This is a genomic window from Sphingomonas sp. CFBP 13603 (genome assembly GCF_014892665.1).
In the GTDB taxonomy this organism is placed as follows: domain Bacteria; phylum Pseudomonadota; class Alphaproteobacteria; order Sphingomonadales; family Sphingomonadaceae; genus Sphingomonas.
This window is the reverse complement of record NZ_JADBIA010000007.1, coordinates 57,672-112,066: the sequence shown is the minus strand read 5'-3', so window position 1 is coordinate 112,066 and position 54,395 is coordinate 57,672. Positions and strand designations below refer to the sequence as shown.

Here is a 54,395-nt window from a genome sequence, read left to right as displayed (position 1 = left end):
CGCGATCGCCGAGGCGAAGGACCCGCTGATGATGGCCGCCGCGATGAAGGCCGCGGTCGAATCGGGGCGGCTCGCATACCGCGCCGGGCGGATGGGTCAGCGTCGCTATGCCGATCCGTCTAGCCCGCTGGCGGGACTGATCTGAAACATAGGTCATGACGCAAACGTCACGGAACCCACGGTAAAGACGGCCGTTATACCTCTGCAAGTTCAAGCGGCCCGGTTGGCGGGTCCGCAAAAGCAAGTGGAGGCTCTGATGGGCGAGTTCACCGACAAGGTCGCAGCAGCAGGCAACAAGGTTGCAGGTAACGTCAAAGAAGCCGTCGGCAAGGCGACTGACAACGAGAAGCTGGTAGCCGAAGGCGAAGCGCAGCAGGCTAAGGGCACTGCGCAGAACGTCAAGGGCAGCGTCAAGGGCGCACTCGGCGACGACATCTAAGCTTCGGCTTGGTATAGGAATACAGGCCGCTTCGGGAAACCGGAGCGGCCTTTTCTTTGTGGGGCAGGTTTTGCTGCCGCCACTATCAGAACTGCCACCACCCCGGCGAAGGCCGGGGCCCAATTGGGGGACGATTCTGATTAAGTGCGGCGCGCCGTTACCTCGGACATGCCAATTGGGCCCCGGCCTTTGCCGGGGTGGTGCAGAGAGCTGAACCGAACCGCCTTGCCCAACCCACAAACCTCCCCCACGAGCACCCGCATGACTCTCCCGACTCGCACCTACGCCGCCTTCCTGTTCGACATGGACGGCACGATCCTCACCTCGATCGCCTCCGCCGAGCGCACATGGACCAAATGGGCGATCGCGCATGGCCTCGACGCCGCGACGTTCGTGCCGACGATTCACGGCGTGCAGTCGGTCGAGACGATCCGCCGGCTTGGCCTTCCCGGTGTCGATCCGGTCGCGGAGGCCGCCGCGATCACGGCAGCAGAGATGGAGGACGTCGACGACGTCAAGCCGATCGCCGGCGCCGCGGCCTTCCTGGCCAGCCTGCCGCCCGAACGGTGGACGATCGTGACCTCGGCCCCACGCGCGCTGGCCGAAGTACGGTTGAAGGCCGCCGGGTTGCCGATCCCCGCAACCATGATCGCCGCGGAAGACGTCGCCAACGGCAAGCCTGCGCCTGATTGCTTCCTGCTTGGCGCGGAGCGACTCAAGGTCGCAGCAACCGACTGCCTCGTGTTCGAGGACGCCGCCGCCGGTATCGCCTCGGCCGAGGCAGCAGGTGCAGACATCCTGATCCTGACCGAAACCCATCAGCCGGGGCATTTGCCGGACGCAGGTCATCCAAGCGTCCGCAACTATACCGGTATCGCAGTCATCGAGGGTTACGACGGAGGCATGAAGCTAACCCGCTAGCGGCCCTGAAAATATCAGTGAGCGATGTCGTCCCGGGCGCGTGCGATCAGTGCATCGAGCGCCGCTTCGTCGAGTCGACCCGCGGTCTGCAACGCCGCCTCGGGCGTCAGCGAGATTATCGCGCCGTCTGGCCCATCGATGACCACCTCGCCATTCTCATAGAAGACAGTGCGCGGTTTGGCGTGCGGCTGAGTCATCGGCGATCTCCCGTATGGAAAGAGAACGTCCGAACTGCGCGGCGGGTCCCGGCCGCACCGGCCCAACCTCGTGGCGCCTCAGCCGGCGACCGATTCGCCCATCCAGCGATCGAACAATTGCGGCCATAGCGATCCCGGCGATCGCGGCGACAAGCGCGTGCCGAAACCATGCCCGCCATGTTGCAGGAAGTGCGCCTCGGTCGGAATATCGACGCGCCGGGCGGCGGCGAGCATATCCACCGTGTTCGCAACCGGTACGGTCTTGTCGTCCTCGGCATGCAACAGGAACAGCGGCGGCGTCCCGGGGCGCAGCTGACGATCGATCGCGTAACGCGCCTGCACCGCCGGCAACGGATCGGGACCCAGCAGGTTGGCACGTGAACCGCCATGGCTGCGACCCGGATCGACGTTCGACACCGCATACATCAGTCCGGCAAAGGCCGGGCGTGCGGAATGGCGATCGGTGGCGTCGATCGGGCTGTATGCTCGGTAATCGTGGAGGACGGTCACCGATCCCGCCAGATGACCGCCTGCGGAAAACCCGAGCACGCCAAGCTTGCGCGCGTCGATGCGATAGGCGCGCGCATTGGCGCGGATCAGTCGCATTGCCCGCTGCGCATCGGCCAGCGGCACGTCGGCGCGGTCGGCCCAGCCTTCACAGGGCAGGCGATAGCTCAGCACGAACACGGTGATCCCGAAGCCGTTCAGGACGCGCGCGACATCGATTCCCTCGTTGCGCAGCGACGTGAGATAATAGCCGCCGCCGGGCATCACCAGCACCGCGCGACCATCGGGACGCTGCGGTCGGAACACACCGACCTCAGGCCGCGCGACGCCGCGCATCTTGATGTCGCGATACCCATTCTCTCGGGCCGCGATCTCCGGGTTCGGTCGAGGGAGCGGGTTCGGCGCGCCAGCGGGGATACCTGGCCAGAGCAGAAAATGCTCGGCGGGTGGCCAGACCGGAATGTCCGAAGGTCCAGGCAGCGCAGTGGCTTGCGCGAATGCGGCCGGCGCAATGCCAGCGGCCAGGGGTAGCGACAGGAGCGAGCGGCGATCGAAGGTCATGCCGCGATGCTACACGATGGAAGGGAAGCGGGGGAAGGCTTGGCAAACGCGCGAGGTGGATTTCGCTGCTTTTGCCGGAATCAATCGTCCCAGGGCCGTTTTCCTGCCTACGCAGGAGAACGGCCCTGGGACGATCGTCAATCAACCGTCAATCAACCGTCAATCAACCGTCAATCAACCGTCAATCAACCGTCAATCAACCGTCAATCAACCGTCAGTCGGTCCGCCTCAGTCGAAGCTTGCGCCCCACTTGCGGACCGGACGGTCCTTCCAGAGCCCACGATGATACGCATCCGACGCGAGCAGCGGCATCACCGAACCCGCTTCCGCGAACACCATCTGCTCGATGCCCGTGTTGACCTTGCCCCACGAAGCCGCTTCCTGCAGCGTCGACGACGAGCACGCACCGTCGCGCACGTCGGCAACCGTGATCTGCACCGCGTACTTGTGAACCTGGACGTCGTCATGGCCGAGGATCTCGGCGCAGACGACGGTGTCCTGGATGAAGTTCTTCGGCACGCCGCCACCGATCATCAGCAGGCCCGTGGTGCCCGCCTTGATCTTGATCTCGGTGAGCTCGCGGAAGTCGGCGATCGCGTCGAGGACCATGTACGGCTTGCCCGCCTTCACCGCGTCGACCTGGTGCTTGACCAGACCGAAGCCGGCCGACGAATCGACGAATGCCGGGCAAAAGATCGGCACGTCATGCTCATAGGCGAGCTTGACGAGGCTGTTCTCCTTCTTGCCGTGCTCGACGAGATACTTGCCCATCTCGCGGATGAACTCGCGGCTCGAATAGGCGCGCGGCTCGAGCGTCTCGGCGATCTCGAAGATCGTGTGGTCGACGTGCTGGAGCTCTTCCTCGTCGATGTAGGTGTCGTAGATTCGGTCGATCATCAACGAGCGCAGCACGTCGTCGTGCGGCACTTCGAGCGCCTGGTAATGCTTGTGGCCGAGGCCCTCGAAGAAATCCATGTCGACGATCGTCGCGCCGGTCGCGACGATGCCGTCGATCATGTTATTGCGTAGCAGCTCGGCATACAGGTCCATGCAACCGCCGGCGCTCGTCGAGCCCGCGATCACGAGGAAGATCGTGCAGTCCTTGTCGGCCAGCATCTGGTTGTAGATGTCGGTCGCACGGCCGAGATCGCGGCTGGTGAACGACATCTTCTTCATCGCGTCGACGATCGGCCGCGCGTCGAAGCTGGTGATGTCGATATGCTCGACGGTGGTGGAAAGGAGTTCCGCCTTGCGCTGCGCGTCGATGCGGGTGTCTTCGGTCATAACATGCTCCATAAATCCCCCTTCCGCTTGCGGGAGGGGTTAGGGGAGGGACTGAAATATCCGCGAACGCCACGCTCGCGGACAAGCCCTCCCCCGACCCCTCCCGTAAACGGGAGGGGAGGAAGAAGGGCGCGGTACTAAAGCTTGGTTACAGCTTGACGACGTTCGACGCGAGGTCCTGGAACCGCTCGTCATACAGCGAGACCATCGGCTCGTCGGTGACGATCACCGTCTCGTCCGATCCGAACCCGTTGAACGCGGTCCGCATCGCCGAGCCGTACGCGCCGAGCATGCCGATCTCGATATAATCGCCCGCCTGCGTGTCCGCAGGCAGCATGAACGGGCCGACCATATAGTCCATGTCGTCGCACGTCGGACCGTAGAAGCTGAACTCCATGTCCTTCGCACGGCTGTCCGGTTCGCGGAGCAGCTCGGTCGGGAAACGCCAGCCGATATGCGCCGCGTCGAACAGCGCGCCATACGCACCGTCGTTGATATACAGCTCGGTCCCGCGACGCTTTTCGACGCGCACGATGATCGACGAATATTCCGCGCACAATGCCCGGCCCGGCTCGCACCACAGTTCGGACGAATAGCTGACGGGCAGCGATTCGAACGCACGGTGGATGGTCTCGAAGAAATGCTCGAGCGGTGGCGGCTCCATGCCGGGATACGAAGACGGGAAGCCGCCGCCGACGTCGATGACGTCGACCGTGACTGCCGCCTCGACGATCGCCGCACGGACGCGCTCCATCGCGTTCGAATAGGCCTCCGGGGTCATCGCCTGCGAACCGACATGGAAGCAGATGCCGAGCGCGTCCGCTGCTTGGCGGGCCGCGAACAGCAACTCCTTGGCTTCATGCGGTGCCGCACCGAACTTCGACGCGAGGCTCAGCTTCGAATGCTCCGACGACACGCGCAGGCGCACACACAACGTCAGGTCGGCGGCGGCTTTCGTAGCGCGAACGACCTTGTCGAGCTCTTCCAGGCTGTCGAGGCTGAAGGTTCGGACGCCGTGCGTGAAATACGCCTCGGCGATTGCTTCCTCGGCCTTGACCGGATGCATGAAGCACAGCGTAGCCTCGGGAAGCGTCCGCGCGACCAGGCGCACTTCGGCGATCGACGCCACGTCGTAATGCGTGATGCGATTGTCCCACAGGATCTGCAGGAGTTCGGGAGACGGGTTCGCCTTCACCGCATACATCGAGCGACCCGGGAACTTCTCGACGAAGAACCGAGCGGCGCGCGCAGCAGCGTGCGGACGAACGAGCGTGACCGGGTTAACCGGACGCCCTTTAGCGATGTCGATGCCGCTCCCGATGTGGAAGGTGTCGGCGGTCGAATGGGCTTTCGCTAACCCCAGCGCGATATGATGCTTGACCAATTCAAGGGACCTCCAATGTCCTGAGACAAATTACGAAAACACTGCCTTGCGGTTGGAAGTCCCATGGGGCAGCGGAAGCGCGATCTAGGGTTACGCGCCCCCCATGTAAATAGCGTTTGGCGGATAGGAGACGGCGTGTGACGATTTTGCGACAACCGACCCGGGCGGGTGTGCGGGACGCCGCAGAAAAGATTGCCCGCATCCTTCCGCTGACGCCACTGTTCGTCAGTGAAATCAAGGGCGTACCGGTAGCTTTCAAGGCCGAGTCGTTGCAACCAATCGGCGCCTTCAAGATTCGCGGTGCGTGGCATCGGCTCACCGCATTGGACGAGGCGACGCGACAAAAAGGCGTCGTCGCGTTCTCGTCGGGCAATCACGCGCAGGGCGTGGCGTGGGCGGCCAGACGCCTCGGCATCGCGGCGACGATCGTGATGCCGTCGGATGCGCCGCGACTGAAGCGCGAATCGACGTTGGCACTGGGCGCGGAGGTGGTGACCTACGACCGTGCCACCGAGAGCCGCGAGACGATCGCCGCAGGGCTGGCGGAAGCGAGGGGCGCGACGCTGGTCCCGAGCTTCGACGACCCTTGGATCATCGAGGGGCAGGGGAGCGCGGGGATCGAGGCGGCGGCGCAGATGGCGGCGCTCGGCATGGGCGTACCAAGCCGCGTCGTCATCCCCTGCGGTGGCGGTGGTCTATCGGCAGGCATCGCGCTGGCCTTGAAAGACAGCGCGATCACCGTCGTCGAGCCCGAAGGCTGGGACGACATGCGCCGCTCGCTGGAGGCATCCTGGATCGAACCCGTCGGCCCCAACCCGCCGCCAACTGCCTGCGATTCGCTCCAGACCTTACGCGTGTCACCGCTGACCTTCGACGTCCTCTCCCGCCGCGACGCGACCGGCGTGGCGGTAAGCGAACTGGAGATCGCAGCGGCGCAGCGTTGGGCTGCGGAGAAACTGCGCCTGGTGATCGAACCGGGCGGCGCGGTCGGCCTCGCCGCGGTGCTCTTTGGCAAGGTGAAGCTCGAACCCGGCCTGCTCGTCATCCTGTCCGGCGGCAACGTCGACCTCACCGCCTATGCCAAGGCGATCGCCGGCTGATCACGAGGGCGGGAGTATCTTCACCGCCGGTTTTGCGCAGGCATAAGCTTGCTTGTAGCTCTGGTTCCAGCAGGCGACGAACCCGTCGAGAATGTTCAGGTTCATCGGCCACGCATAGGCGCGAGGCTGGCCGTCGGGACCGACCGGAGCATAGCCGGCGGGGCGGGGAAGTGCGGCGAGCTTGGCCCGCGCGGTGTCCAATGCGGGGAGGTCGCGACGCAGGAACGCGATGCTGCCGTCGACATACAGGTTCCAGCCAAACCCCGCATCCTCTTCAACCGGTTTCCGCGCGGCCTCGAACAGAGCGATCGCCCGCGTCGTCTGCCCCGCGTTCGCGCGCAACTGACCTTCATGCCATTGCAGCAGCCCGGCGGTGCGTAGGTTGGCGGGATGAGCCGCGCGCCACTCGGCGATCAGCTCGGCCGCCTGCGCATCGCAACCAGTGTTCGCGAGCGTACGCCAGCCGCCCGTCATGGCCTGATCGAACGCGCGTTCGTCGAGCGCCATCATCGCTGGCTTGTCGTACCGGCAATCGGCTGGGGTCGGTGTCTGCGCGGCGATCAACGCGAGAATGACGAGCATGAAACCTCCGACTATCCGATCGAAGTCGTCAGGCTATTGCTGCGGGTGACGTGAAGTCAACGCGCTTCAATCCGGCAGCGTGGTGGCGTAACGAGCGGCATGAACGCCACCCTTACCAGCATCGCCGCCGCCGCACCCGCCATCGCCATGCTGGGCATGTTCGCCTGCCTGATCGGCGGGACCGCGCTGATCGTAAAGAAGCGCGATACGAAAAAGGGCGTGCTCATGCTGGTAATGGCCGCAGTCCTGCTGGCCAACGTAGCGATCTGGACGCTCTAACCTCCCTCGCCCCTGCGGGGAGAGGGAAGGGGCCCGCCGCGCTTGCGGTGGGAAGGGAGAGGGAAGTTGGGGATAGCGTATCGATCCCCAACTCCCCCTCATCCCACGCTGGCGCGCAACCTTCTCCCCGAGGGGAGAAGGAAAATCACCGGATCGGTGAGTTCGGGTCCAAACGCATGTCGAGATACTTGTCCACGCTCCCCATCAACTCGGGCATCTCGTGCTCGAAAAAGTGGTTAGCCTTCGGGATCGTGTCGTGATGGATCGTGATGTGCTTCTGCGTCCGCAGCTTATCCACCAGCTTCTGCGTAGCGCCCGGCGTCGCGACCTCGTCGGCCTCGCCCTGAATGATGATGCCCGACGAAGGGCACGGCGCGAGGAACGTGAAGTCGTACAGATTCGCCGGCGGTGCCACGGAAATGAACCCACGGATCTCCGGCCGGCGCATCAGCAACTGCATGCCGATCCACGCGCCAAAGCTGACGCCCGCGATCCAGGTCGTCTGCGCCTCGGGGTGGAAGCTCTGGACCCAGTCGAGCGCGCTCGCCGCATCGCTCAGCTCGCCGACGCCGTTGTCGAACACGCCCTGGCTCTTGCCGACGCCGCGGAAGTTGAACCGCAAAGTCGCGAAGCCACGCCGCTGGAAGGTCTTGTAGAGCTGCTGCACGATCGCGTTGTTCATCGTGCCACCGGCCGACGGATGCGGGTGCAGGATCATCGCGACGGGTGCGCGCGGACGTGGCCCCGGCGCAAAACGACCTTCGAGACGGCCTTCGGGACCGGGGAAAATGACTTCTGGCATGGGCACTCGCGAGCTGGGATACGCACTCGGGTGGAGTGCCGGATTATCGACGCTATATAGGGAACGAGCCCCTTTTCGCAATTGGAACCGACCCTGGCCCGTAACGACTCGCGTATCTACCTTGATCATGCCGCCACCACGCCGATGCGCCCCGAGGCTATCGCGGCGGTAATGGAAGGTATGGCGCGCTGGGCGAACCCCTCCTCGCCGCATGCCGAGGGGCGGGCGGCGCGGGCTGCGCTGGAGGCCGCGCGCAAGCGGATCGCCAAGGCGCTGGATTGGCCGCATCACGTGATCCTGACGAGCGGCGCGAGCGAGTCCGCAACGCTGGCGTTGCGTGGCCGTCCCGGTGTTGCGGTGGCGGCGGTCGAGCATGATGCAGTCCTGCGCTCGGCCGAGCAGCCGGTGATGCTGGAGGTCGACGCAGGCGGTATCGTCGCGAACGGAGATGGCGCCCAGACGATCGCGCTGCAATCCGCGAACAGTGAAACCGGCGTCCTGCAAGATCGGCCTACCTGTCTCTGGATAGCCGATTGCTCCCAGACCGCCGCCAAACTCCCGCTCCCCGATGCTGACATGATCATCGTCTCCGCGCACAAGCTCGGCGGCCCTCCCGGCATCGGCGCGCTGCTGGTCCGCGATCTCGGCCTGCTCGATCCGACCGGCGGGCAGGAGCGTGGCTACCGTGGCGGCACCGAGAACCTGCCCGGCGCGCTGGGTTTCGCCGCCGCGCTCGAAGCGCCTCGCGACTGGTTCGCCGACATGCCCGACCTTCGCGCCAAACTCGACGAAGCGATCCTGGCGGGCGGCGGCGAGATCATCGCGCAAAACTCCCCCCGCATCACCACGATCGCCTCCTACCGCATGCCCGGCGTAAGCTCCGCGGCACAATTGATCCGTCTCGATATGGCCGGCTTCGCGGTCTCCGCGGGCAGTGCGTGTTCGTCGGGCAGCATGCGCCCTAGCCACGTGCTCGCCGCAATGGGATATTCCCCCGAAGCCGCCGCCGAAGTCGTCCGCGTCAGCTTCGGCTGGACCACGACGGTCGAAGACGTCGCGAAGTTCGCCGAAGCCTGGACGCGGATCGCCCAGGACATAAAGCGCCCTGGGAGACTGGGGGCATGACGTACCTCGACTACCAGGCGACGACCCCGCTCGCGCCCGAAGCGCTCGCCGCGATGCTCCCGTGGCTCGAATCACAGCACGCCAACCCGCACTCCCCCCACCGCGAAGGTCGCCGCGCCAAAGCAGCCGTCGAAGTCGCCCGCGACCAAGTCGCCCAGCGGCTCCCACCCGGCGGCCGCGTCGCCTTCACCGGCGGCGCCACCGAAGCACTAAACTGGGCGATCAAGGGCACGACCGGCCCGATCGTCACGCTCGCCACCGAACACGCTGCCGTCCTCGACACGGTCGCAGCCGAAGCGGCGAGGGGGCGCCAAGTCACGATCCTCCCGGTCAACCCAGACGGCGTGGTCGACCTCGACCAGGCCCGCGCCATGATCCGCCCTGGCACCCGCCTCGTCGCCGCGATGCTCGTCAACAACGAGATCGGCGTCATCCAGCCGATCGCCGCGTTTGCCGAGATCGCTCACGCAGCCGGCGCGCTGATGCTCTGCGACGCGGTGCAAGGCTATGGCCGCGTTCCGATCCCCGATACCGTCGATCTGATTGCCATCTCCGCGCACAAGATCCACGGCCCCAAAGGCATCGGCGCACTCTGGATCCGTGACGGCGTCGACCTCGCGCCGTTGATGCACGGCGGCGCACAGGAAGCCCCCGGCCGCTCGGGCACGCTGTCACCCGCACTCTGCGCAGGCTTCGGCGTCGCCGCGCACCTCATGGCCGACCGCAAGGATCAGGACGCCGCGCACATCGACCGCCTTTGGTCGCTCGCGCTCGATCGCCTCGGCCCCGGCTGGACGATCAACGGTTCGACCGAACACCGCTACCACGGCAACCTCAACGTCCGCCGCACAAACCTCGACGTGAACCGCCTGATGTCCGACCTTCGCGAGATCGCCTTCTCCGCCGGGTCCGCCTGCGCCAGCGGGTCTGGCCGCTCCAGCCACGTCCTCCGCGCGATCGGCCTCACCGAAGCGCAGGCGCGGTCCAGCATCCGCCTTGGCTTCGGCCGCTACACCACAGAAACCGAACTCCTCGACGCGATCGACGCGATCGTCGCCGCAGCCCAGGCGCAATGGCCATGATCGTCCACTTCATCGCCCGCGACGGCACGGTTAGCAGCGTTACGGCCAGCCCAGGCGACCGCCTGCTCGACGTCGCCCAAGCCGACAACCAGTCGCTCGAAGGCACTTGCGAAGGCCAACTCGCTTGCGCGACCTGTCATGTCATCGTCGATGCTGCCGATTTCCCCAAACTGCAGCCCGCAAGCGAGGACGAGGAGGACATGCTCGATCTCGCGCACAACGCGACGCGCACCAGTCGGCTCGCCTGCCAGATCCGGCTGACCGATACGCTCGACGGCTTGATCGTCCGCATCCCGGCTTAGGTCGGCAAAGCTTACAGCAAGACAACGGGCGGTTCAGGGACCGTCCACGGCCGCGGCCACACTATCCCCTCATCGCCTCAATGTACGAGGTCTTGAGAGGAGTACCGGACATGAAGATCATCGCAATGTTCGCCGCTGGCGCCCTGGCCGCGGGGACCCTGTTCGCCGCGGCACCCGCCGATGCGCAGCGCCACGGCTGGGACGGCCCCCGCAGCGGTGGTGGCTGGCACGACGACCGCGGACGGCATGGCAATCGCGGCTGGCGCGGTGACCGTGGCTGGCGCGGTGGAGATCGTGGCTACCGTGGCTATGGCGGCGGATACCGCGGCGATCACGGCTACCGCGGCGGCGGCTACGGCTATCGCGGACCCCGCGGATACGGCCGCTCACGCGTCGTCTGTCGGATAGAGCGTGGCTATTACGGCCCGGTCCGTCGCTGCTTCCGTCGCTGATACGGAACCGTAACGACTGTCCTTGGTTTGGTAACATAGGTTGCTGGGCTCGGGAGGGCCCGCACCAATAAGGAGATTATCATGAAGTTGTTCACCCTCGCCGCCGCCGGTCTCGTCGCACTCACCGGTCTTGCGCCGGTCGGCATCGCCGCCGAAGCCTCTGCACAGCGCACCGTTGTCCACGAGCGCACCGTCGTTCGCCACGACGACCGCCGCCCTGGCTACGGTCGCCACGCCGTGCGCACGCGCCAGGTTTGCCGCAACGTCTATCGCAACCATCACCGTCAGCGCGTCTGCCGCACGGTTCGCGTCAGCCGCTGATCGAATGGCCGCGAATACTAAAGCGGCTTGATCATCCCGCCCGACCCCGCCATATGCGCCGCGGGAGTCGGGCGGACGTGGTCGTCGCCAACTTGGTCAGATCCGGAAGGAAGCAGCCACAACGACTCAGCTACGGGTCGTCCCGGCTCCCACCGCGAACGTTTGCAAGCAAACGTGAGCGCGGCCAGCGGCGCAAGGCGCCGACTGACGATGCGGCTTAGCCGCAGCGCACTTCTAATACTTCTTCCGTAATTTCCCTGAATGGCTCAGCTTGTCAGCGGTTGCTGATCCGTCATGCCCGGCTCGTTCCGGCATCCACGGTGCCCCACGATCGATGGCTGCGAGTACGCGGAACGGTGGACCCCGGAACAAGTTCGGGGTGACGGAGTAGTTTTTGCTGCTTCTAGTTACAGACGTCGTTTACCGAATGTCTCTCCCTTCGACAGCGCCGCCAAACCGCTTATATAGCCCCCAATGTCAGATTCCTTCGACTTGGGCGAACCCCTGCAACCGGCCAAGACGCCAGCCCAAAAAGGGGATGCCGCCTACCGCGTGCTCGCGCGCAAATACCGTCCGCAGACCTTTTCCGAACTGATCGGCCAGGACGCGATGGTCCAGACGCTCGGCAACGCGATCAAGCGCGATCGGCTCGCCCACGCGTTCCTGATGACCGGCGTCCGCGGTGTCGGCAAGACGTCGACCGCCCGCCTGATCGCCAAGGCACTCAACTGCATCGGCCCTGACGGCAATGGCGGCCCGACGATCGACCCATGCGGCGTTTGCGAACCCTGCCGCGCGATCGCCGAGGGCCGCCACATCGACGTGATCGAGATGGATGCGGCGAGCCATACCGGTGTCGACGACGTCCGCGAGATCATCGACGCGTCACGCTATTCGGCCGTCACCGCACGGTTCAAGATCTATATCATCGACGAAGTCCACATGCTGTCGAAGAACGCGTTCAACGCGCTGCTGAAGACGCTGGAGGAGCCGCCCCCCCACGTAAAATTCCTGTTCGCGACGACCGAAGTTAACAAGGTACCGGTGACGGTGCTCTCGCGCTGCCAGCGGTTCGACCTGCGTCGCATTTCCGCCGAGCAATTGGCGAAGCACTTTGCCTGGGTCTCGACCGAAGAAGGCGTCACAGCCGATCCCGAGGCACTGATGCTGATCGCCCGCGCCGCGGAAGGCTCCGCGCGCGACGGCCTGTCGATCCTCGACCAGGCGATCGCGCATGCCGGGCTCGAAGGCGGCGGCGTGACCGCGGACGCAGTGCGCCAGATGCTCGGTTTGTCGGACCGGGGCGCAGTGCGCGATCTGCTGACCCTGATCCTCGCCGGCGACGGGGCAGGGGCGCTCGCCTCGATGCGCCGCCAATATGACTACGGCGTCGACCCGCTGTCGGTGCTGCGGTCGCTGCTCGAAACCGTCCACGGCATCACGCTGACCAAGGTCGGCACGCCGCCGGACGCCGCGCAGCCGATTGAGGAGCGTGCGGCACGCGAGGAATGGGCGGCATCGCTCGGCTATCCCGCGCTGCACCGCCTGTGGCAGTTGTTCCTCAAGGGGCATGACGAGGTCGCCAAGGCCGCGCTGCCGATCGAGGCCGCAGAGATGGCGCTGTTGCGCGCGATCTACGCCTCGACGCTGCCCGACCCCGGCGAGCTTGCCCGCCAGATCGCCAGCGGTGCGGCCCCGGCGGCTACACCAACGGCGCCGCCGCCACCTACACCCCCGTCCGGCGAAGCGCCGCCCTGGAACGCTGGATCAGCAGCGAAGGCGCCCGAACCCGTCGCGACCGGCCCGATCCTGCCGCCGACGTTCGAAGCGCTGGTCGATCTGCTCGACGAATCGGGCGGCCTCGCGATCGCCGCGCGTCTTCGTCACGGCGCACGCGTCGTCAGTTACTCGCCGCCCGAATTCGTCCTGAGCGGCAGCCGTCCAGTCTCGGCCGACACGCTCGCCGAACTCAACACGCTGTTGAAGAGCGTAACGCGAACCGCGTGGAAAGTGTCGATCGTCGACGCCCCTGGCGCGCCGACGCTGCGCGAGGCGCAGGACGCCGCCGACGCTGCAGTGCGCCAGGCTATTCTCGAATCCCCCATCATGAAGGCCGCGGTGGCAGCGTTTCCCGACGCCCAGCTAGAATCGTGGCCCGGCCAAAGGAGCAACGCATGAAGAATATCGATGAAATCCTCGCGATGGCGCAGAACGTCCAGAGCGAACTCGAAAAGGCTCAGGCCAGTCTCGATACGATCGAGGTCGAGGGCGCGTCCGGCGGCGGTCTGGTCAAGGTGAAGGCGTCCGCCAAGGGCCGCATCATCAACATCGCGATCGACGATTCGCTGATGCAGGTGAGCGAGAAGCAGATGCTCGAGGACCTCCTCACGGCTGCGTTCAATGACGCGCGGGCGAAGGCGGATGCGGTGTCGGGTACCGAGATGTCGAAGATGACGAGCGGGTTGCAACTGCCGCCAGGTTTCAAGCTGCCGTTCTGAACCAAATCGGGTTCGTTTCGGCGCGGGAACAATCGCTCTTCGGCCGGCGTTGCGCTCTCCAGTAATCAGGGAGAGGCAAAATGGCCGAAGAGCGTATCGTCGAAACCCCGACCACCCACACCACCGTTATCGAGCGCCGAAGCGGCGGTGGCGGCACGCTGATCGCCGTCGTGTTGTTAATTGCGGTGCTGATCGGCGGCTATTACCTGTTCAGCCGCCAAGGCGCGCAGAACAGCAAGGACGCCGCGATCACTTCGGCGGCGAAGAGCGTCGGTAGTGCAGCCGACAAGGCTGGCGACGCGGTCGAGAAGTCAACGCAGTAAACTAAAGTGTTCCCTCGCGAGGGCGGAGACCCAGACTGGGCTACCGCTTCGCGGAAGAACAATGGAGTGGGAAGGGCAGTTGCAACACCCGATCTGTCATGCCGGAACAAGTCCGGGGTGACGAACGTGGTTTAGGATCGCAGGCAACTGTCCAACCCATCGTTCCGAACTACAGAAACCCGCCGCGACAGCGTGTTCCCATGCTTCCGCACGAAACCATGAGGATCGATCGCAGCCCGCTTCTTCGGCAGCGGCAAAACAGCGGCAATCCGCCCCGCCTCCGTCGGCGACAGCCGCGAAGCATCGTGGTTGAAATACCGAATCGCCCCGGCGTTCGCGCCGTACGTCCCGATACCCGTCTCGGCGATGTTGAGATACACCTCCATGATCCGCCGCTTCGGCCACATCGCCTCGATCAGCACGGTGAAATACGCCTCGAACGCCTTCCGCAGATAACCGCCGCCCTGGAACAGGAACGCGTTCTTCGCAGTCTGCTGACTGATGGTCGAGCCGCCGCGGATCCGTCCGCCCTGCGCGTTGCGCGCCGCCGCGCCTGCCATCGCTTTGAAATCAAAGCCATGATGCGAACAGAACCGCGAATCCTCGCCGGCGATCGCCGCGCGTGCCATGTCCGGATCCATTTCCGACAGCGGCATCCAGTCCTTGGTCACGCCGTGCCCGTTGAGCACGTCGCCCATCATCGTCCACGTGAATGGCACCGGCACGAACCGATAGATCCCGACCCAGGCGACGGTGATCAGGACGAACCCGAAGATGATCTTGGCGAAAATGCGGAAGAAGCCCATCGGCGCTCCTTATGCGATCGGGGCAGGCTCGCCAATCACCGCGCGCGCGGCCGCAACGCCGGTCTCATACGCACCGTGCGCGGTCGAGAAGTCGAACGGGTGACAGGCTTCGCCGGCGAAGTGGATGCGGTCGTCGACAGAGGCAGCTAGGACGGCACGCTGCCCGGCCTGGCCGATGCGTGCATGGCTGTAGCTGCCGCCTATATACGGCTCGTGCCGCCAGCGGGTCGCGGCAAGCGGCGTGAAGCGCCTGCGCCAGTCGCTGCCGAGCAAGCCGACGAGTTCGTCGATCGCGAACTGCGCAGCGTCGCGGTCCTCCAACATCTCCGCGCAGTCGCCACCGAAAAAGCTCTCGACGATCGGCCAGCCGAACGGCGACAGGCGGTGGCTCGCGGTGCAGGCGCTGTACGGATTGCCGATCAAATGCGCGTTGGTCGGCCATTCGGGACGGTCGACGTGGAGGAACACCTTGTCCGCGAGCCCGAGCGGGAGGTCGGCGGCGGCGGCGTGCTTGTCGGGGAGCGGCGGGTCGAACACGATCTGTGACCTGGCAAGGACGGTAGTGGGGACGCAGACGATGACGTCGTCCGCCTCGATCGTGCCGGCGGGGGTGTCGAGTTTGAGGCGGCGGCCGCTGTGGTCGATGCGCGTTACCGGGGTGGAGAGGCGGATATTCAGATCGGCGGCATGGCTGGCGACGAGTGTGCCGTAGCCTTCCTTGACCGTCCAGTTATCGTCGGTGGAGGCGTCTTCGTAGGCGGCCCAGTCGTGGAGCGAGACCTGTCTGAGGTTCGCGCCGTTGGCGTAGCCGGAGATCGCGTCGACCTTCGGGCGCCACTTGTCGTGCGCGTCAATGAAGTCGGAGAGGGGGTGGTCGGGGCCTTCGAGGGCGGCAACGGCGCGCGTGTTCCAGGCTTGGTAGGCGACGGCGGAGGACGTTTGATCTTCAGACGAGAAGCCAAGGTCGCGCCACTGGGTACGCCAGTTTGCATCGGAGCGGTCGACGGTGAAGCCGGTAGCTTCTGCTATCGATGTCCAAGGATTGCGTTGGGCGGAATGCAGCCAGCCGCAACCGGCATCAATATGTTCCCCCGCGAAGGCGGGGATCCAGTCTGGGCCCCCGCCTTCGCGGGGGAACAAGGAGGAGAGGGGGAGACTGTGGGCCCTGCCACCTAGGCGGTCGCTGGCCTCGATCAGCAGGACTTCATGTCCTGCATCATGCAGCGTCCTAGCCGCCGCAATACCGGCCGCACCGCCGCCGATGACGACGGTGCGCGCCATGTTAAGCAGCCAGCAGCCGCTTCTCGCCAGCGATCCGCATCATCGCCTTCTGCAGTTTCTCGAACGCGCGCACCTCGATCTGCCGCACGCGCTCGCGCGACACGCCGTAGACCTGCGACAGTTCCTCGAGCGTCTTGGGATCGTCGGTCAGGCGACGCTCGGTCAGGATATGCTGCTCACGCTCGTTGAGGTCGTCCATCGCCGACACCAGCATCGAGTGGCGAACGTCCGCTTCCTGCGCATCGGCGACGATCTTGTCCTGCAGCGGCGCATCGTCCTGCAGCCAATCCTGCCACTGGCCTTCACCGTCCTCGCGCATTGGCACGTTGAGCGACGTATCGCCGCCCATCGCCATGCGGCGATTCATGCTGACCACGTCGGTCTCGGCAACACCCAAGTCGGTGGCGATCTTGGTAACGTGCTCGGGACGCAAATCGCCGTCCTCGAACGCATCGAGGCGGCTCTTCATCCGGCGCAGGTTGAAGAACAACTTCTTCTGCGCGGCGGTGGTGCCCATCTTCACGAGGCTCCACGACCGCAGGATATACTCCTGGATCGAGGCGCGGATCCACCACATCGCATAGGTCGCGAGACGGAAGCCGCGCTCGGGCTCGAACTTCTTCACGCCCTGCATGAGGCCGATATTACCCTCGGAGATCAGCTCCGACGTCGGCAGGCCATAGCCGCGATAGCCCATCGCGATCTTCGCCACGAGGCGGAGATGCGACGTCACCAGCTGCGCCGCAGCCTCGGTATCGCCATGCTCCTGGAAGCGCTTGGCGAGCATATATTCCTGCTCGGGTTTCAGGAGAGGGAATTTCTTGATCTCGGCGAGATAGCGATTGAGACCGGCCTCGCTGCCGAGCGCAGGAATCGTCGCTGGAACGTTGGAGCGGGCTGCCATTGTCGTAATCCCTTTCTGCTGACCCCGATTGCCGCAATGCGGCATAGGACCGATTATCTATACGTGAAGCTGGGTGAACAGTTCCTGCATGTCTGCGGGCATTTCGCTTTCGAACGCCAAAGCGATGCTTTTCACCGGATGGATGAACCCCAGATGCGCCGCGTGCAAGGCCTGCCGGCGGAAACCGAGCGTTTCGAGCAGCAACTTCTGAGCTTGCTTTGTTCTACCATAGACCGGGTCCCCCAACAAGGCGTGGCCGATCGACGCCATGTGCACGCGGACCTGATGCGTCCGACCCGTCTCGAGGCGGCACTCGATCAACGCCGCACCGCGGAGCGCCGTGATCGTCGAGAAATGCGTCACCGCGCGCTTGCCGCCCTCGACGATCGCGATCTTCTTGCGGTTCTGCGGACTCCGCGCGAGCGGTGCGTTGACCGTCCCGCTAGGCGGGCGCGGGACACCGCCGACGATCGCCTTGTAGCGGCGGTCGATGCTGTGGTCGTGGAACTGCTTGGCGAGGCCTTCGTGCGCGCGGTCGGTCTTGGCGGCGATCATCAGCCCCGACGTGTCCTTGTCGATGCGGTGGACGATGCCGGGCCGCGCGACGCCGCCGATGCCCGACAGATTGCCGGCGCAGTGATGGAGCAGCGCATTGACGAGCGTACCGTCGAAGTTCCCAGCGGCAGGGTGGACGACGAGCCCGGCTGGCTTGTCGATCACGATCAGGTCGTCGTCCTCGTAGGCGACCACGAGCGGGATATCCTGCGCTTCGTTGTGCAGCGGCGTCGGCGGAGGGATCACAACCGCGAAAACCTGGCCTGCCGCCGCCTTCTTCGCCGAATCGCGCCACTCGCGACCGTTGAGCGACACCTGGCCCGAGGCAATGAGCGCTTTCAACCGCTCACGCGACATATCGGGAAGCACTTCGGCAAGCGCACGATCCAGCCTCCAGCCATCCGTGGCCGGCGTGATCGATGCTTCGACGATGGAAACCCCCCGGTCCATGTCCTACCGATGTGGCGATGAGCGTGACGATTTCAAGCGAATTGCTGCGACGGATGGTCGCAGAGGCGGCTGCGTCGCCGGATGCGGAGGTCTGCGGGCTGCTGTTCGGGGCGGCGGGACGGATCGAAGCGACAACTGCGTGCGCGAACGTGGCGGCGAACCCTGCGCGGACGTTCGAGATCGATCCAACCGCGTTGTTTGCCGCGCATCGGCACGCGCGATCGGGCGGGATGGCCGTGATCGGGCATTATCACTCGCATCCATCTGGTTTGCCTGTTCCGTCTCCGCGCGATGCGGCGCAAGCGATGGGGGACGGGGCGGTCTGGATGATTATCGGCGCGGGTCGGGCGCGGGCCTGGCGGTCGGTCGATGTCGGAGCATTCGTCAAAGAGGCGATCGACTGCACGTAACGCTCGCCGACTTCAGTCGTGGGGGCCCTTCGGCTACGCCCAGGAGAGCCTCGTTCCGGCATTCACCGTTCCGCCCACTCGATAGTCGTGAGTCTGTGGAATCGTGGACCCCGGAACAGGGCCGGGGTCACGGGGCGGGTTCGGTCCGCTTCTCCCAAGCCGTCGCACTTGCGCAGCGGCTGCACCCCCGTCACAAGACCCTCCAGAATTAGGGGATTTTCATGACGGTCAGCCCGGTCGATTTCGCGAGCTTGCTCTGTTCGCGCCTGTGTCACGACCTGCTCTCACCGGTAGGCGCGTTGAACAACGGCCTGGAGCTGCTTGCCGACGAGACCGACCCGGCAATGCGCGAGCGGGTGATGCAGTTGCTCGCCGACAGCGCACGCGCGTCCGCGAGCAAGCTGAAGTTCTTCCGCCTGGCCTTCGGGGCGGCGGGCGGGTTCGGCGAACTGGTCGATACACACGAGGCGCGCACTGCGATCGAAGGGCTGGTTGCCGAGAACAAGCGGATCACGTTCGTCTGGGCGGTCGAGACGACGGCGATGCCGCGGTCGGCAGTAAAGGTGCTGCTCAACCTCGCGCTGGTCGCGACCGAATCGCTCGTACGCGGTGGTACGATGGAGGTCGGCGCCGAGGACAATGACGGCCAGCTGGAGATCGTCGTCAAGATCGAGGGGGCCCGCATCGTGCTCGATCCCGAGATCCGGCGTACGCTGGTCGAGGGCGAGGGCGTTCACAACGTCACGCCACGCGCCGCGGCCGCGTACATGATCAATACGCTGGTCACCGAGGCTGGTGGAACGGTGATCGTTTCCGAGCCCGCCGATGACATAATGATCTTCGGTGCGGTCTTCAGCGCGCGGTAAGCGCGTCGAGGTTGGCGATCCTGCGTGCGGGGAGGAATCGAAGCACCGGTCCTTCGTACCAGAGCTAACGGCCTCTTAACCTCCACCATGCATGACGGTGCCTCGAACGCGGGGCCGGCATGGACGATCTGTTACAGGAATTCATTGCCGAGACGCGCGAAACGCTGGGAGCGATCTCCGGCGAGATCGTCGCATGGGAGGCGCAGCCCGCCGACGGCGCCCGCCTCGATGCGATCTTCCGCTTCGTGCACACCGTCAAGGGAAGCTGCGGGTTTCTCGATCTGCCGCGACTTGCCCGGCTCAGCCATGCGGCGGAAGACGTGCTGGCCGCCGTCCGCGACGGCAAACGAACGCCCGATACGGCGCTCGTCAACGCGGTGCTCGGCATCGTCGACCGGATTTCGGAGATCGTCGAGGCGATCGATGCGGGGTCGGCGCTGGACGATTCGGGCGAGGACCTGCTGATCGCCGCGCTTGCCCCGGACGCGCAGCGTCAGGCGGCGGCTGTACCCGTTCTGGCCGCTTCGGCACCCGCTGGCCGCGCCACCAGTCGCAGCGTACGCCTCAATGTCGATCTGCTCGATCACATGATGAGCGGCATGTCCGAGATGGTCTTGGCGCGTAACGAACTGGCGCGGCGGCTGCGGGACAGCGATGTCGATCCGAAGGTCGAGGCCGCGCTGGAACGCCTGTCGCTGACCGTCGCCGACATGCGCGACACCGTCACGCGGACGCGCATGCAGAAGGTCGACGCGCTGTTCTCCGCGTTGCCGCGGATGGTGCGCGATACCAGCGCGGAGCTGTGCAAGGCGGTGAACCTCGTGATCGAAGGCGCCGACGTCGAACTCGACCGCGAGATGATCGAGCTGATGCGCGATCCGCTGGTCCATATCATCCGCAACTCGATCGATCACGGGATCGAGACGCCGATGGTGCGCCGCGTCGCCGGCAAGCCCGAAGCGGGGCGTCTGGTGGTTTCCGCGCGTCAGTCCGGCAACCAGATCCTTATCGAGATCAGCGATGACGGGCAGGGCATCGACGTCGCCCGGATCGTCGCCAAGGCCGCGGAGCAGAATCTCCACACACTCGCCGAACTTGCGGCGATGAGCGCGACCGCCAAGCTCGACCTGATCTTCGCACCCGGCCTGTCGAGCCGAGATACCGTCACGGCCACGTCCGGTCGCGGTGTCGGCATGGACGTGGTCCGCGAGAACATCGAACAGATCGGCGGCCGGATCGTCCTGACCAACGATCCGGGGCGCGGGCTTCGCATCGTCATCCACGTGCCGCTGACGCTGTCGATCCTCTCGACGATCATCGTCGGCGTCGGCACGCAGCGCTTCGCACTCGCCCGCCAGTCGATCGAGGAGATCGTGACGGTCCGCGGCGACTCCGTACGGATCGAGGCGATCGGCGACGCCGCGGCGGTACTGGTCCGGGGGCGCCGGATGCCGCTGGTTTCGCTCGGTCATCTGTTCCGTCTCGGTACCGAGCCGCCACCGACCCTGGTGATCGTGTCGACCCGCGAGGGCGAGTACGCGCTCGGTGTCGACACCGTGATCGATACCGAGGAACTGGTCGTGAAACCGGCCTCGCCCGCGGTGATGGCGACCGGTGTCTATGCGGGGAAGACGCTGCCGGACAACGGCCTGCCGATGCTGTTGCTCGACGCATCGGGCATAGCCGCAGTGGCGGGGCTGCGCTTCGCGCCCGTGGTCGTGCACGATGCAGGTGCCGACGAGGTGGTCGTCCCAGGCGTGCCGGCATTGCTGTTCGACGATCTCGACGGCCAGCGGCGCGCGATCGCGCTGGCGGTGATCGATCGCGTCGAGCCGGTGCCGACCAGCGCGATCCGCTGGACAGCCGGGGCGATGCGGCTGTCGGTCGGCGATGCGATCATCCCTCTTCACGCGGTCGGCGAGATCGGCGACCGGAGCGAAGTCGCCGTTCTGCGGCTGACCGACGGCGAAAGCGAGATGGCCTATGCGATTGCCGATGCGATCGAGATCGTGACGCTGCCCGCCGAGATCGCGCCGGCGCGTCGCTCCGCGTCGGGCGGGACTGGACCCATCGCCGGTGTCGTGCTGATCGCTGGCGAGCAGATCGAACTGGTCGATCCGCACGCTCTGTTTGCAGGCGAGCCAGTGACGATCGCATCGCCGCCGGTATGCCTGTTGCAGGTCGATGGATCGGGCTGGATGGAAACGTTCCTCAAGCCTGCACTAGAGGCGTCCGGTTATCGCTGCGTCACTGCGCTGGCGGCGGGCGAGACGGCCGCGGTCGCGCTGGCGATGGAGGACGCGCCGGTTCGCGAAACTCGGGCTCCGGTGGTGACGTTGCGGCGTGCGCGCAATGCCGAGGGCGACAATGACGCGAGCGTCTATCGTTATGACCGGCCTGCCTTGATCGCGGCGATCGCCGCTCGGAGGGGCCTGTGACCGAGTTGTTCCTGATCGCGCATATCGCCGGTCGCGGTGTCGCGATCGATACCGCGCAGGTCGATTCGGTGGTCGACATCGGCGAGGTCGTCGCGGTGCCGCGCGCGGGCACGTTCGTACGAGGATTGGCCGCGCTGCGCAGCCGGGTGGTGACGGTGATCGACACGGGCACCGCGCTCGGCCTTTCGCCGACGCCCGACACGGTGCGGCGCGCGGTGATCACGGTCGTCGACGGGCATCATTATGCGATACTGGTCGATTCCGTCGAAGACGTCGCGCCGTTCGTGCGGCTGCCCCTGTCGTCCGGACTCGCGCTGCAAGGCGGCTGGGGCCGGGCGGGCACCGGCATCGTCGAGCGCGACGGAGATCCGTTGCTGATACTCGATCTGGTGGCCGTCATTCCTGCGACGCCGCTGGCCGCTTGAGTCTGAATTTCCACGCTTAACTCGCTGCTTACCCTTTGCGATCTAGGACGGTCGCACGATTTGCCCCGGAAGGCCTGCCATGAAGACCTGTCTTGTCGTCGATGATTCGAAGGTGATCCGCAAAGTCGCGCGTCACATCCTGGAGACGCTCGACTTCACCGTCACCGAAGCCTGTGACGGCCGCGAGGCGCTGGCGGCCTGCATGACGTCGCTGCCCGACGTAATCCTGCTCGACTGGAACATGCCGGTGATGAGCGGAATGGATTTCCTGCGCGCGCTGCGTGAAGCCGATGTGCCGCGCCGGCCCAAGGTCGTGTTCTGCACCACCGAGAACGGCATGGCCTATATCCGCGCGGCGATCGAAGCGGGTGCGGACGAATATGTGATGAAGCCGTTCGACCGCGATACGCTCGAATCGAAGCTCCAGATCGTCGGCATGGCCTGAACCGAGGCGCCACGGTGACGATCCGGCCTCTTCCTGTCTCGCGGTACTCGGATCGCGACGGTCTCGACTCCGCACAGGTGTTGATCGTCGACGATTCGGTCGTCGCCCGCGCCGTCATCGCGCGGATGATCGATGCGAGCGATCGCTTCTCGGTGGTCGGTGCGGTCGGCAACGTCGCGGCGGCGCTCGAGTTTCTAGGCCGGGCGACGGTCGATTTCATCCTGCTCGATATCCAGATGCCGGGGGTCGACGGACTGACCGCACTGCCTTCGCTCGTTGCGGCGGGGCGGGGGGCCAAGGTGCTGATCGTGTCGTCGACCGCGGACGAGGGCGGGGCCATCGCGGTCCAGGCGCTCGCGCTGGGTGCGGCCGAGACGCTCATCAAGCCGGCGGCGGGAGCGTTGTCCGGCCGGTTCGGATCGATGCTCGTCGCCAAGCTCGAAAAGCTGAGCGAGCGACCCTCGCCGATGCCGGCTGCGGCGTTGGTGCGTCCTGCTCCACGGTCCGACCTACGCCCGACACCCGAGAGCGACGTTGCGCCGACGCGGCCGATCTCTAGCAGCGCGGACTACGATATCGTCGCGATCGGCGCCTCGACCGGTGGCATCCACGCGCTCAGCCAGATGTTCCGCGCGCTTCCCGCTGGATTCCGCCTGCCGATCGTCATCACGCAGCATCTGCCGGCGTCGTTCATGCCGTATTTCGCGGCGCAGATCGCGCTGCTTGCCGGTCGTCCGTGCGAGGTCGCGGTCGATCGATTGCGAATTCGGCCGGGCCGGATCGTCATAGCGCCGGGCGACGCGCATCTGAAATGCGTCAAGCTGTCCGATGGCGGTGCTGCGTTCAGGCTCACGCACGAACCGGTCGCCAGCGGCTGCATGCCCTCGGTCGATCCGATGCTCGGCTCGCTCGCCGATGTGTACGGCGCACGGATGCTGGCGATCATCCTTAGCGGGATGGGCCGCGATGGGGCCGAGGGTGCGCGGCGGGTGCACGAGGTCGGCGGCTGCGTCGTTGCGCAGGATCAGCAGAGCTCGGTCGTATGGGGCATGCCGGGCGCGGTCGCGGCTGCTGGCGTGGCGGACGCCGTGCTGCCACCGGACGCGATCGGCCGCCTCGTCGCATCGCGCCGTCGACCATGACGCACCGTGATCTTCCGACTTCCTCCACGGCATCGCAGACCGCGATCAGCGTGTTGACCGCATTGCTCGAGGCACGGACCGGTCAACAGATCGCCGCCTATCGCTCGTGGCGGCTGGATACCGCGCTGAAACCGTTGTTGCGTGCGCGCAAACTCGACACGCTAGACCAGCTCGTCACGCAGTTGTTGCAGGGCAGCGATCGGCAGATCGGCGACTCCATCGTCGATGCGCTCGTCAACCAGGAGACGTCCTTCTTTCGCGACGCGCTGGTGTTCGAGATGCTCGCGGAGGCCGTTACGGACGTCGAGCAGGATGGCCGGCGCGCGCGCATCTGGTGTGCAGGCTGCTCGACCGGTCAGGAACCGCTGTCGCTTGCGATGCAGTTCGCCGAGCGTCGCGAGACGAGCGGTGCGTCGATGCCGGAGATCGTCGCTACCGACGTCTCCGATGCGGCGATCGTTCGCGCGCGATCGGGCCGGTTCTCGCAGTTCGAGATCCAGCGCGGGCTGCCGGTTCGTCGGATGATCCGCTGGTTCGATACGACCGGGACCGACTGGGTCGCCAAGCCGGAACTGCTCGCGCTGGTGACGTATCGTCGGATGAACCTCGTCTCCGACCAGCCGCCGCCGGGGCAGTTCGACATCGTTCTCTGCCGCAACGTGCTGCTCTACCTGTCGACCAACACCAAGGGACAGGTTTTCCCGAAGATCGCCGCCGCGCTCAAGCCGGGTGGCATGTTGGTGATGGGTGCGGGCGAGACGGTGATCGGCCAGACCCGCGTGTTCGAGCCGAGCAAGCGCTTTCGCGGCTTCTACGAGACGCCGATCGAGGCGAGGAGCTAGCGCCGTCGCATCGAGGTTCCGTGACACCGGACCCCGTTCGCCATAGGAGCCGGGACCAGTCATCGGATTTCACCATGCGCGCGTTTTTCGTACCCATTCTCGCAGGAGGCTCTCTTCGCGACAGGATGATGGCCTGCCTCGGAGCGCTCATCGGCATTGCGCTGACCAGTGCGATCAGCGCGTCGTTCGTCCATCCGCACGGCAGCGTCCTGCTGATCGCCGCGCCGATGGGGGCCGCCGCAGTTCTCGTGTTCGCCGTGCCTGCAAGTCCGCTCGCACAACCCTGGCCGGTCATCGGGGGGAATGTCCTGTCGGCGCTGGTCGGCATCGTCGTGGCAAGACTGGTTCCCGTGCCCGAGTTCGCCGCGGCGATCGCAGTGGCGGGCGCGATCCTCGTAATGTCATTGACGCGGTCGCTACACCCTCCGGCGGGTGCGGTCGCGCTGACCGCGGTCGTCGGCGGCCCCGCCGTGTTGCAGGCGGGGTTCGCGTTCGCTGTCGTTCCGATCGCACTCAACGCCATCATACTGACCGCGTGCGGCATTCTGTTCCACCGGTTCTCCGGCCACAGCTATCCGCATCGCGCGATACCGGTATCCGGGAAGCCGCTGATCCCGGACGAAGCGACGCCGCACCCCGAGGATCTGGACAAGGCGCTTGTCGATCTCGGCGAAACGCTCGACGTCAGCCGGGAGGATCTCGACCTGTTGTTCGGCCGTGTCGCGTATCACGCGGCGCACCGACGGACGCGAGGTGCAAGCGGCGATCCCCCAGGACGCGTTGCTTAGCTGATCCCCAAGTCCGCCGGCCCGAATGCGTCGGGCAGCAATTCGGAAACGGTATAGGTGTGGATCGCGCCGCCTTCCGCAGCGCCGCAATGCACCGGCAGGTCGCGGCCGCCCATCTGCGCCGCTTCGTTGATGACCTGGCGACAACGTCCGCAGGGGCTGACGGGGGAGGTGCCGGTTGCGCGACCCTCCGCATCCATCGCGCCGCCAATCACGCCGATCGCGACGATATCGCGCAGCCGGCCCGCGGCGCTCGCAGTAGCGATCGCGACGGTCTCGGCACACAACGACAGCCCGTAGCTCGCATTCTCGAAGTTCGCGCCGGTGATGACCGTCCCGTCGTCGAGCAGGACCGCGGCACCGACCGCAAACCGCGAATACGGCGCGTGGGCGTTGCGTGAGGCGTCGCGCGCTGCGGCGACGAGTTGCGTTGCTTGTTCAGTCATGATGCCACCACGTCCCAGTTCACCGGTCCCTCGATCCCGTCGATGCGGCGGAAGTCGCTCGCGCGCCATATTCGCCACGGCCGCGCGGTGTAGTCGGGCTTGAGGATGTTCTCCACCGCCCAGAGCGGCCGCGGGACGGCGTCCGACAGCGTGTACCTCGAATCCACAGCCTTGCTGATCCGCAGCATCACCGGTTGCCTCGTGTGTGTCTCGACCATCGTCACGAACTGCGCGATGTCGGCGATCAGCGTCGCGCGATCTGGCCGCGCGGTGCAATCGTCGTGGAAGGCAATGTCGACGGCGGTCGGCAAGGCATCAGACGTCCGCGGCACGAAGGTGTTGAACGCGTTCGCCTGCTCGTCGGCGCGCTGACACAGGGAATAGACGTGGATCGCGCCGCGGCGCAGGCCGGCGTCGGGCAGTGCCGCCCAGTTCTCCTCGAACGCCGCATCGCGCCGGTCGGTGCCCGAGGTCGCGACGATGTAGGCAAAGTCGGCACCGCTCGCGCGCACCGTGCCCCATTCGACAGGGCCGGGGTTCTCGGCGAGGTCGATGCCCTGCAGCGGGTATTGCTTGACGTCGGGGTGCCAGCCGGTCGCCGCAGTCCAGCCGCAGATACCGACGAAGCCGGTCGCGGCCAGCGCGGCCGCGAATTTCAAAAGTGCGTGAGCCATGGGTCTTCTAGTTGCGGATGTGGAGGACGCAGATCAGCGTGAACAGCCGTCGCGCGGTGTCGAAATCGACCTCGATCTTGCCGTCGAGACGCTCTTTCAGCAGCTCGGCGGCCTCGTTGTGGACGCCCCGGCGCGCCATGTCGACCGTCTCGATCTGAGCCGGGGAGGATTGCCGGATCGCCTGGTAATAGCTGTCGCAGATCGCGAAATACTCGCGGATCGGCCGGCGGAAGCGCCCGAGCGCGAGCACCAAAGTCTCGAGATGCGTGTCGTCTTCGCGGTGGATATGAATGCCGAGGCGTCCTTCCTCCGACTGGAGCTTGATCTTGTACGGCCCCGCATAGCCGTCGGCGTAGGCACGCTGCGGAGCGAAGTGATTGCCCTCGATCAGGTCGAAGATCGCGATCCGGCGCTCCTGCTCGACGTCGGGCGAGCGCCAGCCGAGACTGGTCTCGTCGAGTTGCACGTCGATGATCCGCGGGTCGGCCATACCGGTTCGATAGCGGGGGACATTCGCCCTGTCACTTATCCCCAGCATTCCGGCGCGATAGCTTGGACGAGGACCCGTCCATCGCGTAGGTGCAGGGGATGGCAACTCTCGCATTCCCCGTTCCCGCGGTCCCCGAACCGCAGCAGCTTCCCCGCAACGTCGAGGCCGAGGCCGCGATGCTCGGCGCGATGATGATCGACAACCGGCTCGCGGACGATCTCGTCGACAAGCTCGAACCGGGGCATTTCTTCGAACCCGTCCACGGGCGTATCTTCGCGGCGATCAAGACGCTGCGCGGCAACGACATGCTCGTGACGCCGGTGACTCTGCGGCCGATGTTCGATGCGGACGAGGGCATGCGCGAGCTCGGCGGGCCGGCGTATCTGGCTGGGCTGACGGGCAGCGGTGCAGGCCTGATCGGCGCGCGCCAGTTCGCGCAGCAGATCTACGATCTGGCGATGCTCCGTGCGCTCGTGTCGGTCGGGCGGACGCTGGTCGATCGCGCGATGGATACCTCCGAGGAGGTCAATCCGCGCGCGCAGATCGAGCTGGCCGAGGAAGAGCTGTTCAAGGTCGCGGCGGATGGCGGCTCCGAGAATACGGTGAAGTCGTTCGCACAGGCGACGACCGCCGCGGTCAAGATGGCCGAGCGCGCGCTGAATTCGGGCGGCAATCTGTCGGGCGTCACCACCGGCATCGATTCAATCAACGCGAAGATCGGCGGCATGCATCACAGCGATCTCATGATCCTTGCCGGTCGTCCGGGCATGGGCAAGACCTCGCTTGCGACCAACATCGCGTTCAATGCCGCGCGGCGCTGGATGCGGGACATGGCCGACGGGATCGCCCCGAAGGACTCGGTCGGGGCGAAGGTCGCGTTCTTCTCGCTGGAAATGTCCGCCGATCAGCTCGCGACGCGTATTCTCGCCGAGCAATCGCAGATTTCGTCCGAATCACTCCGCATGGGTAAGATCAGCCGTACCGAGTTCGCGCAGCTCGCTGCTGCCGCTGCCGAGCTGGAGAATCTTCCGCTGTTCATCGACGATACCGGCGGTCTCTCGATTGGTGCGCTGCATACGCGCGTGCGTCGGTTGCAGCGTCGGCACAACAACGAGATCGGGCTGGTGGTGGTCGATTACCTTCAGCTGCTGTCAGGCTCGGGCAAGAGCAAGGACGGCAACCGCGTCCAGGAAATCTCCGAGATTTCTCGCGGCCTGAAGACGCTGGCGAAGGATCTCAACGTCCCGGTGCTGGCGCTGTCGCAGCTGTCGCGTGCGGTGGAGTCGCGCGAGGACAAGACGCCGATGCTGTCGGATTTGCGCGAGTCGGGGTCGATCGAGCAGGACGCGGACATGGTCTGGTTCGTGTACCGCGAGGATTATTACGTCGCGTCGAAGGAGCCCAAGCGGCCGGCGGAAGGGGACAGCTCCAAGATCTTCGAGGACCATGCGTCGTGGGCGGCGGAGATGGAGCGGGTCTACGGCCTGGCGGAGCTGATCATCGCGAAGCAGCGTCATGGTGCGACGGGCAAGGTCCGGATGAAGTTCGATCCGACGATTACGAAGTTCTCGGATCTGGCGGAGTATTGAGTGTCTGAGTCCCTCGCCCCTTCGGGGAGAGGGAAGGGGCCCGCCGCGCTTACGGTAGGAAGGGAGAGGGGAGTGTGGCTAGGGACTGTTCATCCCAACGCCCCTCTCCCTTCCGTCGCAAAGTGGCTCCTCCCTCCCTCTCCCCGGAGGGGCGAGGGAATTTGATCAAATCATCGGGTCGTAATCGGTGGGGGCGTGGATACCGCATTCGACCTTGTCGAAACTCCGCCACCGGCCTGCGCGGGGGTCTTCGCCCGGGGCTACCTTGGTCGTGCATGGCGCACAGCCGATCGAAAGATACCCCTGAGCTTCCAACGGATGCCGCGGCAATTCATGCTCCGCGAAATATGCATCGAGCTTGGCCTTGTCCCAGTCGGCAAGCGGGTTGATCTTCAACCGACCCTCATCCTCCTCGAACCGCGGCAAAGCAGTACGGGTGCCCGACTGGAACCCCTTCCGCCCCGAAATCCACGCATCGAACGGGGCAAGAGCCCGCCGCAACGGCTCGACTTTCCGCAAATCGCAGCACCCGTCGGGGTCATACGACCAGCGCAACCCCGTCTTGTCCTTGATCGCCAGCAACCGCGGATCCGGCCTGAACACGCGTAGATCGGTGAACCCCAGTCTCTCCGCCAACTCATCGCGGTACGCCAAGGTCTCGCCGAACATCTTCTGCGTATTGGTGAACACGACCGGCACGTCGACATCGACCTGCGCGACCATGTGCAGCAGCACCGCCGACTCCGCGCCGAACGAGGACACCGCCGCGATCCGCCCGCGCAACTCGCCGACCAGCAGCTCGAACAGCATCTCCTGCGCGGAGACGCCTTCGAACCGGTCCTGCATCGCCATCGCATCGGCGCGCGTGAACGCCGGCGTGACGTCGATCATGTCGAGTTGGCGCGCGGGCTCACCCATGGCGCAGCTTCCACACCGGCACCGCGCCGTCCGCGGCCTTCTGGTACGGCGTGTCGTAGCGCTCGAGGCTTGCGCGCAGCACGTCGATGTCGATCGGCGCCTGCGGTGCGAAGCTGTCGAACCCGCACCGCCGCATCAGCGGAATCTGGTCGACCAGCACGTCACCCTGCGCGCGCAGTTCGCCGGTATAGCCCGCCTCGCGCAGGATACGCGCGGACGAATAACCACGCCCGTCGCGGTAGCCGGGGAAGCTCACCTCGATCAGCGCAAGCTGGTCGATCTGCGGCAACAGCGCTCGTGCATCGTCGCCTGCCTCCAGGCGAACGGCCGCCGCGTTGCTCTGGCCGATGAACGAATCGAGCGTCACCGCGGGCTCGTCATGCGGCTCGTCGTCGCGGAAGCGGAGCAATGTCTGGTCCGGATACTCAACCATAGATCGCCTCCTTGAACGTCTCGAAGCCGACGCGGCGGTAGGTGTCGAGGAAGCGTTCGCCGGGATCGCGGACCTGCAGGTACCGGTCCGTCACGCGCTCGATCGCGTCGACCACGCCGTCTTCGGAAAAGCCCGGCCCGGTGATCTTCGCGAGGCTCACATCCTCTGCGCCCGAGCCGCCGAGCGAGAGCTGGTAATTTTCGGTGCCCTTCTTGTCGACGCCGAGGATGCCGATGTGGCCCGCGTGATGATGCCCGCACGCGTTGATGCACCCGCTGATCTTGAGCTTCAGTTCGCCCAGATCGCGCTGGCGATCGAGACTGCCGAAGCGCGTCGCGATCTTCTGCGCGAGCGGGATCGAGCGCGCGTTGGCGAGGCTGCAATAATCCAGACCGGGGCAGGCGATGATGTCGCTGATCAGATCGAGATTGGCTTCGGCCAGACCCGCCTCGTTCAGCGCCGACCACACCGCGTGCAGATCGGCGATGCGGACATGCGGCAGGACGATGTTCTGCGCATGCGTGACGCGCAGTTCGTCGAAGCTGTAGCGCGTGCCGAGATCGGCCATCACGTCGATCTGGTCCGCCGACGCGTCGCCGGGGATACCGCCGATCGGCTTGAGGCTGACGTTGACGATCGCATAGCCCGGCTGCTTGTGCGCCTTCACGTTCTGGTCGAGCCAGACCGCGAAGTCGGGATCGCTGCGGTCGATATGGGTCGAGGCTTTCGCGTCGAAATCGGGCGCGCCGAAGTGGCTGGTAATGCGCTCCAGCTCGGCCCGCGGAGGGTCGAGCCCAAGGCCCTTCACTGCCGCGAATTCCTCCTCGACCTGGCGGCGATATTCGTCGGGGCCGATCTCGTGGAGCAGGATCTTGATCCGCGCCTTGTAGATGTTGTCGCGCCGGCCGTAGCGATTGTAGACGCGCAGGCACGCCTCGAGATAGCTCATCAGGTCGTCGGCGGGCACGAAGTCGCGGATCTCGTGGCTGATCATCGGCGTGCGACCCATGCCGCCACCGACGTAGATCTTCGCGCCGAGTTCGCCGTCGCGGACGTGAAGACCGATGCCAATATCGTGGAGGCGCATCGCCGCGCGATCCTCGTCCGCCGCGATCACGCAGATCTTGAATTTGCGCGGCAGGAACGTGAATTCCGGGTGGAACGTCGACCATTGGCGGATCAGCTCGGCCCAGGGGCGCGGGTCGGCGACCTCGTCTGCGGCGGCGCCGGCGAACTGGTCGGAGCTGATGTTGCGGATGCAGTTGCCGCTGGTCTGGATGGCATGCATCTCGACCGTCGCGAGCTCCTGAAGGATGTCCGGGGTCTGGTCGAGCTGGATCCAGTTGAACTGGATGTTCTGCCGCGTGGTGAAGTGGCCGTAGCCGCGATCGTACTTCCGCGCGATGTGCCCAAGCATCCGCATCTGGCGCCCGTCGAGCGTCCCGTACGGCACCGCGACGCGCAGCATGTAGGCGTGCAGCTGGAGGTACAGCCCGTTCATCAGCCGGAGCGGCTTGAACTGGTCCTCGGTGAGCTCGCCCGAGAGGCGGCGGCGGACTTGGTCGCGAAATTCATCGACGCGCTGGTCGACGATCGCCTGGTCGTACTCGTCGTATTTATACATGTCAGATTACCCAGCTGCCGGCGTTGGGGTCGGCGGGTTTGAGAGTCAGGTCGGGCCGCATCGTCGGGCCCAAAGCGCGGATGCGGTCCTTTATGTGGGCGGGGCGGGGGCCGTCGTCGGTCTGCGTCGCCTCTATGAGATAGGGCACGTTGACGCGGCGTGCGCCTTCCTCCGCCTGGAGGATGGCTTCGCCCGCGACGCCGACGTCGGCCGCGTCCTCGATGTGGCGCGACCAGCCATTGCCGGTCCACCAGACGACGTCGCCGGTGGGAAGGTCGTTTCCGGTCAACAGCTTCATGCGGCGGCGTCCTCTGCTACGCGGGCCCAGCGGGCGAGTTTGTCTTCGGCGTCCGACAGTTCGACGACTTCGCCGACGACGATGATCGCGGGGCTCTTCACCGCTTCCCGCGCCACCATGGCGCCGAGATCGGCGAGTAGCGTCCGGATCGCACGGCTGCCCTGCAACGTGCCGCGCTCCAGCACGGCGACGGGCATATCGGGCGCAACGCCGTCGGCCATCAGCTTGTCTGCGATCTCGGTCGCCGTAGCGATGCCCATGTAGATCACGAGCGTGCGGCCCTGGCCGGCGAGCCCTGACCAGTCCTGCTCAGTCAAACCCTTGCACTGGCCCGCGACGAAGCTGACTGCGCTCGAATGATCGCGGTGCGTCAGCGGCAGCATCGCTTCGGCGGCACAACCGAGTGCAGCCGAGACGCCAGGAATCACTTCGACGGGGAGACCCGCAGCGCGAACCGCCTCGACCTCCTCGCCGCCGCGACCGAACACGAACGGGTCGCCACCCTTGAGCCGGATGACGATCGCGCCGGTCTTCACGTGCGCGATGATCAGCGCGTTGATCGCCTCCTGCGGCAGCGTGTGACGCGCGCGCTGCTTGGCGACCGAGATGCGCTGGGCGGAGGGTGGCGCGATATCGAGCACGCGTGGGTCGATCAGACCGTCATGCACGACGACGTCGGCGGTCTTCAGCGCTTCGACCGCGCGGACGGTAAGTAGGCCGGGATCGCCAGGGCCCGCCCCGACGAGGATGACGCGCCCGCGGGCGGTGGGGTCTAGGAGGCTTGCCATGCGACCGGAGATGGGCGGATGGGCGCTGCGCTGCAACCGAATGATGCTTTGGCGGGAGGTAGGATTGCTTTCGTGGCGGGGCATGTTGGTCGTCGAACCGACCGATCCTCCCCCGCTAGGGGGAGGTGGATGGCGCTTGCCAGACGGAGGGGAAGGGCGGCGATAACCTCTGCTCCGTGTCCTCCCCCTCCGTTGCTTCGCGCCACCTCCCCCTGGCGGGGGAGGATCGAAAGTAATCAGCCGTCGGCTAGGCCGATCCCGATCGACGCGCGGGCGCTTTCGGATTCGCTGCTGACGACTGGGTAAGCGCAGTAATCCGCCGCGTAATAGGCGCTGGGGCGGTGATTGCCCGACCAGCCGATGCCGCCGAACGGCGCGCCGCTCGAGGCACCATTGGTCGGCTTGTTCCAGTTGACGATGCCGGCGCGGATGTTCGCCCAGAACCGGTCGTACAGCGCGGGGGTCTGGCTGATCAACGAGGCGGACAGGCCGTAGCGCGTGTTGTTCGCCTCGGCGATCGCAGCGTCGAAATCATCGACGCGGACGACCTGGAGGATCGGCCCGAACAGCTCGATATCGGGCCGATCGGCGATGTCGGTGACGTCGATCAACGCGGGCTTGAGGAACGGGAGATCCGCGACGGGGCGTTCGAGATGGCGGATCGGGCGGCCGCCGCGCGTGAGTAGTTCGAGGAAGCTCTCGGTCAGTTGCTCGGCGGCTTCGTTGTCGATCACGGGGCCCATGAACGGGGCGGGGTTGGCGTGCGGTTCGCCAACGATGATCCGCCCGACCATCTTGTCGAGCGTGGCGATCAGCGGGTCGTAGAGCTTGCTATCGACGATCAGCCGACGCGCCGCGGTGCAGCGCTGCCCGGCGGTGGTGAATGCCGACTGGATAATCAGGATCGCCGCGGTGTGCAGGTCGGGCGTGTCCCACACGACGATCGGGTTGTTGCCGCCCATCTCGAGCGCGAGGATCTTCTCGGGCTTGTCGGCGAACGCGCGGTTGAGCGCCAGGCCGGTGCGCGCCGAGCCGGTGAACAGCAGTCCGTCGATATCGGGATGCGCGGCGAGCGCCTTGCCTTCGTTCGGGCCACCGATGACGAGACGGATGCATTCGGGCGGCACCCCGGCGGCGCGAAAGCACTCGACCAGGAACGCGCCGACGGCCGGGGTCTTTTCCGACGGCTTGAAGACGACCGCGTTGCCGGCGATCAGCGCCGGGACGATGTGGCCGTTGGGCAGATGCGCGGGGAAGTTATACGGCCCGAGCACCGCGAGCACGCCGTGCGGCTTGTGGCGGACGGCGATGCGCGAGCCCATCGTCGCTTCGAGGCGGCGTTGCGCGGTGCGATCGGCGTAGGCGCTGACCGAGATGTCGACCTTGGCGATGACCGTCTCGACCTCGCCGCGCGCTTCCCAGATCGGCTTGCCGGTTTCGCGCGCGATCAGATCGGTGAAGGCATCGTTGCGCTGCCGGACGATGTTGGCGAAGCGCCGCATCGTCTCGATCCGGAAGGCGAGCGGCTTCGACGCCCAGCTCGACCAGCCGGCGCGCGCGCAGGCGACCTCCGCGTCGACGTCGCCGACCGGATGGCGCCAGAGGACCGCGCCGGTGGCGGGTTCGTGGGAGATGATCTCGTCGGACATGGCGCTGCTCTTGCCTCAAATCAGGGATGATTCCAATTATTCGGCGAGCGCGTCTCCCATGTTGCGGATCGCGGCGACTTTCGCGGTCAACAGCGCCCAGTCGTCGTGCTCGGCGATCGGGGCCCAGATCGCCTCCACTTCGTCGATCAGCATGCTGCACGGTTCACCCGACCAATAGGCGTGCGACCGGTCCTTGCGGGGTTCGTACGACGCGAGCGCGGCGCGGACCTCGGTCCAGGGGTCGGTATAGGTTTCGGGCAAGTCGCCCCCGAACACGTCGAAAAAGAAGCGGTCGATGCCGACGCCCGAGGTGCGAAGTGCGCGTTCGGTGGCCTGGACGAGGTCGCGGTCGGTGTCGGGATCGCGCGGGCGGACGCCGAGGCGCCAGAGGATCGCCTGCGTGACTTCGGGTTGGTAGCGCGGGCCAAACTGGTCGAGCGCCGCGACCAGCGGGTCGCTCTCGGCGATCTGGCGAAGCGCGACGGCGAGTTGCATCATGTCCCAGTGGATCGCCTCGGGCTGGCGGCCGAACGCGTACAGTCCCTGGTGGTCGAAATAGGCGGCGGTGAAGGCGGGGTCCCAGGTCGGGGCGAACCGCCACGGGCCATAGTCGAAGCTCTCGCCGGTGACGTTGATGTTGTCCGAATTGAGCACGCCGTGGACGAAACCCGCCGCCATGTAGCGCGCGGCGAGGCGCGCGGTGCGGCCGACGACGAGGTCGAGCAGGCGGACCGGATCCTCGCTGTCCTCGTCGTAGAGGTTGCGCAGCGTGTAGCCGACGAGCTTGCGTAACGCCGCTTCGTCGCGGTTGTAGGCGAGGCGCTGGAAGCTGCCGATGCGGACATGGCTGTGGTTGAGGCGGACCAGCACCGCGGAGCGAGTCGGGCTGGGTTCGTCACCGCGCTGGAGTTCCTCCCCGGTCTCGATCAGCGACAGTGTCCGCGAAGTCGGCACGTTGAGCGCTTCCAGCATCTCGGTCGCGAGGATTTCGCGCATCCCGCCCTTGAGGGTGAGGCGACCATCGCCTGCACGGCTCCACGGGGTCTGGCCCGATCCCTTGGTTCCGAGGTCCATCAACCGACCTCGGCCATCCCGCATCTGCGCAAAGGTGAAACCGCGGCCGTCGCCGAGATCCGGGTTGTAGTTGCGGAACTGGTGGCCGTGATAGCGGAGCGCGAACGGCTGGGGGAGCGTGCCGGGGAGCGGCTCGAACCGGCCGAAATGGCGTGTCCATTCGTCGTCAGAGAGCGTGTCGACTCCGATCTGCGCGGCGGCGCGATCGTTGCGGAAGCGGGTTCGCGTCTCGGGGAAGTCCGCAGGCGCGACGGGATCGAAGAAGCCGTCGCCGAGGTCGAGGAGCTTTGCTTCGGGGCGATAGGCTTGCGGGGAGATAGGCATGCGGCGATATGGTGGCCGCTACCCGAAGGACGCAACCATGGCCGCTTACGAAAACCTCTATTGGTGGTCCAACGACGGGCTGAGACTCCACGCCAGGGACTATCCGGGCGGTGCGGAAGGCCAGCCGCCGATCATTTGCATGGCGGGGCTGACGCGTAATGCGCGCGATTTCGATGCGCTCGCGGCGAGGCTCGCGGGGCGCTGGCGCCTGATCGCGGTGGACTTTCGTGGGCGCGGCGAGAGCGCGTATGCGAAGGACCCGATGTCGTATGTGCCATTGACGTACGTGCAGGACGTCGAGGCATTGCTGACCGATCAGGGTATCGACCGGTATATCGCGTTTGGGACGTCGCTGGGTGGGATCGTCACGATGCTGATGGCGGGGCCTTCGCGCGGGCGGATGATGGCGGCGCTGCTCAACGACGTGGGGCCAGAGATCGACGCGCAGGGGCTGTCGCGAATCCGCGGCTATGTCGGCAAGGCGAGCGTCTTCCCGACCTGGATGCACGCTGCGCGCTGCGTTTCGGAAAACAATGCGGACGTCTATCCCGACTGGCAGATCGAGGACTGGCTGGCGATGGCCAAGCGGCTGTACCGGCTCAACAGTTCGGGGCGGATCGTGCTCGATTACGATCTGAAGATCGCCGAGCCATTCCGCGTGCCGGGAAACGAGGCGGGGCCGGACATGTGGCAGGCGCTCGGCTCCCTGCGCGATGTGCCGACGCTGATCGTGCGCGGGGGGCGATCGGACCTGCTGTCGGCGGCGACGGCGGAGCGGATGGCGGCATCGCTCGATCAGGCGGAACTGGTGACGGTGCCGGGTGTCGGCCACGCGCCGACATTGAGCGAGACGATGCTGCAGGACCCGATCGACCGGTTGCTGGTGCGTGCGCTTGAGGGGGCGGCGATCCGCGCTTAGAGACGGCGGGAACCGTGCGTCAGGCGCGGACTTCACTGATCTGCCGGGAAATTTGATGACCGAACGCGCCGACCTGCATACCGATGCCCGTCCTCTTAAAGGTCGCCGCGCGATCATCACCGGGGGCACGACCGGGATCGGCCGTGCGATCGCAGTGATGCTCGCGGCGAACGGCGCCAAGGTCTATGTCTGCGGGCGCGACGAACGGTATTTGGCCGATGCGCTGACGCACATCCGCGAAGTCGGCGAGGGCGACGGGATGGTCACCGAACTCGCCGATCCCGACAAGGTCCGCGCGTTCTTCGATGCCGGGGAAGCGTATCTTGGTGGCTTCGACATCACCGTCATCAACGCGGCGGTCGCGGCGGGCGGCCTTACGCAGATGAGCGAGGACGCGCTGCGCTACGCGATCGCGGTGGACTTCACCGCCTATCTGCTCAGTGCGCATCACGCCGCGCACCGGATGACGCCGATCGGTGACATGGTCATCATCGGCTCGCTGAGCGCGCACATCCTCGGGCCGAGCTCGACCGTGTATGCCGGTATCAAGTCGGGGATCGCGGGCTTCTCGGAAGCGCTTCGGCGCGAACTGGGACCCAAGGGTATCCGCGTGTCGCTGGTCGAGCCGGGCAAGGTCGGGTCCGACATGCAATACCCAGACGTACCCGACGACAAGCAGCGCCAGATGATCGAGGCCGAACAGATGTTGCGCGGCGAAGATATCGCGGCGGGGGTCGAGTTCCTCCTCACCCAGCCGACGCGGACCGTGATCCAGCAGATCGTCATCGTCCCGCGGGCGCTCGAGGGGGAGTAATCTCCCTTTCTAGTTCTCCCGCGAAAGCGGGAGCTCAGGGTACCATAGGACAGCGTTCGTGGCCCTGGACCCCCGCTTTCAACGGGGGGCACAGATGGAATACGTACCAAGGAGAATAGCATGTTCGACCAGCTCGTCTTCACCCCTGCCGACATCGACCTGTCGCGCTCGCCGCTGGCGGGGAAGGTCGGCGCCGAAACTTATGTGCTCGGCGCGTTCAATCCGGGGATGACGCGGCTGGCGAACGGCAATCTGATGCTGATGGTGCGGGTCGCCGAAGCGCTGAAAAAGCCGATCAGGGATGGCAACGTCCATGCGATCCGCTGGGAAGATGGCGCGTACGTGCTCGACGCTTGGCCGCTGGCGATGGTCGATACGAAGGATCCGCGGAAGTTCCTGATCCCTGGGGGCGGGTGGAAGGTGATGGCGTTGACGTCGTTGTCTTGGTTGCTGCCGGTCGAACTGGATGCCGAGGGGCGATCGGTCGTGGCAGTGCATTACGACAGGGCGATCGCGCCGCGGACGTCGTACCAATGCTACGGTGTGGAGGATGCGCGGATCTCGAAGGTTGGGGATCGGTATCTGATGACCACGTGTTCGGTCAGCCCGGAGCGGCATTCGACGACCTTGTATTCGTCCGCCGACGCGCTCGACTGGCAGCTCGAAGGGATCGTGCTCGATCACCAGAACAAGGACATGTTGATCTTCGAAGGACTGATCGCCGGGCAGTATTGGGCGCAGACGCGGCCGCTCGGCGATCTGTATTTCGCCTACCCACCGGGCAGCGAATGGCGCAGCGGACCATCGATCAACCTGTCGCGCTCGCCCGATGCGCTCCATTGGAAGCCGCACGACAAGCCCGGCATCCGCCCGCATTCCGCCACCGTTTCGACCGCGCGAATGGGCGGCGGCGCGCCCCCGATCCTGACCGATCGCGGCTGGCTGACGCTGTGGCACGGTGTCGAGCCATCTGGCGTAGTCGGCATCTACCGGACGTACTGGTCGATCCTCGACAAGGATGACCCGTCGATTACCGTCGCGACCGAGCACACCGCATTGCTGGAACCGAACCCCGCGCTCACCGAGCCGCTGAAGGACAGCATGTACCTCGACAACGTGGTCTTCACGACGGGCATCGCCGACGCCGGCGACTTCTACGTCGTTGCCAGCGGCGAGGCGGACCTCGCGTGCCGGATCACGCATATCCCAAAGGCCGTGTTCGCCGCCGCCCCGTGAACCGCACGCGATAGCGCTTTCCACGCACCCCCGGACCGCCTAAGCGACGCGTATCCCCGGGGGGCCGCTCATGCGCGGCTGAGAGGTGGGCAGCAGCCCATGACCCGCTGAACCTGATCCGGCTTATACCGGCGTAGGGAGGGTCTGCGGCTGGCCCGTCGTCCCTCCGATTGGAGTGGACGTGACGTTTTTCAGTGCTGGTTTGAGTGTGATTTCCGCTGGGCGCGAGCGCAGACTTCTGGGGCGGGTCGCACTGTCCCTGTCTGCGACCCTCGCCGCATCGTCGGCCGTGGCGCAAGCGTCCGATCCGGTCGAACCCGCGGAGATCCGGGTGGTCGGTAAGCAGGACCCAGCCGGTCTGCTGCTCGACCAGAAGGTGCCGCGCGCGCAAAGTGCGATCTCCGCCGACTTCATCGTCAAGCAGGCGCCGACGCTCAACGCGTTCCAGCTGGTGACGCTACTGCCGGGCGCGAACGTCGCATCAAGCGACCCGTACGGCCTGTCGACGAGTTCCAGTCTGACGTTGCGCGGTCTCGGCCAGGACGAGATCGGCGTGCTGATGGAAGGCGCGCCGCAGAACGACATCGGCTATTATTACGCCTATCCGTCGCAGTTCGCCGACCCGGAGAACCTCAAGCGTATCACGCTGGCGCAGGGCTCGGTCGATATCGATTCACCGACGCTCGGCGGCGCGGGCGGGCTTTTGTCGCTGTCGCTGGACGATCCGAAGGCGCGTCTCGGCGCGCTCGTCGACCTGTCGCTCGGCAGCTACGCGGCGCGGCGTGGGTTCTTCCGCGTCGATAGCGGGACGATCGGCAATACCGGGCTGAAGGCGTTCCTGTCCTATTCGAACACCCGCGCGGACAACTGGCGGGGTGCCGGTTTCGACACCCGCCAGCATATCGACGCGAAGATTCTCAACGAATGGGGCGCCGGCAACCGCGCCAGCCTAGCGCTGTCGTACAATGATGCGAACTCGTCGAGCTATCCGAGCCCGACGCTCGCCGAGTGGAAAGCGCAGGGTCGCGGGTTCAACTACGACAAGCGCTACACGGCAGGGAACACCAACTACTGGCGGCTGTACCGCGCGCCGTTCCGCAACCTCTACGCCTCCGCGCCGGTGCATCTCGTGCTGACCGATCGGCTGGCGCTCGACAGCACCACCTATCTCCAGTTCGGCTACGGCAACTCGCCTTACGGCACGCAGTTGACCACCGAAGGCAATTTCCTCGGCACCGAGGAACTGGCACAGCCGATCGCGCTGCCCGGCGCAGTCGATGGCGTCGCGACGGTACTCGGCAATTATACCGGCGACCAGATGCGGACCGGCAACGTCAGCAAGCTGACCTTCAAGACCGCCGCACACACGCTCACCGCCGGACTCTGGTTCGACTACGGCACCGACCGCGTCACGCAGTCGTACACCTCGATCGACGCCGCTGGGCAGCCGTTCGACCGCTGGGGCTATCGTTCAAAGGCCATCCGCACCGCCGACGGCCGCCTGCTCGCCTACGAGAACCAGCGCACCGTCACCGTGACGAAGGGCTTCTTCCTCGCTGACAGCATCGCACTGAAGCCGCGGCTGACAATCGACGCGGGGTTCAAGGGCGTCAACGTCCTCCGCAATGGCCGCAATTACCTTCCCGGACCGCAGGAAAAGGTGCGCAACGACAGCTTCGCCGCGTTGCCGCGCGCCGCGATCCACTACCGGATCGACGATCGCCAGCAGCTGTTCGCCAACATCACCACCAACTTCCGCACGCCGAACGAGTTCACGCTCTACAACAGCTATGCGGGTGGCGCGGTCGTCGTGCAGGGGACCAACGCGCTCAAAAACGAATATTCGGTCTCGCAGGAAGTGGGCTATCGCTTCATCGGCGAGCAGTTCTCCGCGTCGGTGACCGGCTTCCACTACAAGTTCCGCAACCGCCAACTCGCGACCGTGCTCGACCAGGGCGGCGCGCAGGTCAACGCGACGCTCAACGCGGGTGGCCAGACCTCGTACGGCATCGATGCGGAGATCGACTATCGCCCGATCGCCGGGGTCAGCCTGTATCTTTCCGGCGAATATCTGCGCGCCCGGATCGACGACGACCTCCCGGTCGGCGCGGACTTCCTGCCGACCAGGGGCAAGCACGCGGTGTCCAGCCCGACCGTCCAGTTCGGCGCCGGCGGGATCTACGACGACGGGCGTTTCTTCGGCAGCGTCGCGTCGAAATATATCGGCCGGCAATATGCGAGCTTCATGAACGACGAACGCATCAAGGGCTATGCGACTCTCGATCTGTCAGTCGGCATGCACCTCGCCGATTGGCTCGACGGCAAGCGCACCGACCTGCGCGTCAACGCGATCAACGTCACCGATCCGCACGTCCTCGCCGGTGTGCAATCAGTCAGCACCAATGCGCAGGACACGATCGGCCGTAACGGCACGGTCATCGCCGGCGCACCGCCCGCCTATTACATCGGCAGCGGCGCGGCGGTCATGGCGACGATCTCGCGGGCGTTCTGAGGTGGCGTCGCAGCCCGCGCATCTCGTCCACGGCATGGGCACCGCGATGGAGGCGCCGACCTGGCCCGCGATAACCGCGGACGAGGCCGAGGCGCTACTCGCCCGCTTCCCGGCGGCAGGACGGATGACCGGTCTGCACTGGCATTCCCCGCGACCATTCTCCGCCGCGACGCTGGTCCACGCGACGCAGGGCGCGTTCTTGCTGAAACGTCATCACGCGAGTGTCCGCTCGATCGAGGGCCTGGCCGAGGAGCACGCATTCATCGCGCATCTCGCCGGTGCGGGCGTTTCCGTGGCCGAAGTGATGGCGACCGCTGATGGCGGGAGTGGCGTTGCGCGCGGTGAGTGGTCCTATGAACTCTTTCGCGAGGCGCCCGGCGCGGACCTGTACCGTGACAGCCTGTCGTGGACGCCGTTCTTCTCGCACGCCCACGCGCATGCCGCGGGTGTCGCCCTCGCGACGCTGCACGAGGCCGCACGCGATTTCACGGCTCCGGCGCGTCGACCGCAGCCGCTCGTGGCGAGCTTTACGATCCTGCCCGCAGCCGATCCGATCGCGGCGGCCGAAGCCTATGTCGCCGCCCGTCCGGCGCTCGCTGCGTTCCTAGCGGCTCAGCCGTGGCGGCGGGATCTTGCGAGACTGTTCGGAACGTTGGGCGACGGGCTTCCCTCGCTGCTGGCGGCGCAGGTGCCGCTCTGGACTCACAACGACTGGCATCCGTCGAACCTGCTCTGGGCGGGCAACGGGAGCGTGCGGACGGTGTTCGACTTCGGTCTCGCCGACCGTACTTGCGCCGTCCACGATATCGCCACCGCGATCGAGCGGACCGCGGTACAGTGGTTGAAGCTGGCGCAGGGGAACGACGCGGCGATCGCAGACCCGGAGGCCGCGATCGCGATCCTTTCGGGCTATGCGACGATCCGGCCTTTGAGCCGCGCCGACATCGCGACGATCGTGCGCCTGTTGCCGCTGGTCCATCTCGAATTCGCGCTGTCGGAGATCGACTACTTCGCCGGCATCGTCGGCGACCCGGATTCCGCAACGCTGGCATGGGACGACTATCTGGTCGGTCATGCCGACTGGTTCCTGTCGGCAGCCGGTCAGGATTTCCTGAAGCGAATCGGCGGCGAGGGTCCGGTCCGATGACGGGGTTCGAAATCATCGCCGTCGTCGTCAGCTTCGCGGGCATCTGGCTGACCGCGACGCGGCGCATGCTGTGCTGGCCGGTCAATTTCGTCGCCTGCGCGCTGTATTTCAAGCTCTTCCTCGACGTTCGCCTGTATGCGGACATGGTCCTGCAGGCGCTGTTCGGGATCGCGATCGTCTATGGCTGGATCGCGTGGGCGCGTGGCAAGGCGGATACCGGCGACATCGTCGTGAGGCCGTTGCATCGCGCACAAGCCTCCGCCGGGCTGGCGGCCGGTGCGGTCGGGGCGCTCGCGATCGGTTGGTTCATGAGCCGTTACACGAACGCGGCGCTGCCGTGGATGGACGCGGGGTTGAGCAGTTTCAGTTTGGTCGCGCAATATTGGACGGCGCGGCGCCACGCTGCGAGCTGGCTGCTCTGGATCGTGGTCGACGTGCTCTATGTCGGGATGTTCATCGTCAAGGGCCTCATGCTGACGGCAGGCCTCTATGCGGTGATGATCGCGCTGGCGGTCATGGGATATCGGCGTTGGCGAGCCGCGTAGCGACGGTTTGGCGTCGACCTGGTCGCTTGCGTATCGGCGCGGATGATGTCAGCCGAACCGGCATGATAGTGGACGCCGCAACCCGATGACAGCTCCGACCGAGACACTGCTCGATCTTGGCTGGAACGATCATTTCAGTGTCCAGGTTTCGGACGACGAAACGGCGCAATGCCACCCCGTTCGCGTGATGTCCGTCCACCGCGGCCAGATCGCGGTCGCCGGCGAAGGGGGCCAGCGTTTCGTCTCGCCGTACATAGCCGGTGCCTTGCCGACGGACGATCATCCGACCGTCGGCGACTGGCTGCTGATCGACAATCGGACGCTGGAGCCGGTGCGCGTCCTCCACCGGATGAACCTGTTCAAGCGGCGATCGCCGGCCGATCCGCGCAAGGACCAGATGATCGCCGCCAATGTCGACACGGTGTTCCTCGTCGCGTCGTGCAACCAGGATTTCAGCGTCGCGCGGATCGAGCGGTACCTCGTTCTCGCGCGCGAGGTCGGCGTGAACCCGGTCGTCGTCCTGACCAAGATCGACCTGACCGACAGCCCTGACACGTTCGTGGCGGCGGTGCACGGCATCGAGGCGGGATTGCAAGTCGAGGCGATCGACGGTCGCGATCCGGCCAGCATCGCACACCTCGCGGCTTGGTGCGGCAAGGGCAAGACGGTGGCGTTCCTCGGCTCGTCCGGCGTCGGAAAGTCGACGCTCGTCAACACGTTGCGCGGGTCGGAGAGCATCCTCACCCAGGCGATCCGCAAGGGTGATTCGACGGGACGGCATACGACCACCGTGCGCGAGATGCACCGGCTGGAGGAGGGCGGCTGGCTGCTCGACCTGCCCGGCATGCGCGAACTGCAACTATCGGACGCGTCGACCGGGATCGCCGAGGTGTTCGACGATTTCGAACTGGCGGCGCAGGCGTGCAAGTTTTCGGATTGTTCGCACACCGTAGAGCCGGGCTGTGCGGTCCAGGCGGGGATCAAGGCGGGCACGCTTGCGCCGGACCGGTTCGCGCGCTGGCGCAAGCTCGCGACCGAAGAGAAGGCCAATGCCGCGCGGACTGCCGGGCGGCGGCCGCATTGATGCAGCCCTCGGTAGCCAGGGACGCGAGCGCAGCATGACACCACGGGAATTGCTGGCCACCGCGATCGTGCCGGGCGGCGGTGAGGAACTGCACCTGTACAGCCGCGGCGGCGACTTCATGATCCTGCTCGATCGTGCCGAGCTGATGAGCACGCGGATGACGGGCTCGGAAGAGGCGCTCGCGGTCATGACCTGCGAACGGCTGGGAAGGCGCCCGCGCCAGCAGGGACCGCATCTGCTGATCGGTGGGTACGGCATGGGCTTCACGCTGCGCGCGGCACTGGCGGCGCTCGACCAGAACGCACGGATAACGGTGGTCGAACTGGTACCGGAGATCATCGACTGGGCGCGCGGGCCGATGGCGACGCTGATGGCGGGCTGTCTCGACGATCCGCGGGTGACATTGGTGCAGGGCGATGTCGGCGCCGTCATCGCAGGGGCGTCGTCGGCGTACGACGCGATCCTGCTAGACGTCGACAACGGCCCCGACGGGCTGACGCGGACCGACAACAACCGGCTCTATTCGGTACGCGGACTGGCTGCGGCGAAGCGGGCGCTCGCCCCCGGCGGCGTCCTGGCGATCTGGTCCGCGGCACCCGACCCGGTCTTCGTCCGTCGTCTGGCCTCGTCCGGCTTCCGCACCGAGGAGGTCGTCGTCCGTGCACGCAGCAACGGCAAGGGGCCGCGACACGTCATCTGGTTCGCCACGCCGGCGGATTGACACGCGCTGCGGTATCATCGGCGGGGCTTCGATCGCTATAAGGCGCTTTGGCGACGCGAAAGGGACATGATGACCGCGGCTTTTCGAGCGCTTCTCGCGATCGTCCTTTTGATGATCCCGTCGGTCGGCTTCGCCGAGGATCGGTTCAAGGTCCTGGTGATCGCGACCCCCAGCAAATACCACTATGAATATATTCCGGTTGCGCGCGACAGTATCGAGCACCTCGCAAAGCTGCATGCGTTCCACGTCGAGTGGGCCAGCGACCCTGCGGTGTTCGACGGCGACCTCAGCCACTACGCGGCGGTGATGTTCCTCAATACCCCGGCGGAACAGCTGAGCGAGACGCAGCGTCGGCATTTCGAGGCGTATATGCGGGATGGCGGCAACGCGATCGTCGTGCACCGCGCCGCGATCATCCCGAAGACCGACTGGCCGTGGTACGAGAAACTGGTGGGTCGCAGTTTCGTCAATCATCCGATGCTGCAGACCGGCGTCGTCACCGTGGTCGACAAGGGCTTTCCGGCGACGTTCGGCGTGCCCGATCGCTGGATCTGGAGCGACGAGTTCTACGTCACCAGCAATCCGTTCGCGGTGCCCATCGATACGGTGCTGACGGTGGACGAGACGAGCTATGATCCGACCAGGATCTGGCCGGGTCAGGTGGCGAAGCCGATGGGGAAGGACCACCCCGAAGCCTGGTATCATCGGTATGAGAAGGGACGGGTGTTCGTCACGCTGCTCGGCCACGATGCGGAGGCGTACCGCGACGAGCGCTATCTCCAGCATTTGCTGGGCGGACTCTACTGGGCCGCGACGGGCCGGGGTCAGCGTCACTGAACCCCGGGCGCCGCGCGGTCGATCCCGGCCGTCAGACGCCGCCGGACGACGTCTTGGCGATCTTGCCGCGGTGCATGACGAAATCGACGTGTTCGAGCCGCGTGACGTCCTGCAGCGGAGAGCCCGTCACCGCGATGATGTCCGCCGTCTTGCCGGGCGCCAGCGTACCGATGTCGTCGCGACCGAGCAGGTCGGCGGCGCCGACGGTGGCGGCGGCGATCGCCTGCGTCGGGGTGAGGCCGTTCTTCACCATCAGCGCGAACTCGGTCGCGTTGTCGCCGTGCTTCGACACGCCGGTATCGGTTCCGAACGCGACCTTCACGCCGGCGGCATAGGCGCGACGGTGGCTGTCGGCCATCGCGGCCGCGGCGGCTTCGGCCTTGACGATCGTCGCGGGGGGCAGCGCGCCGCCCCGCGCCTGCGCGAGCGCCGCGACGGGCGCGATCTCGGTCGGCACCAGATAGGCGCCCCTGGTCTTGAACAGCTTGATCGTGTCCGCGTCGAGGAACGTCCCGTGCTCGATCGAATCGACACCGGCCTCCAGCGCCGCACGCGTGCCTTCGGTCGCATGGCTATGCGCGGCGACCTTGCGACCGAGCGTATGCGCCGTGTCGATGATCGCGCGCATCTCCTCGGGCGTCATCGCGCGGCCGAGCCCGCCGCTGACGTTCGAGAGCACGCCGCCGGTCGCCGCGAACTTGATGACGCGGGCGCCGAGCGCGACCTGCGCGCGCACCGCGCGGCGGCAGTCGTCGGGACCGTCGCACAGGTTCACTTCCTTGGCATGCACCATGTCGGCGAATTCCTCGGCCAGCCCGTTGCCGCCGTCGCCATGCCCGCCGGTCACCGAGATCATCTCGCCCGCGTTGGTGATGCTGGGTCCCTCGACCGTCCCCGCATCGATCGCATCGCGGAGCGCACGACTGCCGCGCGGATCGCCGCCGAGATCGCGGACCGACGTGAAACCGGCGTTCAGCGTCGTGCGCGCGTTGGCGACGGCGGTCATCTCGTCGTCGAACCGGTCGCGGTTCAGCGCCTCCAGACGGGCGCGCATCGGATCGCCGCCGATACCCCAGAGATGCACGTGCATGTCGACCAGCCCCGGCAGGACGAAGGCGTTGCGGAGATCGACCAGAGTCGCGCCTTGCTCAGGCGCCACGAAGCCGTCGCGCAACTCCGCCACCTTGCCGTCGCGAACGATGATCGTCGTGTTGCCGCGCGGCGCCTGACCGGGGCGATCGAGCAGCGTGCCGGCTTGGATATAAGTCGTGGTCGACGGCTTGGTCTGCGCCAATGCCGATACCGAGACGGTCGCCGCCAGCCCGACCAGAAATGCCTTGATCATCATTCTCTCCCCTTTGCCTACCATGCTCGTCCAACCAGGGGGCGCCTGCAAGTGGTCATTGCGGGAACGGCGAACGCGGATGGCGGAGCGGGCAAGTCCTGTCGGGTATCGAAGGTCCCTTGAAAGCGCGCGCCGAAATCGGCATCGCGTTTGCCATGTCTGCTCCCGTGAACATCCTGCATCTCCACTCGTCGTTCGATCTTGGCGGCAAGGAGGCGCGGGCGGTTCGGTTGATGAATGCGTTCGGCGACCGCGCGAAGCATACCATCGTGTCGGGTATGCCCGATGCCCTGGGAGCGCGGGATTCGATTGCGAAGGGAATCCGCTACGAGATCGCGCAGAATCCACCGCCGCTGACGGGTAAGCCTTCGGTCAAGCGCTACGAGGCGATCGCGCAGTATATGCGGCGGTTCGACCTGGTGCTGAGCTACAACTGGGGTGCGATCGACGGGGCGATGGCGCGCCGCGCGTTCGCGAAGGGGGCGCCGCCGCTCGTGCACCACGAAGACGGGTTCAACGCGGACGAGGCGGGCGGGCTCAAGATCGAGCGCAACATCTATCGGCGGCTCGCGCTGGGCGCGGCGCATGCGCTCGCGGTGCCCTCCGAGGTGCTCGAAGGCATCGCGCTGAAGACCTGGAAGCAGCCGCGCGAGCGCGTCCACCGGATCGTCAACGGGATCGGCACGGCCTATTACGCGCAGAAGCCCGAACCCAAGGCGATCCCAGGGTTCACGCGCAACGCCAAGGAAGTCGTGATCGGCGCGCTGGCGGGCTTGCGCGAGGTGAAGGACCTCACCGCGCTAGTCCGTGCTGTCGGTGGCGTCTCGGGCCGGGTGCGGCTGGTGATCATCGGCGAGGGCCCGGAGCGCGCGAACATCCTGCAAGCCGCCGCCGCGATGGGGATGGCGGACAAGCTGGTGCTGCCCGGATTTCTCGATCGCCCGTATCGCTATATCGGCCATTTCGACATGCTCGCCGTGTCGTCGCGCAGCGAGCAGTTCCCGATCGCGGTGGTCGAGGCGATGGCCGCGGGCCTGCCGATCGCAAGCTATCCGGTCGGCGACATCACGCGGATGGTCGCGCCCGAGAATCTGCCGTTCGTGACCGAGATCGCAAACGAGGTTCGGTTGCGTGATGCGTTGCAGGCGCTGGTCGGCGATCCCGCCTTGCGCGCCTCGGTCGGTGCCGCAAACCAGGCCAAGGCGCGCGCGGAATTCGACGAAGCGGTTATGATCGCTCGCTATCGCGCGCTGTACGAAGATGCCCTGAAGCGTCCGGGTGCGCTAACCTAGGTCGTAATATTGCTCGCACGCTGCGTCCTTGCGATATAGGGGGCCGTATTTTCCGGGAGAGGTGACGTCGTGTTCAAGGGCCTGAAGCCTATCGTCTATAACGGTCGGGAAGTCTGGCCTCTGGTTGAGGGCGGCAAGGGCGTTGCCGCGACCAATCACGCGTCGGCCGGCGCCTGGGCTGCCGCCGGGGGTATCGGCACCGTGTCGGCGGTCAACGCCGACAGCTACGATCCCGACGGCAAGATCATCCCGCAGGTCTATGAAGCCCTGACGCGGCGCGCCCGTCACGAGGAACTGGTCGAATACGCCATCGAAGGCGCGGTCCAGCAGGTCGAGCGTGCCTACGAGATCGCCGACGGCAAGGGCGCGATCAACATCAACGTGCTGTGGGAAATGGGCGGCGCGCAGCGGATCCTGCACGGTGTGCTCGAACGCACGCGCGGCAAGGTCGCTGGCGTCACCTGCGGCGCGGGCATGCCGTACAAGCTGTCCGAGATCACCGCGTCCTACGGGGTCAGCTACCTGCCGATCGTCAGCTCCGGTCGAGCCTTCCGCGCGCTGTGGAAGCGCGCCTATTCTAAGGCGGCCGAGTGGCTTGCCGCGGTGGTGTACGAGGATCCGTGGCTCGCGGGCGGGCATAACGGCCTGTCGAACGCCGAGGACCCGTTGAAGCCGCAGGACCCGTATCCGCGCGTGAAGGAACTGCGCGACGTGATGCGCGAAGGTGGCATCAGCGACGACGTGCCGATCGTGATGGCCGGTGGCGTCTGGTATCTGCGCGACTGGAACGACTGGATCGACAATCCCGAGCTCGGCACGATCGCGTTCCAGTTCGGCACGCGGCCGCTTCTCACGCGCGAAAGCCCGATCCCGCAGGGGTGGAAGGACGCGCTGACGCAGATCGAGGAAGGCGACGTGCTGCTGCACAAGTTCTCGCCGACGGGGTTCTACTCGTCGGCGGTGCGCAACCCGTTCCTGCGCTCGCTCGAAGCACGCTCGGAGCGCCAGATCGCGTTTTCGACGCAGGAGGCGGGCGACCACATCTTCCAGCTCGACGTGGGCGTGAAGGGCAAGAACTTCTGGGTCACGCGCAACGACCTGCTGCGTGCGCGGCAGTGGTTCGGCGAGGGCTATACCGATGCGCTCAAGACGCCGGACAATACGCTGGTGTTCGTCAGCCCGACCGAGAAGGGCATGATCCGCAAGGACCAGGCCGACTGCATGGGCTGCCTGTCGCAATGCTCGTTCTCGAGCTGGGCGGATACCGAGACCAACTCGACCGGACGTCTCGCCGACCCGCGCAGCTTCTGCATCCAGAAGACGTTGCAGGACATCGCGCATGGCGGCGACATCGACCAGAACCTGATGTTCGCAGGCCATGCGGCGTATAACTTCAAGAAGGATCCGTTCTATTCGAACGGCTTCGTGCCGAGCGTCGGGCAGTTGGTCGACCGGATTTTGACGGGGGATTGAGGCGGTAGATATTGGTGACTGAGCCGAACGCGTCTCAAGCAAACATTTGCCCCGTTTTCCTAAGCAGCCCCGTCACCCCAGCGAAAGCTGGGGTATCGTTCTGAGGTTTTAGTCGCCCGCCAAACGGGGAGACCCCAGCTTCCGCTGGGGTGACGGGGTTGGGGGCAGACGGCTCGCTGGAACCGCCCGAACCGCCCCGTGAACAACAGGAGCCGTAAATGACGCTACACGCCTGGTGGTTGTTCGTGGTTGCGGTGTTCCTCCTATGCGGGACGCCAGGACCCAACATGTTGCACGTCATGACGCGCAGCATCGCCTTCGGCGCGCGGCGTAGCGTCGCGGCGATGGCGGGGTGCCTTACCGCGCTGGTGCTCGTGCTGGCGGCGTCCGCGGCGGGCGTGTCCGCGTTGCTCGCGGCGTGGCCGCGGGTGTTCGACGCGCTGCGTTATGCCGGCGTCGCGTACCTCATATTCCTCGGGATCAAGGCGTGGCGCGGGGCGGGGGCTCCGATCGACGTCGGCGACGATACGACGCCGGTGGCGCTCCCCCCGACCGTGTCGGCGTGGCGCCTGTTCCGCGGCGGGTTCGTGATCGGGATCAGCAATCCCAAGCTGCTGCTGTTCGCCGCAGCATTCCTGCCGCAGTTCGTCGATCGCGCCTCACCGCAGGCACCGCAGTTCGCGATACTCGTGGCGACCTTCGCGGTGGTCGAAAGCTTCTGGTACGGCGTGTACGCTGCCGGTGGGCGGACGCTCGCGCGCTATCTGACGCGCCCCGCGTTGCGGCGTGCGTTCGACCGCGTGACGGGGGCAATCTTCGTCGGGTTCGGGCTCGCTTTGCTGCGGGTGCGAGCATAGCGAAAGCATGCCGCGCCATTGCCGTTCGGGGCGATAGCGCGCATAGCAGATGCATCGCGGCGCTTCGTACGGGCATGCTGCGACTGAGAGATGCTTTGCGCTCCCGCTCCGAGCCGGGAATGCCGCATGACGATCACTTCAGCCATCGCATCTACAGGGATCGCATCGTGACGATTGGCACCGACACGGTCGTGCCGATCTCGCGCGCGGTCAACGTCAGCGTCGAACAGCCACAGGTCGTCGCGATGTGCAAGAAGCACGACGCGACCATCAGCGCGATCGAGACGCTGCCATCGGGCGGCACGCGCGTCGTGCTGATGAACAGCGCGGATGCGGCGAAGATCATCAAGGCGTTCGGGTCGAAGGTCCTGACCGGAACGGTAGCGCGAACCCACTGGATGCGCGCGGTTTAAGGGCGTTTGGTTTAGTCCTCCCTTCGGCAGGGGAGGTGGCTCTTGCCAGATGGAGGGGGGAGGAAAGGGCAACCTTTGTTCCGTATCCTCCCCCTCCGTCACCTTCGGTGCCACCTCCCCCTAGCGGGGGAGGATCGTTCATCGATCAGTCGGCGACCGTGCCGACGACGGCGCCACCTGCGCCGCCCACGGCCGCACCCTTCTCGACGCTACCGCCGGTCGCGGCGGCAACGCCTGCGCCACCGGCGGCACCGATGCCCGCGCCCTTTAGCGTCGAGCATGCGCTCATCGACACGGCGGATGCGACCAGCAGGGCGGAAACGGCAAACTTCTTCATCTTGGATACTCCTGTCTCTCCGGGGGTATCCAACAAATGCTGCATCGCGGCATCGGTTCCGAAATATTGATGCAGATCGTATCGGCGGGCTCAGACCCAGCCGTCGAGCACCTGATCCGGCGGGCGATGGCCATCCGCCCACATCCGGATATTCTGGATGACGCGCTCGCCCGATGCCATCCGCCCTTCGAGCGTCGCGGAGCCCATGTGCGGCAGCATCACGACGTTGGGCAGCGCGAGCAGCCGCGGATCGATCGCCGGCTCGTGCGCCCAGACGTCGAGACCTGCACCCGCTAGCTTGCCTGCTTCCAGCGCATCGACCAGCGCACCCTCGTCGACGATCCCGCCACGCGCGGCGTTGATGAGGTACACATGCGGCTGCATCAGGCCGATCCGGCGAGCGTCGATCAGGTCGCGGCTGTCGGCGTTCAAGGGCGTGTGGATCGTGATGATGTCGACCGCCCCGAGCATGTCGTCGAGCGATGCATGGAAGGTGGCGGCCAGCTGCGCCTCGCGGACCGCGGGCAGGCGGGTGCGGTTATGATAATGGATCGTCAGCCCGAACGCGCGCGCCCTCAGCGCGACCGCTTGGCCGATCCGCCCCATCCCGACGATGCCGAGCGCCTTGCCGCCGATCCGGTGACCGAGCATTCCGCCCGGGCTCCAGCCCTTCCACTGGCCCGACCGCACCAGCTTCTCGCCCTCGGCCAGCCGGCGCGGCACCGACAGGATCAGCGCCATCGTCATGTCGGCGGTATCCTCGGTGAGAACGCCCGGCGTGTTGGTAACGATGATCCCGCGCGCGCGCGCCGCCTTCAGGTCGATGTGGTTCACGCCGGCGCCGTAATTGGCGATCAGCTTCAGCCGGTCGCCCGCGCCCGCGATCAGCGCCGCGTCGATGTCGTCGGTCACGGTCGGCACGAAGACGTCGCAATCGGCCATCGCCGCGGCGAGCTGGTCGCGGTCGAGCTTCACATCGGTGCGGTTGTTGTGCGTGTCGAACAGCGCCTCCATCCGATCCATTAGCGTATCGGCCAGCTCGCGGGTGACGACGACCTTCGGGTTCGGACAGCGGCGTGTGTCGGTCATGCGGATGGCTTGGCGAAGGCGCTCGTGCCCGTCAACGTCCCGTCACCGTCGGGGCCGCAACTTCGGTTGAGGAAAGCGGTTCGTCGCGATAGGAGTTCGGTTCGCCAGTTAGGACATGACCATGCGCATTCTCGCCGCCGCGCTTTCCGCTCTTGTTGTCACCGCGCTGATGCCCGACCCGGCGACCGCGGCCGACGCGACGAAGCGCACGCTGCCCTATTACGCGTCGATCTCGGCATCGCGCGCGCGGATGCGGACCGGCCCTGCGCGGACCTATCCGGCGAGCTGGCTGTATCAGCGCCAGGATCTCCCGATCAAGGTGGTCGCGATCTACAAGGAATGGCGCAAGATCGCCGATCCGGACGGCACCGAAGGCTGGATGCAGGCGAACCTGCTGAGCGGCACGCGCACCGCGATCGTGCACGGCGCTGACCCCGTCGAACTTCGCGAGAAGCCCAATGCCGGCAGCCGCTTGCTGTGGTGGGCCGCTCCAGGCGTGGTCGGGCGGTTGAGCCAGTGCGGCAGTGGCTGGTGCCGCATGGACGTGAAGGGGCAGGCGGGGTTCGTGCAGATCGGCGCGCTGTGGGGCGTGGAAGCCGGCGAGACGCTGCCCTGAACTTGAAGACGGAGGTGGAGACTATGCGGATCGTTCGAGATACGCTGGATAATCCCGATGTCGTCGCATTGATCGCGCTGCATCTCCGGGAGGCCTATGCGAACTCGCCGCCGGACAGCGTCTTCGCGCTCGACATGAGCGGTTTGCGCGACCCGGCGGTTATCCTGTGGTCGTGCTGGGACGACGATGTCCTCGCCGGGATCGGCGCGCTGAAGCAGCTTGATCCAGGCCACGGCGAACTGAAGTCGATGCGGACGTCCCCCCATCGGCTTCGTCGCGGTGTCGGTCGCACGATGCTCGATCATCTGATCGCCGAGGCACGCGCGCGGGGCTATGGTCGCGTTAGTCTGGAAACCGGCAGCACCTCGGCTTATGCGCCGGCGCGGTCGCTCTATGAACGAGCAGGGTTCGTCGCCTGCGAGCCATTCGGCACGTATGAGGACACGGCGTTCTCGCGCTATTACACGCTGAAGTTCTAGCCGCTGTCGCCATACGCGGCGTGTTGACCTCGCTCAGTATCGGGCGGCGCGGAACCGCGTACACCGGTCCGATGGAAACACTCATCACGACGCTCAAATGGTCCGCCGCAGCATCCGGCGTCATCGCCGCGTTCATGGTGTCGCTCGATTTCGGGCGGCGCGTGACGGGGTGGGGGTTCGTGCTGTTCGTCGGCTCGTCGATCGCGTGGCTGAGCGGTGCGGTCTTGACCGGGGACTGGGCGCTGGGCACGCAGAACATCGTGTTGTTCGGGATCAACCTCCTCGGCGTGTATCGCTATCTGGTGCGGAAAACGGGTGTCTGAGGCTGCGTTCTGGGCGGTGTTGCTGGGCGTGCTCGGGGCGATCGTCGGCAGCTTCGTCGCGGCGCTGGTGACGCGCTGGCCCGACGGGCGATCGGTGATGCAGGGGCGATCGGCGTGCGATGGCTGCGGGCGGACACTCCGCGCGGTCGAGTTGGTACCGCTGCTGAGTGCGCTCGTCCTGCGCGGCCGGTGTAAAGGGTGCGGCGTTGCGATCAGTCCGGTGCATTGGCGGATCGAGTTGGCGGGGCTTGCGATCGGCTTGGCTGCGGGGCTCGTTGCGCCGGGACCGGTCGGCATAGCTGGCGCGGTGTTCGGATGGCTGTTGCTGGCGTTGGCGAGCCTCGACCTCGTCGCATTCTGGCTGCCTGATCGACTGACGATCCTGCTGGCTGCGACCGGGCTCGTCGGCGTCGCGCTCGATATCGACCCGCCGCTGCCCGATCGATTGATCGGCGGACTCGCCGGGTTCGGAACGCTGTGGCTGGTCGCGTTCGGCTACAGGCATTTGCGTGGCCGCGACGGGATGGGGGGCGGCGAT

The 54,395-nt window shown here is 66.0% G+C and carries 62 protein-coding genes, 1 other RNA gene and 1 riboswitch (2 of these 64 cut by a window edge); of the genes, 40 read left to right on the top strand and 23 right to left on the bottom strand.

Going from position 1 to position 54,395, the window contains the following annotated elements:
• The 3 genes from thiS to IFR23_RS12520 form a co-directional block, all read left to right on the top strand.
• A protein-coding gene (gene thiS / locus IFR23_RS12530) for a sulfur carrier protein ThiS (RefSeq protein WP_192976202.1) crosses the window boundary here: on the top strand, positions 1-145 show its 3' end. The gene continues 848 nt to the left of window position 1, outside the view; only the last 145 of its 993 coding nucleotides appear in the window; its start codon lies beyond the left edge, outside the window; its stop codon occupies positions 143-145.
• 111 nt (positions 146-256) lie between these two features.
• Positions 257-439, top strand: coding sequence for a CsbD family protein (locus IFR23_RS12525; protein ID WP_056050734.1), 183 nt, complete (start codon positions 257-259; stop codon positions 437-439).
• Between the two features lie 261 nt (positions 440-700).
• Entirely contained in the window at positions 701-1,360 is a 660-nt protein-coding gene (locus IFR23_RS12520; RefSeq protein ID WP_192976201.1) for an HAD-IA family hydrolase, read from the top strand.
• Positions 1,361-1,374: 14 nt separating this feature from the next.
• On the opposite strand, the gene IFR23_RS12515 is transcribed toward IFR23_RS12520, so the two are convergent.
• The 4 genes from IFR23_RS12515 to IFR23_RS12500 form a co-directional block, all read right to left on the bottom strand.
• Entirely contained in the window at positions 1,375-1,557 is a 183-nt protein-coding gene (locus IFR23_RS12515; protein WP_107963623.1) for a hypothetical protein, read from the bottom strand.
• Positions 1,558-1,635: 78 nt separating this feature from the next.
• Positions 1,636-2,625 carry an alpha/beta hydrolase gene (locus IFR23_RS12510; RefSeq protein WP_192976200.1) on the bottom strand — a complete coding sequence of 330 codons (990 nt, stop codon included), beginning with the start codon at positions 2,623-2,625 and terminating at the stop codon, positions 1,636-1,638.
• A gap of 228 nt (positions 2,626-2,853) precedes the next feature.
• Entirely contained in the window at positions 2,854-3,909 is a 1,056-nt protein-coding gene (locus IFR23_RS12505; protein ID WP_107955180.1) for a 1,9-bis(guanidino)-5-aza-nonane synthase, read from the bottom strand.
• 148 nt (positions 3,910-4,057) lie between these two features.
• On the bottom strand, positions 4,058-5,293 hold the full coding sequence (locus IFR23_RS12500; RefSeq protein ID WP_192976199.1) for a type III PLP-dependent enzyme: 1,236 nt from the start codon (positions 5,291-5,293) through the stop codon (positions 4,058-4,060).
• Positions 5,294-5,430: 137 nt separating this feature from the next.
• Between IFR23_RS12500 and IFR23_RS12495 the strand changes: the two genes are divergently transcribed.
• Positions 5,431-6,393 carry a pyridoxal-phosphate dependent enzyme gene (locus IFR23_RS12495; protein WP_192976198.1) on the top strand — a complete coding sequence of 321 codons (963 nt, stop codon included), beginning with the start codon at positions 5,431-5,433 and terminating at the stop codon, positions 6,391-6,393.
• Here the strand turns inward: IFR23_RS12495 and IFR23_RS12490 are convergent, their stop codons facing one another.
• Positions 6,394-6,975 carry a hypothetical protein gene (locus IFR23_RS12490; protein ID WP_192976197.1) on the bottom strand — a complete coding sequence of 194 codons (582 nt, stop codon included), beginning with the start codon at positions 6,973-6,975 and terminating at the stop codon, positions 6,394-6,396.
• Between the two features lie 99 nt (positions 6,976-7,074).
• Between IFR23_RS12490 and IFR23_RS12485 the strand changes: the two genes are divergently transcribed.
• On the top strand, positions 7,075-7,254 hold the full coding sequence (locus IFR23_RS12485; protein ID WP_107963617.1) for a hypothetical protein: 180 nt from the start codon (positions 7,075-7,077) through the stop codon (positions 7,252-7,254).
• A gap of 145 nt (positions 7,255-7,399) precedes the next feature.
• Here the strand turns inward: IFR23_RS12485 and IFR23_RS12480 are convergent, their stop codons facing one another.
• The gene (locus IFR23_RS12480) at positions 7,400-8,056 is read right to left on the bottom strand and encodes an alpha/beta hydrolase (protein WP_056048342.1); all 657 of its coding nucleotides are present in this window, start codon (positions 8,054-8,056) and stop codon (positions 7,400-7,402) included.
• 81 nt (positions 8,057-8,137) lie between these two features.
• On the opposite strand from IFR23_RS12480, the gene IFR23_RS12475 reads away from it, so the two are divergent.
• The 9 genes from IFR23_RS12475 to IFR23_RS12435 all read left to right on the top strand — a co-directional run bounded on the left by IFR23_RS12475 (position 8,138) and on the right by IFR23_RS12435 (position 14,159).
• Positions 8,138-9,181 (top strand): cysteine desulfurase family protein, encoded by a 1,044-nt coding sequence (locus IFR23_RS12475; RefSeq protein ID WP_274599183.1) that lies wholly within the window; start codon positions 8,138-8,140, stop codon positions 9,179-9,181.
• Positions 9,178-10,263 carry a cysteine desulfurase family protein gene (locus IFR23_RS12470; RefSeq protein WP_192976196.1) on the top strand — a complete coding sequence of 362 codons (1,086 nt, stop codon included), beginning with the start codon at positions 9,178-9,180 and terminating at the stop codon, positions 10,261-10,263. Before IFR23_RS12475 ends, IFR23_RS12470 begins: the two co-directional genes overlap by 4 nt.
• Entirely contained in the window at positions 10,260-10,565 is a 306-nt protein-coding gene (locus IFR23_RS12465; RefSeq protein ID WP_446740907.1) for a 2Fe-2S iron-sulfur cluster-binding protein, read from the top strand. The genes IFR23_RS12470 and IFR23_RS12465 overlap by 4 nt, the downstream gene beginning before the upstream one ends.
• A gap of 110 nt (positions 10,566-10,675) precedes the next feature.
• Positions 10,676-11,017, top strand: a complete 342-nt coding sequence (locus tag IFR23_RS12460) for a hypothetical protein (RefSeq protein ID WP_192976194.1) — start codon at positions 10,676-10,678, stop codon at positions 11,015-11,017.
• An 81-nt stretch (positions 11,018-11,098) separates the two neighbouring features.
• Positions 11,099-11,338, top strand: coding sequence for a hypothetical protein (locus IFR23_RS12455; RefSeq protein ID WP_192976193.1), 240 nt, complete (start codon positions 11,099-11,101; stop codon positions 11,336-11,338).
• A 61-nt stretch (positions 11,339-11,399) separates the two neighbouring features.
• An RNA gene (gene ffs / locus IFR23_RS12450) (signal recognition particle sRNA small type) lies at positions 11,400-11,493 on the top strand.
• 319 nt (positions 11,494-11,812) lie between these two features.
• Entirely contained in the window at positions 11,813-13,516 is a 1,704-nt protein-coding gene (locus tag IFR23_RS12445; RefSeq protein ID WP_192976192.1) for a DNA polymerase III subunit gamma/tau, read from the top strand.
• Positions 13,513-13,836: a YbaB/EbfC family nucleoid-associated protein gene (locus tag IFR23_RS12440; protein ID WP_192238763.1), complete on the top strand. Its 324-nt coding sequence runs from the start codon at positions 13,513-13,515 to the stop codon at positions 13,834-13,836. The genes IFR23_RS12445 and IFR23_RS12440 overlap by 4 nt, the downstream gene beginning before the upstream one ends.
• Before the next feature lie 80 nt (positions 13,837-13,916).
• Positions 13,917-14,159, top strand: coding sequence for a hypothetical protein (locus tag IFR23_RS12435; RefSeq protein ID WP_107963613.1), 243 nt, complete (start codon positions 13,917-13,919; stop codon positions 14,157-14,159).
• 131 nt (positions 14,160-14,290) lie between these two features.
• Here IFR23_RS12435 and mtgA read toward each other — a convergent pair whose 3' ends face one another.
• The 4 genes from mtgA to IFR23_RS12415 are packed head-to-tail and all read right to left on the bottom strand — an operon-like array spanning position 14,291 to position 18,155.
• Positions 14,291-14,965 (bottom strand): monofunctional biosynthetic peptidoglycan transglycosylase, encoded by a 675-nt coding sequence (gene mtgA, locus IFR23_RS12430; RefSeq protein ID WP_192976191.1) that lies wholly within the window; start codon positions 14,963-14,965, stop codon positions 14,291-14,293.
• A 9-nt stretch (positions 14,966-14,974) separates the two neighbouring features.
• Positions 14,975-16,246: a flavin monoamine oxidase family protein gene (locus IFR23_RS12425; RefSeq protein WP_192976190.1), complete on the bottom strand. Its 1,272-nt coding sequence runs from the start codon at positions 16,244-16,246 to the stop codon at positions 14,975-14,977.
• Position 16,247: 1 nt separating this feature from the next.
• Entirely contained in the window at positions 16,248-17,150 is a 903-nt protein-coding gene (rpoH, locus tag IFR23_RS12420; protein WP_056048373.1) for an RNA polymerase sigma factor RpoH, read from the bottom strand.
• A 57-nt stretch (positions 17,151-17,207) separates the two neighbouring features.
• The gene (locus IFR23_RS12415) at positions 17,208-18,155 is read right to left on the bottom strand and encodes an RluA family pseudouridine synthase (RefSeq protein WP_192976189.1); all 948 of its coding nucleotides are present in this window, start codon (positions 18,153-18,155) and stop codon (positions 17,208-17,210) included.
• 17 nt (positions 18,156-18,172) lie between these two features.
• Between IFR23_RS12415 and IFR23_RS12410 the strand changes: the two genes are divergently transcribed.
• The 8 genes from IFR23_RS12410 (at position 18,173) to IFR23_RS12375 (ending at position 25,511) form a co-directional block, all read left to right on the top strand.
• A complete protein-coding gene (locus IFR23_RS12410; protein ID WP_192976188.1) occupies positions 18,173-18,565 on the top strand; it encodes a M67 family metallopeptidase in 393 nt (130 codons plus the stop codon).
• Positions 18,566-18,786: 221 nt separating this feature from the next.
• Entirely contained in the window at positions 18,787-19,431 is a 645-nt protein-coding gene (locus IFR23_RS12405; RefSeq protein WP_192976187.1) for a histidine phosphotransferase family protein, read from the top strand.
• Between the two features lie 119 nt (positions 19,432-19,550).
• On the top strand, positions 19,551-21,869 hold the full coding sequence (locus tag IFR23_RS12400) for a chemotaxis protein CheA (RefSeq protein ID WP_192976186.1): 2,319 nt from the start codon (positions 19,551-19,553) through the stop codon (positions 21,867-21,869).
• Complete coding sequence (locus IFR23_RS12395) at positions 21,866-22,294, top strand: chemotaxis protein CheW (protein ID WP_192976185.1); 429 nt, start codon at positions 21,866-21,868, stop codon at positions 22,292-22,294. The genes IFR23_RS12400 and IFR23_RS12395 overlap by 4 nt, the downstream gene beginning before the upstream one ends.
• A gap of 79 nt (positions 22,295-22,373) precedes the next feature.
• The gene (locus IFR23_RS12390; RefSeq protein ID WP_192976184.1) at positions 22,374-22,739 is read left to right on the top strand and encodes a response regulator; all 366 of its coding nucleotides are present in this window, start codon (positions 22,374-22,376) and stop codon (positions 22,737-22,739) included.
• A 20-nt stretch (positions 22,740-22,759) separates the two neighbouring features.
• The gene (cheB, locus tag IFR23_RS12385; RefSeq protein WP_342344956.1) at positions 22,760-23,881 is read left to right on the top strand and encodes a chemotaxis-specific protein-glutamate methyltransferase CheB; all 1,122 of its coding nucleotides are present in this window, start codon (positions 22,760-22,762) and stop codon (positions 23,879-23,881) included.
• Complete coding sequence (locus tag IFR23_RS12380; RefSeq protein ID WP_107963605.1) at positions 23,878-24,723, top strand: CheR family methyltransferase; 846 nt, start codon at positions 23,878-23,880, stop codon at positions 24,721-24,723. The genes cheB and IFR23_RS12380 overlap by 4 nt, the downstream gene beginning before the upstream one ends.
• 74 nt (positions 24,724-24,797) lie before the next feature.
• A complete protein-coding gene (locus IFR23_RS12375) occupies positions 24,798-25,511 on the top strand; it encodes an HPP family protein (protein WP_192976183.1) in 714 nt (237 codons plus the stop codon).
• On the opposite strand, the gene IFR23_RS12370 is transcribed toward IFR23_RS12375, so the two are convergent.
• Genes IFR23_RS12370 through IFR23_RS12360 form a run of 3 tightly spaced genes read right to left on the bottom strand, consistent with a single transcriptional unit; the run spans position 25,508 to position 27,121 of the window.
• Positions 25,508-25,957: a cytidine deaminase gene (locus IFR23_RS12370; protein ID WP_192976182.1), complete on the bottom strand. Its 450-nt coding sequence runs from the start codon at positions 25,955-25,957 to the stop codon at positions 25,508-25,510. The two genes, IFR23_RS12375 and IFR23_RS12370, sit on opposite strands and share 4 nt — an antisense overlap.
• A complete protein-coding gene (locus IFR23_RS12365; protein ID WP_192976181.1) occupies positions 25,954-26,631 on the bottom strand; it encodes a glycoside hydrolase family 25 protein in 678 nt (225 codons plus the stop codon). Before IFR23_RS12365 ends, IFR23_RS12370 begins: the two co-directional genes overlap by 4 nt.
• A 7-nt stretch (positions 26,632-26,638) precedes the next feature.
• Positions 26,639-27,121, bottom strand: coding sequence for a UPF0262 family protein (locus IFR23_RS12360; RefSeq protein WP_192976180.1), 483 nt, complete (start codon positions 27,119-27,121; stop codon positions 26,639-26,641).
• Between the two features lie 98 nt (positions 27,122-27,219).
• Here IFR23_RS12360 and IFR23_RS12355 point away from each other — a divergent pair, with 98 nt between their 5' ends.
• A complete protein-coding gene (locus tag IFR23_RS12355; protein WP_056050676.1) occupies positions 27,220-28,710 on the top strand; it encodes a replicative DNA helicase in 1,491 nt (496 codons plus the stop codon).
• Between the two features lie 165 nt (positions 28,711-28,875).
• Here the strand turns inward: IFR23_RS12355 and IFR23_RS12350 are convergent, their stop codons facing one another.
• From IFR23_RS12350 to IFR23_RS12320, 7 genes are all read right to left on the bottom strand, one after another.
• Positions 28,876-29,628, bottom strand: a complete 753-nt coding sequence (locus IFR23_RS12350) for a phosphoadenylyl-sulfate reductase (protein ID WP_192976179.1) — start codon at positions 29,626-29,628, stop codon at positions 28,876-28,878.
• Entirely contained in the window at positions 29,621-30,061 is a 441-nt protein-coding gene (locus IFR23_RS12345) for a DUF934 domain-containing protein (RefSeq protein ID WP_056050673.1), read from the bottom strand. The genes IFR23_RS12350 and IFR23_RS12345 overlap by 8 nt, the downstream gene beginning before the upstream one ends.
• A complete protein-coding gene (locus IFR23_RS12340) occupies positions 30,054-31,685 on the bottom strand; it encodes a nitrite/sulfite reductase (protein WP_192976178.1) in 1,632 nt (543 codons plus the stop codon). The genes IFR23_RS12345 and IFR23_RS12340 overlap by 8 nt, the downstream gene beginning before the upstream one ends.
• Position 31,686: 1 nt before the next feature.
• Positions 31,687-31,983, bottom strand: a complete 297-nt coding sequence (locus tag IFR23_RS12335; RefSeq protein ID WP_093399173.1) for a DUF2849 domain-containing protein — start codon at positions 31,981-31,983, stop codon at positions 31,687-31,689.
• Positions 31,980-32,771, bottom strand: a complete 792-nt coding sequence (cobA, locus tag IFR23_RS12330) for a uroporphyrinogen-III C-methyltransferase (RefSeq protein WP_192976177.1) — start codon at positions 32,769-32,771, stop codon at positions 31,980-31,982. Before cobA ends, IFR23_RS12335 begins: the two co-directional genes overlap by 4 nt.
• 236 nt (positions 32,772-33,007) lie before the next feature.
• On the bottom strand, positions 33,008-34,420 hold the full coding sequence (gene astD, locus IFR23_RS12325) for a succinylglutamate-semialdehyde dehydrogenase (protein ID WP_192976176.1): 1,413 nt from the start codon (positions 34,418-34,420) through the stop codon (positions 33,008-33,010).
• A 36-nt stretch (positions 34,421-34,456) separates the two neighbouring features.
• Complete coding sequence (locus IFR23_RS12320; protein WP_192976175.1) at positions 34,457-35,818, bottom strand: protein adenylyltransferase SelO; 1,362 nt, start codon at positions 35,816-35,818, stop codon at positions 34,457-34,459.
• 37 nt (positions 35,819-35,855) lie between these two features.
• Between IFR23_RS12320 and IFR23_RS12315 the strand changes: the two genes are divergently transcribed.
• The 9 genes from IFR23_RS12315 to IFR23_RS12275 all read left to right on the top strand — a co-directional run bounded on the left by IFR23_RS12315 (position 35,856) and on the right by IFR23_RS12275 (position 45,633).
• Positions 35,856-36,737: an alpha/beta fold hydrolase gene (locus IFR23_RS12315; protein ID WP_192976174.1), complete on the top strand. Its 882-nt coding sequence runs from the start codon at positions 35,856-35,858 to the stop codon at positions 36,735-36,737.
• Between the two features lie 55 nt (positions 36,738-36,792).
• Positions 36,793-37,551, top strand: coding sequence for an SDR family oxidoreductase (locus IFR23_RS12310; protein WP_192976173.1), 759 nt, complete (start codon positions 36,793-36,795; stop codon positions 37,549-37,551).
• 120 nt (positions 37,552-37,671) lie between these two features.
• Positions 37,672-38,787, top strand: a complete 1,116-nt coding sequence (locus IFR23_RS12305) for a glycoside hydrolase family 130 protein (protein WP_192976172.1) — start codon at positions 37,672-37,674, stop codon at positions 38,785-38,787.
• Between the two features lie 47 nt (positions 38,788-38,834).
• Positions 38,835-38,944, top strand: a riboswitch (TPP riboswitch).
• Positions 38,945-39,076: 132 nt separating this feature from the next.
• Positions 39,077-41,299, top strand: coding sequence for a TonB-dependent receptor (locus IFR23_RS12300; protein WP_342344951.1), 2,223 nt, complete (start codon positions 39,077-39,079; stop codon positions 41,297-41,299).
• Position 41,300: 1 nt separating this feature from the next.
• On the top strand, positions 41,301-42,446 hold the full coding sequence (locus tag IFR23_RS12295; protein WP_192976171.1) for a phosphotransferase: 1,146 nt from the start codon (positions 41,301-41,303) through the stop codon (positions 42,444-42,446).
• The gene (gene pnuC / locus IFR23_RS12290; protein ID WP_107963593.1) at positions 42,443-42,991 is read left to right on the top strand and encodes a nicotinamide riboside transporter PnuC; all 549 of its coding nucleotides are present in this window, start codon (positions 42,443-42,445) and stop codon (positions 42,989-42,991) included. Before IFR23_RS12295 ends, pnuC begins: the two co-directional genes overlap by 4 nt.
• An 85-nt stretch (positions 42,992-43,076) precedes the next feature.
• Positions 43,077-44,075 (top strand): ribosome small subunit-dependent GTPase A, encoded by a 999-nt coding sequence (gene rsgA / locus IFR23_RS12285; protein WP_192976170.1) that lies wholly within the window; start codon positions 43,077-43,079, stop codon positions 44,073-44,075.
• A 34-nt stretch (positions 44,076-44,109) separates the two neighbouring features.
• Positions 44,110-44,796 (top strand): spermidine synthase, encoded by a 687-nt coding sequence (locus tag IFR23_RS12280; RefSeq protein WP_192976169.1) that lies wholly within the window; start codon positions 44,110-44,112, stop codon positions 44,794-44,796.
• Between the two features lie 69 nt (positions 44,797-44,865).
• On the top strand, positions 44,866-45,633 hold the full coding sequence (locus IFR23_RS12275; protein ID WP_192976168.1) for a ThuA domain-containing protein: 768 nt from the start codon (positions 44,866-44,868) through the stop codon (positions 45,631-45,633).
• Between the two features lie 31 nt (positions 45,634-45,664).
• Here the strand turns inward: IFR23_RS12275 and IFR23_RS12270 are convergent, their stop codons facing one another.
• Positions 45,665-46,978, bottom strand: a complete 1,314-nt coding sequence (locus IFR23_RS12270) for a metal-dependent hydrolase family protein (protein ID WP_192976167.1) — start codon at positions 46,976-46,978, stop codon at positions 45,665-45,667.
• A 155-nt stretch (positions 46,979-47,133) separates the two neighbouring features.
• On the opposite strand from IFR23_RS12270, the gene IFR23_RS12265 reads away from it, so the two are divergent.
• The 4 genes from IFR23_RS12265 (at position 47,134) to IFR23_RS12250 (ending at position 51,013) form a co-directional block, all read left to right on the top strand.
• Positions 47,134-48,270: a glycosyltransferase gene (locus IFR23_RS12265; RefSeq protein ID WP_192976166.1), complete on the top strand. Its 1,137-nt coding sequence runs from the start codon at positions 47,134-47,136 to the stop codon at positions 48,268-48,270.
• 69 nt (positions 48,271-48,339) lie between these two features.
• On the top strand, positions 48,340-49,743 hold the full coding sequence (locus tag IFR23_RS12260; RefSeq protein WP_107963591.1) for an NAD(P)H-dependent flavin oxidoreductase: 1,404 nt from the start codon (positions 48,340-48,342) through the stop codon (positions 49,741-49,743).
• Positions 49,744-49,961: 218 nt separating this feature from the next.
• On the top strand, positions 49,962-50,600 hold the full coding sequence (locus tag IFR23_RS12255; RefSeq protein WP_192976165.1) for a LysE family translocator: 639 nt from the start codon (positions 49,962-49,964) through the stop codon (positions 50,598-50,600).
• 167 nt (positions 50,601-50,767) lie between these two features.
• Complete coding sequence (locus IFR23_RS12250; RefSeq protein ID WP_197978441.1) at positions 50,768-51,013, top strand: hypothetical protein; 246 nt, start codon at positions 50,768-50,770, stop codon at positions 51,011-51,013.
• Between the two features lie 145 nt (positions 51,014-51,158).
• Here IFR23_RS12250 and IFR23_RS12245 read toward each other — a convergent pair whose 3' ends face one another.
• Positions 51,159-51,350: a hypothetical protein gene (locus IFR23_RS12245; RefSeq protein ID WP_093399163.1), complete on the bottom strand. Its 192-nt coding sequence runs from the start codon at positions 51,348-51,350 to the stop codon at positions 51,159-51,161.
• A 90-nt stretch (positions 51,351-51,440) separates the two neighbouring features.
• Complete coding sequence (locus IFR23_RS12240; RefSeq protein WP_192976164.1) at positions 51,441-52,439, bottom strand: 2-hydroxyacid dehydrogenase; 999 nt, start codon at positions 52,437-52,439, stop codon at positions 51,441-51,443.
• 115 nt (positions 52,440-52,554) lie between these two features.
• Between IFR23_RS12240 and IFR23_RS12235 the strand changes: the two genes are divergently transcribed.
• The 4 genes from IFR23_RS12235 to IFR23_RS12220 all read left to right on the top strand — a co-directional run.
• Entirely contained in the window at positions 52,555-53,055 is a 501-nt protein-coding gene (locus IFR23_RS12235) for an SH3 domain-containing protein (RefSeq protein WP_192976163.1), read from the top strand.
• A 23-nt stretch (positions 53,056-53,078) separates the two neighbouring features.
• Positions 53,079-53,534, top strand: a complete 456-nt coding sequence (locus IFR23_RS12230; protein WP_192976162.1) for a GNAT family N-acetyltransferase — start codon at positions 53,079-53,081, stop codon at positions 53,532-53,534.
• A gap of 71 nt (positions 53,535-53,605) precedes the next feature.
• Positions 53,606-53,857, top strand: coding sequence for a hypothetical protein (locus IFR23_RS12225; RefSeq protein WP_192976161.1), 252 nt, complete (start codon positions 53,606-53,608; stop codon positions 53,855-53,857).
• A protein-coding gene (locus IFR23_RS12220; RefSeq protein ID WP_192976160.1) for a prepilin peptidase crosses the window boundary here: on the top strand, positions 53,850-54,395 show its 5' portion. The gene runs 210 nt beyond the window's last position; 546 of the gene's 756 nt are visible here — the first part of the coding sequence; its start codon is at positions 53,850-53,852; its stop codon lies off the right edge, out of view. Before IFR23_RS12225 ends, IFR23_RS12220 begins: the two co-directional genes overlap by 8 nt.

What these genes read in the sequence shown, in the direction of transcription:
- IFR23_RS12525 (WP_056050734.1), top strand. Translation starts at nt 257, where the DNA reads ATGGGCGAGTTCACCGACAAGGTCGCAGCAGCAGGCAACAAGGTTGCA.
- IFR23_RS12520 (WP_192976201.1), top strand. Translation starts at nt 701, where the DNA reads ATGACTCTCCCGACTCGCACCTACGCCGCCTTCCTGTTCGACATGGAC.
- IFR23_RS12515 (WP_107963623.1), bottom strand. Translation starts at nt 1,557, where the DNA reads ATGACTCAGCCGCACGCCAAACCGCGCACTGTCTTCTATGAGAATGGC.
- IFR23_RS12510 (WP_192976200.1), bottom strand. Translation starts at nt 2,625, where the DNA reads ATGACCTTCGATCGCCGCTCGCTCCTGTCGCTACCCCTGGCCGCTGGC.
- IFR23_RS12505 (WP_107955180.1), bottom strand. Translation starts at nt 3,909, where the DNA reads ATGACCGAAGACACCCGCATCGACGCGCAGCGCAAGGCGGAACTCCTT.
- IFR23_RS12490 (WP_192976197.1), bottom strand. Translation starts at nt 6,975, where the DNA reads ATGCTCGTCATTCTCGCGTTGATCGCCGCGCAGACACCGACCCCAGCC.
- IFR23_RS12485 (WP_107963617.1), top strand. Translation starts at nt 7,075, where the DNA reads ATGAACGCCACCCTTACCAGCATCGCCGCCGCCGCACCCGCCATCGCC.
- IFR23_RS12480 (WP_056048342.1), bottom strand. Translation starts at nt 8,056, where the DNA reads ATGCCAGAAGTCATTTTCCCCGGTCCCGAAGGCCGTCTCGAAGGTCGT.
- IFR23_RS12470 (WP_192976196.1), top strand. Translation starts at nt 9,178, where the DNA reads ATGACGTACCTCGACTACCAGGCGACGACCCCGCTCGCGCCCGAAGCG.
- IFR23_RS12465 (WP_446740907.1), top strand. Translation starts at nt 10,260, where the DNA reads ATGATCGTCCACTTCATCGCCCGCGACGGCACGGTTAGCAGCGTTACG.
- IFR23_RS12460 (WP_192976194.1), top strand. Translation starts at nt 10,676, where the DNA reads ATGAAGATCATCGCAATGTTCGCCGCTGGCGCCCTGGCCGCGGGGACC.
- IFR23_RS12455 (WP_192976193.1), top strand. Translation starts at nt 11,099, where the DNA reads ATGAAGTTGTTCACCCTCGCCGCCGCCGGTCTCGTCGCACTCACCGGT.
- IFR23_RS12445 (WP_192976192.1), top strand. Translation starts at nt 11,813, where the DNA reads ATGTCAGATTCCTTCGACTTGGGCGAACCCCTGCAACCGGCCAAGACG.
- IFR23_RS12440 (WP_192238763.1), top strand. Translation starts at nt 13,513, where the DNA reads ATGAAGAATATCGATGAAATCCTCGCGATGGCGCAGAACGTCCAGAGC.
- IFR23_RS12435 (WP_107963613.1), top strand. Translation starts at nt 13,917, where the DNA reads ATGGCCGAAGAGCGTATCGTCGAAACCCCGACCACCCACACCACCGTT.
- mtgA (WP_192976191.1), bottom strand. Translation starts at nt 14,965, where the DNA reads ATGGGCTTCTTCCGCATTTTCGCCAAGATCATCTTCGGGTTCGTCCTG.
- IFR23_RS12425 (WP_192976190.1), bottom strand. Translation starts at nt 16,246, where the DNA reads ATGGCGCGCACCGTCGTCATCGGCGGCGGTGCGGCCGGTATTGCGGCG.
- rpoH (WP_056048373.1), bottom strand. Translation starts at nt 17,150, where the DNA reads ATGGCAGCCCGCTCCAACGTTCCAGCGACGATTCCTGCGCTCGGCAGC.
- IFR23_RS12415 (WP_192976189.1), bottom strand. Translation starts at nt 18,155, where the DNA reads ATGGACCGGGGGGTTTCCATCGTCGAAGCATCGATCACGCCGGCCACG.
- IFR23_RS12410 (WP_192976188.1), top strand. Translation starts at nt 18,173, where the DNA reads ATGAGCGTGACGATTTCAAGCGAATTGCTGCGACGGATGGTCGCAGAG.
- IFR23_RS12405 (WP_192976187.1), top strand. Translation starts at nt 18,787, where the DNA reads ATGACGGTCAGCCCGGTCGATTTCGCGAGCTTGCTCTGTTCGCGCCTG.
- IFR23_RS12400 (WP_192976186.1), top strand. Translation starts at nt 19,551, where the DNA reads ATGGACGATCTGTTACAGGAATTCATTGCCGAGACGCGCGAAACGCTG.
- IFR23_RS12390 (WP_192976184.1), top strand. Translation starts at nt 22,374, where the DNA reads ATGAAGACCTGTCTTGTCGTCGATGATTCGAAGGTGATCCGCAAAGTC.
- IFR23_RS12380 (WP_107963605.1), top strand. Translation starts at nt 23,878, where the DNA reads ATGACGCACCGTGATCTTCCGACTTCCTCCACGGCATCGCAGACCGCG.
- IFR23_RS12375 (WP_192976183.1), top strand. Translation starts at nt 24,798, where the DNA reads ATGCGCGCGTTTTTCGTACCCATTCTCGCAGGAGGCTCTCTTCGCGAC.
- IFR23_RS12370 (WP_192976182.1), bottom strand. Translation starts at nt 25,957, where the DNA reads ATGACTGAACAAGCAACGCAACTCGTCGCCGCAGCGCGCGACGCCTCA.
- IFR23_RS12365 (WP_192976181.1), bottom strand. Translation starts at nt 26,631, where the DNA reads ATGGCTCACGCACTTTTGAAATTCGCGGCCGCGCTGGCCGCGACCGGC.
- IFR23_RS12360 (WP_192976180.1), bottom strand. Translation starts at nt 27,121, where the DNA reads ATGGCCGACCCGCGGATCATCGACGTGCAACTCGACGAGACCAGTCTC.
- IFR23_RS12355 (WP_056050676.1), top strand. Translation starts at nt 27,220, where the DNA reads ATGGCAACTCTCGCATTCCCCGTTCCCGCGGTCCCCGAACCGCAGCAG.
- IFR23_RS12350 (WP_192976179.1), bottom strand. Translation starts at nt 29,628, where the DNA reads ATGGGTGAGCCCGCGCGCCAACTCGACATGATCGACGTCACGCCGGCG.
- IFR23_RS12345 (WP_056050673.1), bottom strand. Translation starts at nt 30,061, where the DNA reads ATGGTTGAGTATCCGGACCAGACATTGCTCCGCTTCCGCGACGACGAG.
- IFR23_RS12340 (WP_192976178.1), bottom strand. Translation starts at nt 31,685, where the DNA reads ATGTATAAATACGACGAGTACGACCAGGCGATCGTCGACCAGCGCGTC.
- IFR23_RS12335 (WP_093399173.1), bottom strand. Translation starts at nt 31,983, where the DNA reads ATGAAGCTGTTGACCGGAAACGACCTTCCCACCGGCGACGTCGTCTGG.
- cobA (WP_192976177.1), bottom strand. Translation starts at nt 32,771, where the DNA reads ATGGCAAGCCTCCTAGACCCCACCGCCCGCGGGCGCGTCATCCTCGTC.
- astD (WP_192976176.1), bottom strand. Translation starts at nt 34,420, where the DNA reads ATGTCCGACGAGATCATCTCCCACGAACCCGCCACCGGCGCGGTCCTC.
- IFR23_RS12320 (WP_192976175.1), bottom strand. Translation starts at nt 35,818, where the DNA reads ATGCCTATCTCCCCGCAAGCCTATCGCCCCGAAGCAAAGCTCCTCGAC.
- IFR23_RS12315 (WP_192976174.1), top strand. Translation starts at nt 35,856, where the DNA reads ATGGCCGCTTACGAAAACCTCTATTGGTGGTCCAACGACGGGCTGAGA.
- IFR23_RS12310 (WP_192976173.1), top strand. Translation starts at nt 36,793, where the DNA reads ATGACCGAACGCGCCGACCTGCATACCGATGCCCGTCCTCTTAAAGGT.
- IFR23_RS12305 (WP_192976172.1), top strand. Translation starts at nt 37,672, where the DNA reads ATGTTCGACCAGCTCGTCTTCACCCCTGCCGACATCGACCTGTCGCGC.
- pnuC (WP_107963593.1), top strand. Translation starts at nt 42,443, where the DNA reads ATGACGGGGTTCGAAATCATCGCCGTCGTCGTCAGCTTCGCGGGCATC.
- rsgA (WP_192976170.1), top strand. Translation starts at nt 43,077, where the DNA reads ATGACAGCTCCGACCGAGACACTGCTCGATCTTGGCTGGAACGATCAT.
- IFR23_RS12280 (WP_192976169.1), top strand. Translation starts at nt 44,110, where the DNA reads ATGACACCACGGGAATTGCTGGCCACCGCGATCGTGCCGGGCGGCGGT.
- IFR23_RS12275 (WP_192976168.1), top strand. Translation starts at nt 44,866, where the DNA reads ATGACCGCGGCTTTTCGAGCGCTTCTCGCGATCGTCCTTTTGATGATC.
- IFR23_RS12270 (WP_192976167.1), bottom strand. Translation starts at nt 46,978, where the DNA reads ATGATCAAGGCATTTCTGGTCGGGCTGGCGGCGACCGTCTCGGTATCG.
- IFR23_RS12265 (WP_192976166.1), top strand. Translation starts at nt 47,134, where the DNA reads ATGTCTGCTCCCGTGAACATCCTGCATCTCCACTCGTCGTTCGATCTT.
- IFR23_RS12255 (WP_192976165.1), top strand. Translation starts at nt 49,962, where the DNA reads ATGACGCTACACGCCTGGTGGTTGTTCGTGGTTGCGGTGTTCCTCCTA.
- IFR23_RS12245 (WP_093399163.1), bottom strand. Translation starts at nt 51,350, where the DNA reads ATGAAGAAGTTTGCCGTTTCCGCCCTGCTGGTCGCATCCGCCGTGTCG.
- IFR23_RS12240 (WP_192976164.1), bottom strand. Translation starts at nt 52,439, where the DNA reads ATGACCGACACACGCCGCTGTCCGAACCCGAAGGTCGTCGTCACCCGC.
- IFR23_RS12235 (WP_192976163.1), top strand. Translation starts at nt 52,555, where the DNA reads ATGACCATGCGCATTCTCGCCGCCGCGCTTTCCGCTCTTGTTGTCACC.
- IFR23_RS12230 (WP_192976162.1), top strand. Translation starts at nt 53,079, where the DNA reads ATGCGGATCGTTCGAGATACGCTGGATAATCCCGATGTCGTCGCATTG.
- IFR23_RS12225 (WP_192976161.1), top strand. Translation starts at nt 53,606, where the DNA reads ATGGAAACACTCATCACGACGCTCAAATGGTCCGCCGCAGCATCCGGC.